This is a genomic window from Pseudomonas sp. LBUM1653, assembly GCF_059716115.1.
Window position 1 is genome coordinate 175,172 of sequence record NZ_CP166803.1, and the last position, 57,030, is coordinate 232,201.

Below are 57,030 nucleotides of genomic sequence, written 5' to 3' on the forward strand. Positions count from 1 at the left end.
TCGCCGAGGCCGACCCATGGTCCCGCGATCTGCTCAAGGAAGTGTTGTTGAACGTTCGCTGCGATGCGCGGCTGGATTTGTGTGCCGATGGTCAGCAGGCGCTGGAGTTGCTGGCGTCAAACCCTTACGACCTGGTCATCGCCGACTGGGAGCTGCCAGGCGTCGATGGCCTGAATGTGTTGCGCAGTGTGCGCCAGCGCAAGCGTAATCCACCGTTACCCTTCATTCTGATGAGTAGCCGCAACGACAGCGCGAGCGTGCGTGAGGCCTTGCCGCTGGCCCCTGCCGCGTACCTGACCAAACCCCTGAACATGGCAAGCCTGACCCAGCGCCTGCAGGCTTTGCTGCTGAACGCCGGGGAAGAGGTATCGTGCGAGGTGCCGGCGCTGGCGCCGGGCATGACCTTGCCCGTATTTCTTGAGCGCCGTCGCGAACTGGCGGAAGGCGCGCCGCTGATGACCGACGTGCAAGTGGCGGTCAAGCGAAGCCTCAATCCAAATGGTCTGGATTTGACGGTGCTGGAAGATGAGATCCGCACCGATCCACAGGTCACCGCGGTGCTGATCGCCGCTGCCAACAGCGCCGCCCAGCACCATGGCACCGCCGTGCAGACCCTGTCCCAGGCACTGCATCGACTGGGCACCGGGCAAAGCATGAACCTGATTCTGGGCCTGACACTCAAGCGCAGTGCGCGGCTCAGCGATCCGCAGCTGGCGGACTATGCCGAGCGTTACTGGGATTTGTCGCTACACACGGCTGAGTACGCGCGAACGTTGGCGCGCTTGCTGGATCTGGATCAGGCACGTTGCTACTGCGCCGGCATGCTGCATCGATTGGGCGATCTGGCGTTGCTGCGCTGTTTGCAGGAATGGAAACAGGCCGGTGGCGAACTGGACGAGCAGGAGCAAGTGGGCGAGGCGTTGGCCGAGTTCGGTGCCGCCTACGGTTCGGCGTTGCGCACCCGCTGGCGTCTGCCGCTGGAGCTGCGGCAGCTGATTGCGGCGGCTTACCAGCTCGGTGGCGGCGTTTACTCTCGTGAGGCCCTGGTGATGAACATGGCGGCGCAACTGGCGTGCCTGACCGAACATGAGGGCCTTGAGGCGTTGGCCAATAGCCGAACGGCGCGGCTGCTGAAGATCGGCTTGCCGGAGCTGGTGCGGATGCGCAAGAAATAGGACTGAAGCAAAACCTGTGGGAGCGAGCTTGCTCGCGATGGCGGACTTACATTCAACATTTGTTTTGGCTGATAGGCCGCTATCGCGAGCAAGCTCGCTCCCACAGGGGATATGTGTTTGGCCTGTCAGCCTGTGACAATCCGGTTCTTCCCATCACGCTTGGCCTGATACATCGCCGCATCCGCGCGGGCAAACAGGCTTTCCACACTTTCATCCTCGGCCGTGAGGCTGGTCAGCCCCTGACTGACGGTGATACCAAATGTCTGGCCGTCGTGGCTGAAGCTCAACCCCTGAATCTCCCGTTGCACGCGCTCAGCCACTTGCAGGGCCATCTGCGGGGTGCAGCCGGGGAACACAGCGGCGAACTCCTCGCCGCCAATGCGCCCGAACAGATCGCCGCGACGCAGCGCTGCGCGGCCGCAGTCGGCAATGTGCTGTAGCACGTTATCGCCTTCCTGGTGGCCGTAGGTGTCGTTGATGACCTTGAAGTCATCGATGTCCAGCATGAGAAACGATAGCGGCGTGCCCTGTTGCCGAGCCTGTTCGAATTCGTGGTCAGCGCCTTCGAAAAAATGCCGGCGGTTGCTGCTCTGGGTCAGGGCGTCGGTGGTCGCCAGCCGTTGCAGTTCAGACTCCAGCTGTTTCTTGTCGGTGATGTCTTCGGCAATGCCGACAATGATCACCGGCTGCCCAGGCTCGGCCTGACGGTTGATGAAGCATTTGTCGCTGAGCCAGCGTAGCTGGCCGTCGCCGGTAATGATTCGGTACTCGCGGTCTTCAACGGCACCTTTGTCCAGCACGTCCGCCAGGCTGCGCTCGGCGTACTCGAGATCGTCGGGGTAAATGCTGTCGCGCCATTGGTTGTAGTCGGCCAACAGCAGGTCGGCACTGCGGCCGAAGATCCGTTCATAGGCGGGGCTGACATACAGCACCTGGCGGGTTTCCCAATTGAATGCCCACAGCACCGCGTTCACGCTCACCAGCAAGGTGCTGAACAGCTGTTCGCGTTCGCTCAGGCGCGCCACCTCGCCTTGGGCGTGCATCAGCGCCATCAGGGTTTGCGCGGCCTCGGGCCACTGCACAAGGGATGAGTCTTGTTGGTTATTGACCATCGGCACAAATCTCAAAGGGCGTGCACCGCTCAAGGTTCTAAGCGGCCACAACGAAGCCCGCCTGGGTGGCGAAGTGTCTTTGAGATAAGGGATTTGCAACGAAGTTCCGAAGGGTGCGCCCGGGCATTGGGCGCACCGATCAACGGTGTCAGGCAGCGTTTGGGCGCAGGGAATAGGTTTTCAACTGATCGGCGAATTCACGCAGGGATTGAATCCCGCTGGCTTCAGCTTCGTGTACCCAATCCTTGATGGCGGCCAGCATGTCGTGGCCATTTGAGCTGGTCTTGACCCAGATCTGCTGCAAGGCCAGGCGTTTCTCGTAGATTACCTTCAGCGCCTGGCTGTGCTCGAGCATGGTCTGGATGCGTACATGGTGCTTGTCGTCCAGCAGGCTGGTTTCCCGCGAGAGCAGGCGCTTGGCGCGGTGGAACTGGTGGCGGACCGAGTGATCAACCTTTTCCAGCTCTTGTTTGACCAGCGGCCCGATCACCAGCTTGCGGTACTGGGCCATGATCTGGAAGCGGTTGTTGAGGATCGCCATGGCGGTGTCCATATCCAGGTTGCCCTTGCCTTCGACACGGTGGGCAATTGGCGCGACCCGCTGGACCTTGGCCAGACGCAGGAAGCTGAACACTTGAATCCAGGCCCAGCCCAGATCGAATTCCCACTTCTTCACCGACAGTTTTGCCGAGTTAGGGTAGGTGTGATGGTTGTTATGCAGCTCTTCACCACCGATCAGGATGCCCCAGGGCACCAGGTTGGTCGCCGCATCGCGGCACTCGAAGTTGCGGTAGCCGACGGCATGGCCCAGGCCATTGACCACACCGGCGGCCCACACCGGGATCCACATCATCTGGATGGCCCAGATGGTGATGCCGATGGTGCCGAACAGCAGCAGGTCGATAACGCCCATGATCGCCACGCCCAGCAGTGGAAAACGGGTGTAGACGTTGCGTTCGATCCAGTCATCGGGGCAGTTCTTGCCGTAGATGCGCAAGGTCTCGGGGTTCTCCGCTTCGGCGCGGTACAGCTCGGCGCCTTTGCGCAGAACGGTGGACAAACCCTTGATCACCGGGCTGTGCGGGTCATCGACGGTTTCGCATTTGGCGTGGTGCTTGCGGTGGATGGCGGTCCACTCGCGGGTGTTCTGCGCCGTGGTCAACCACAGCCAGAAGCGGAAGAAATGTTTCAGGCCAGCATTCAGCTCAAGCGAGCGATGGGCTGAGTAACGGTGCAGATAGACCGTGACGCCGATGATCGTGACATGGGTCATCAGCAGGGTGACTGCCACCAGTGACCAGGGCGACAAGCCAAGAAAACCTTCGTACCACATAGGCTATAGGGCCCTCGATAAAGAAAAAAACAGCCGTTGCATTATCACTAAGCCCACAGATAAAACCAGTCGCTCTTTCAGATAAGAGTGGCTGGATGTGTCATTCAATTATAATCCCGACTTTTTCGTAGGGACATGGAAAGCCTTATGTCTGCCACCTATCGCGATGCCGTGCGTGCAGCGCTGCTCTACCTGCTGATTTCCGTGGCCTGGATGCAGCTCAGTGGCTATTTATTGAGCAGTTTATTCGATGACTCGGCCGAGCGCTTACGCTGGCAACTGATCAACGGTTATGCCTGGATGGTGTTCAGCGCCGGCTTGATCTTCATTGCCCGGACGCGACTGTTACGTTGCCTGGGCGTCGGCGCGAAATTGCGTGAACGAAGCGAAGACCGCGAGCGTCTGCGCCAGGCGGCCGCCGTGTTCGATTGCACCCGTGAAGGCGTGTTGGTCACCGATCATCAAGGGCTGATCGTGCATGTGAACCGCGCCTTCATGTCGATCACCGGCTATCAGCGTGAAGAAGTGCTGGGGCACCAACCCAGTCTGTTCAAGTCAGGGCATCATCCGCCCGCTTTCTATCAGGCGATGTTCGCCACGCTCGACAGCGTCGGTGAATGGAGCGGGGAAATCTGGAACCGCCGTAAAAGCGGCGAAATCTACCCGCAATGGCAGACCATCCGCATCATTTACGACGACCAGGGTCGTCGTAGTCATTTCGTGGCGGTGTTTTCCGATATCAGCGCAATCAAGGACTCGGAACATGAGTTGAGGCACCTGGCTCATCACGATCCGCTCACCGGCCTGCCCAATCGCCTGCTGTTCACCGACCGCGCCACGCAAGCCCTGGCATCGGCGCAGATCCACAAGCGTGGGTGTGCATTGCTGATGATCGATCTGGATCACTTCGTGATGATCAACGACAGCCTCGGGCATACGATGGGTGACCAATTGCTCAAGGCGGTGGCCGAACGCTTGCGAGCCATGTTCGACCCTGGAGTCACCTTGGCGCGCCTGGGTGGCGATGAGTTCGCCGTGCTGGCCGAAAGCTGTCCGCAACTGATGCAGGCCGCGGCGCTGGCCCAGCGGATCATCGAGGGCCTCGAGGAACCTTTCGATATTCAGGGGCATCGGCTGTTCATCAACGCCAGTATCGGTATCAGCCTGTTCCCCAGTGATGCATTGAGTGCCGAGCAGTTGTTGCGTAACGCCGACTCGGCGCTGTTCAAGGCCAAGAGCGGCGGGCGCAATGGCTATGCCCTGTACACCGAAGCGTTGACGGCCCATGCCCGGCAGCGGGTCGAGACCGCCTCTGAACTGCGCAGGGCCCTGGAGCAAAACGAGCTGCGCGTGTTTTACCAGCCTGTTCACGATCTCAAGACCTGTCGTTTGATTGGCGTCGAGGCGCTGGTGCGCTGGGAGCATCCGCAGCGCGGTCTGGTGTCGCCTGCGCAATTCATTCCTGTTGCCGAGCGGACCGGGCTGATCACCCAGATCGACGCCTGGGTGATGCGCCAGGCCTGCGAGCAGATGTGCCAGTGGCAGCACGCGGGCGTGGAGTTGTCGTTTGTCGCGGTGAATGTTTCATCGCGTCTGTTCGCCGGTCGCGAGTTGTACCAACAGGTTGCGCAGGTACTGCGCGAAACCGGCTTGGACCCGGCCTGCCTGGAGCTGGAAGTCACCGAGAGCGCGGTGATGGACGATCCAGAGGTCGCGCTTGAGCAAATGCACCGGCTACGTGAATTGGGTGTGCAACTGGCCATCGATGATTTCGGCACCGGTTATTCGTCGCTGTTGCGGCTCAAGCGCTTACCGGTGCAGAAGCTCAAGATTGATCAGGGCTTTGTCGCCGGATTGCCGTGGGACGAGGACGACGCGGCCATTGTGCGGGTCATCATTGCCTTGGCGCAGAGTATGGGCATGCAAGTGCAGGCCGAAGGCATCGAGCAGGTCGAGCAGGCGGCGTTCCTGCTCGAACACGGCAGTCATCTGGGGCAGGGTTACTGGTTTGGGCGGCCGGTGCCGGCGGCTGCATTGGATTGGGATCGGGCGCCCGTGATTTTTCCGCGCTGATCAGGGACGCAGAGCGTCCCGGGCGGCATTCCCACGCGGAGCATGGGAACGATCATTCTTCTGGTTATATAAACATTCTTAAATAGTCTTTTTAAGAATATCTGCGCCTCTCTACTATTGGTTTCACGCCGCAAGCAGTGCCGCCACTGCCAGGCAACCTCTCAGTCGAAGGAGCAGCACCATGAGCGCATCTCTACGTAGCGTTGACGGCCAGGACGAAGCAACCATCCTGCGTGAAATCCAGAGCGCCCTGCGCGATCTGCGGTTTGGCGCGGTGGAAATCACCGTGCACAACGCCCAGGTGGTCCAGATCGAGCGCAAGGAAAAATTCCGCTTGCAGCAACCGGGCAATAAACCGGGCTGAAGCGAAAGATCCTTGAACCGACACCGCGATTCCAGAAATCCATAAGAACTAGCCAACACAAATAGAATTCCAGGAGCTTTCACCATGTCGTCGATTCGCCATTTCGCCTTGGCCGCCCTGGCCAGTACCCTGTTCGCCGGTTCTGCGGTTGCCAAGGATTACGAACTGCTCAACGTGTCGTACGACCCGACCCGCGAGCTGTACCAGGATTACAACGCTGAATTCGTCAATTTCTGGAAGAAAAGCAATCCCGGCGACAGCGTGAAAATCCAGCAGTCTCACGGTGGCTCGGGCAAACAGGGCCGGGCGGTGATCGACGGCCTGCGCGCCGATGTGGTGACCCTTGCCCTAGCCGGCGACATCGATGAAATCGCCAAGCTCGGCAAGACCCTGCCGGCCGACTGGCAGAAGCGTCTGCCGGAAGCCAGCACGCCATACACCTCGACCATCGTGTTCCTGGTGCGCAAGGGCAACCCTAAAGGCATCAAGGACTGGGGCGACCTGGTCAAGAACGACGTATCGGTGATTACCCCGAACCCGAAAACCTCCGGCGGTGCGCGCTGGAACTTCCTCGCCGCCTGGGCCTACGGCCTGAAAGCCAACGGCGGTGACGAAACCAAGGCCAAGGAATACGTGCAAACCCTGTTCAAGCACGTGCCTGTGCTGGACACCGGTGCTCGCGGTTCGACCATTACCTTCGTCAACAACGGTCAGGGTGACGTGTTGCTGGCCTGGGAAAACGAAGCGTTCCTGGCGCTGAAAGAAGACGGCGGCGCCGACAAGTTCGAGATCGTTGTGCCTTCGCTGTCGATCCTGGCCGAGCCTCCAGTGGCCGTGGTCGACAAGAACGCCGAGAAAAAGGGCAACGAGCAGATCGCCGAAGCCTACCTCAAGCACCTGTACAGTCCTGCCGGCCAGGAAATCGCGGCGAAAAACTTCTATCGTCCACGTGACAAGGATATCGCCTCCAAATACGCCCAGCAGTTCCCGAAACTGGACCTGGTAACCATCGACAAAGACTTCGGCGGCTGGAAAACCGCGCAGCCGAAATTCTTCAAGGACGGCGGCGTATTCGACCAGATCTACCAGGCGCAGTAATCTTAAATAGCCATCAAGGAGCCTCGGATCGCGATTCGAGGCTTTATGCATTCTCAACCAAGGACTTTTATGTCGCGCCGTATCTCCCCCGTCATACCCGGCTTCGGGCTGACGCTGGGCTACACCTTGGTGTACCTCAGCCTGATTGTGCTCATACCACTGGCGGCGATGTTCGTGCATGCCGCTCAACTCACCTGGGATCAGTTCTGGGCAATCATCTCGGCACCGCGAGTGCTGGCGGCGTTGAAGCTGAGCTTCGGCACCGCCCTGTACGCCGCGATCATCAACGGCATCATCGGCACGCTGCTGGCCTGGGTGCTGGTGCGCTATACCTTCCCTGGACGCAAAGTCATCGATGCAATGATCGACTTGCCCTTCGCATTGCCCACCGCCGTGGCCGGCATTGCGCTGACCACGCTGTACACCCCCACCGGTCTGGTGGGTCAGTTTGCTGCGGATCTGGGTTTCAAGATCGCCTACACCCCCCTGGGCATCACCCTTGCCCTCACTTTTGTGACACTTCCATTCGTAGTACGTACGGTACAGCCGGTACTGGCTGATATTCCCCGTGAAGTGGAAGAAGCGGCGGCGTGCCTGGGGGCAAAACCTTTGCAGGTTTTCCGTCATATCCTGGTGCCGGCGCTGCTGCCCGCCTGGTTAACCGGTTTTGCATTGGCCTTTGCCCGCGGGGTCGGCGAGTACGGTTCAGTGATTTTCATCGCCGGCAACATGCCGATGAAAACCGAGATCCTGCCGCTGCTGATCATGGTCAAGCTCGACCAATACGATTACACCGGCGCTACCTCCATTGGTGTACTGATGCTGGTGGTTTCCTTCATTCTGTTGCTGCTGATCAACTTGCTGCAGCGGCGCATCGAAACCCCATAAGGAGGCGCGAACAATGTCCCAATCGTCTATTGCTGCCGCCTCTTCGGCCAACGCAGCCCGCCGTGGCAGTGCAACCTCGCGGCGAATCCTGATCGGCCTTGGCTGGCTGATTTTTGCGCTGTTCCTGTTGCTGCCACTGTTTATCGTGGTGTCCCAGGGTTTGAAAAATGGCCTCGGCGCATTCTTCACTGCGATCTTTGAACCGGACGCGCTGTCGGCGCTGAAGCTCACGGTGATCGCCGTGGCGATTTCGGTGCCGCTGAACCTGGTGTTCGGTGTCAGCGCCGCTTGGTGCGTGAGCAAATACTCGTTCCGCGGCAAGAGCATGCTGGTGACCCTGATCGACCTGCCGTTCTCGGTGTCGCCGGTGATCGCCGGCCTGGTCTACGTGCTGATGTTCGGTGCCCAAGGGATCTTCGGCCCATGGCTACAGGATCACGACATCCAGATCGTCTTCGCCTTGCCAGGCATCGTGCTGGCGACGATTTTCGTCACCGTGCCCTTCGTGGCCCGAGAACTGATCCCGCTGATGCAGGAGCAGGGCACTCAGGAAGAAGAAGCCGCGCGTCTGCTCGGGGCCAATGGCTGGCAGATGTTCTGGCATGTCACCGTCCCCAACATCAAATGGGGCCTGATCTACGGCGTGGTGCTCTGTACCGCGCGAGCCATGGGTGAATTCGGTGCGGTGTCGGTGGTTTCCGGGCACATTCGCGGGGTGACCAACACCTTGCCGCTGCACGTCGAGATCCTCTACAACGAATACAACCACGTGGCCGCGTTCGCCGTGGCGAGCCTGTTGCTGATCCTGGCGCTCTTCATCCTGCTGGCCAAGCAGTGGAGCGAAAACCGTATTAACCGCCTGCGCGCCAGCGCCGCGGAGGAATAATTCATGTCGATCGAAGTGCGTAACGTCAGCAAGAATTTCAATGCGTTCAAGGCGCTGGACAACATCAGCCTGGACATCCACAGCGGCGAACTGGTCGCGCTGCTCGGCCCGTCGGGCTGCGGCAAGACCACCTTGCTGCGGATCATCGCCGGCCTGGAAACCCCGGACCAGGGCAATATCGTGTTCCACGGCGAAGACGTCTCCGGTCACGACGTACGTGATCGCAACGTGGGTTTCGTGTTCCAGCACTACGCCTTGTTCCGCCACATGACGGTGTTCGACAACGTCGCGTTCGGCCTTCGGATGAAGCCGAAAAACCAGCGCCCGAGCGAAAGCCAGATTGCGACCAAGGTGCACGAGCTGCTGAACATGGTGCAGCTGGACTGGTTGTCGGATCGCTATCCGGAACAACTCTCCGGTGGCCAGCGTCAGCGTATTGCCTTGGCCCGTGCACTGGCGGTGGAACCGAAAGTGCTGCTGCTCGACGAACCCTTCGGAGCACTCGACGCCAAGGTCCGCAAAGAGCTGCGTCGCTGGCTGGCGCGCCTGCATGAAGACATCAACCTGACGTCGGTGTTCGTGACCCACGACCAGGAAGAGGCAATGGAAGTCGCCGACCGCATCGTGGTGATGAACAAGGGCGTGATCGAGCAGATCGGCTCACCGGGTGACGTCTACGAAAACCCGGCGAGCGATTTCGTTTATCACTTCCTCGGTGACTCGAACCGTCTGCATCTGGGCGAAGACAATCACGTGCTGTTCCGACCGCACGAGGTGTCGCTGTCGCGGCATGAGCTTGAGGATCACCACGCGGCTGAGGTGCGGGATATCCGTCCGTTGGGCGCGACGACGCGGGTGACGCTGAAGGTTGAAGGACAGACTGATTTGATCGAGGCCGAAGTGGTGAAGGATCACGACAGCCTGATCGGCCTGGCGAAGGGCGAGACGCTGTTCTTCAAGCCGAAGGTCTGGCAGAAAGTCGCCAACCTCTAAAGCAAAAGCTTCGCGAGCAGGCTCGCTCCCACAATCAATCTCGGTCGTTCACATATTTTGTGTCCTCTGAAGATCAAATGTGGGAGCGAGCCTGCTCGCGATGGCGTCCTACGCCGCAGCATTTTTCTGACGTATACGCACCCCACCCGCCCGCGCCTCGATGTGCTCTTTGAGCTCATGCCGCAACCCCAGCAAAAACGCCAACTCAGCCACCACAAACAACGGCCCGACAATCAACCCCGTCACATCATCGACGAACGCCGGTTTGCGCCCTTCATAGTGATGGCCTACAAACTGAATCGCCCAGCCAATCACAAACATCGCCACGCCGCTGCTCAACCAGACCAGCGTGCTTTGCTGCGCCAGCACTTGGCCTGCCCAAATGCACAGCCCCAGCAACACCGTCATCAACACCCCAAGCCGCAACTCCAGGCGCAGGTAGAACCACGCCGACGCCAGCGCTACCAGCACAGCCGGTGAAAGCCAGCCCCCAGCCCATTGTGGACGAGACAGCAACACCGCCACCGCAACCACAATCAACGGGATACCAACGAAATGGGTAGCGATGTTGCGCGGATCACGGTGGTAGGCGGCGTATTGACTGAGATGGTCAACGAGGCTTTTTTTCATTGTTGTTCCTCCTGTAGGGTGAACGATCATGCCTCGGGGCCGTTTCTCGCAATGTCAGCCAGGCGACAATCTCAAGGAGTTTTCATGGATATCCAGGACTGGCGCCCACGCCTGTTGCGCGGTCAGTGGTTCAGCCATTTGCCTGTTTCCCTACAGGATAGTCTGCTGGCAGCGGCCAGGTTGCGGCGCTTATCAGCCGGTCAGCGCTTGTTCCAGCGCGGCGACCAGCCCTGTGGCCTGTACGCGGTACTCGAAGGCGCGGTGCGTATCGGCGCTGTGAACGAGCAGGGCAAAGAGGCGCTGCTGAGCCTGGTGGAGGCGCCGCACTGGTTCGGCGAAATCTGCCTGTTCGATGGCCAGCCGCGTACCCACGATGCGTTCGGGCAGGGTCCGTGTACGTTGTTGCATATCCCGCAAACCGCGTTGCTGGCGTTGCTGGATGAACAGCCGGCGTACTGGCGGCAACTGGCGTTGCTGATGAGTCAGAAACTGCGCCTGACCTTTATCAATCTGGAACAGCTGAGCCTGATGCCGGCCCCGATACGGCTGGCGCATCGCTTGCTGATGATCGCCGAAGGTTATGGCGAAATCGACGAGCCGCGCCGCGTCCTGCAACTGCCGCAAGAGCAGCTTGCTTCAATGTTGTCGCTGTCACGGCAGACCACCAACCAGATCCTCAAGGATTTGCAGGGGCAGGGGATATTGAGTCTCGGTTATGGCGAGATCGAAATCCTCGATGCGCAACGGTTACGGGCGTTGCTTGTGATTTGAAGCAAAAGGGTGGGCTTTACCCGCGAACACGCCTAGCCTGTCAGAACGACAATCGAGGTGTGCCATGCGTGTACTGCTAGTGGAAGACGAACCCGAGACCGCCAAACTCCTGGCCAATGGCTTGAGTGAGGCGAGCTTTGCGGTGGATGTGGCGGTCAACGGGATGGACGGCCGGCGCTTTATCGAGGATGGCGAATATGAGCTGATCATCCTCGACGTCATGCTGCCGGGGCTCAATGGTTGGCAGTTGCTGCAACAAATCCGCAAGCTCGGCGAAACCCCTGTGCTGTTCCTCACCACCACGGACGGCATCGAGGATCGCCTGCGCGGGTTGGAGTTGCACGAGGATGATTACCTGCTCAAGCCGTTTGCCGTGAGTGAGCTGGTGGTGCGGGTGCGCAAGTTGTTGCGGCGGGATCGGGGGCGCTGAGGTTTCCAGAATGTTGTTGAAACCCAGCTGGATTTCGTCTTGAAACTGCACTAAATACAATGCATATTCACGGATCGTTGAATTATGCACGGGATAGAATGCAGGTTGATAAATGGAAAACCTTGGTGAACTGATCCGCTCACTGCGTAAAGAGCAAAAGCTTTCCCAGCAGGCACTGGGAAAACAGTACGGAATGAGCCGCTCCACGATTTCGGGAATCGAGAACAACACTATCTCCGAAATCGGTCTGCGCAAGGTTGAGGCGATCCTCAACGGTTTCGGCTATGAGCTCATCGCCGTGCCTCGTCAGACGAAGCGTCCAACGCTGGACTCTCTGAAAAAGGCAAACTTCCATGAATGAGCCGCAGGAACAGGACCGGCTGTATATCAGTGTCTCTGAAGCCGTGGCCGGCACTCTCGGTCGTGGTCAGTCCCGCAGTGATTCAGTTTTTACCTATGCCGAAAGCACGCAGGAAGAAAACTCGGTTTCGTTGACCATGCCGGCTCGTCTCGAAAGTTATACGTGGGAACAAGGTGTTCCGCCGATTTTCGAAATGAATTTGCCAGAGGGAGCTCTACGCGATGAGTTGGTGCGCCGATTCAGCAAAGCGGTCAGGGGCTTCGATGATTTTTCGATGCTTGGGATCGTTGGCCCGTACCAGCTAGGTCGAGTGGGAATTGCAAACACGCAAGATGCGAGCGACCGTCCACCTGAAACCAGTCTCGCGGACTTGCTGGTTCACGACGGTGCGCAAGGTTTGTTTGATGATTTATTGCACACGTATGGCCAATACTCGGGCGTCTCCGGCGTGCAGCCGAAGGTGCTTGTCCGTGACAGTGCGACGACTGTCGACCGGCTGACCCATCGAGGTGCTACGCACCTGGTCAAATCCTTCCGTGCAGAGGAATACCCTGAGCTGGCGGCCAATGAGTATTTTTGCATGCGGGCCGCATTGCATTCGGGCCTTGAAGTGCCGAAGTTTGAACTCAGCGAGCACGGCAAATTTCTAGTCGTCGAACGTTTCGATCTGAATGACCGTGGTTACCTGGGGTTCGAGGATTTCTGTGTCCTGAATGCCTGGCCTTCGAAGGCTAAATACGATGGCTCATACGAAGGTGCCGCGAGGCAGATCAAAGCATTTGTCTCCCCGCCATTGCTCAACCATGCACTGGAGTCTTTTTTCAAGATTGTTGCGCTTTCGTGCGGCTTGAAAAATGGCGACGCTCACCTCAAAAACTTCGGTGTGCTGTACGAGGATTGCGCTACTGATGCGCAAATCCGCCTCGCTCCGGCCTACGACATCGTCACCACTTCGGTCTACATCAAGAACGACAGCATGGCGTTGTTGCTAGGCGGATCAAAAGCATGGCCCAAGTACAAAATGCTGATGCGCTTCGGCCGGTCGGCCTGCAATCTGACCGAGGGGCGTTGTAAAGAGCTGTTGCAGCAAGTCGCCCATGGTATGGACGTGGCGATGATCGAAATGGCTGATCACATCAAGGGCAACAGCGATTTTGCAAACGTTGGCGAAGCGCTGATGGAACAGTGGAAATCAGGCATGGCGCGCAGTCTTGTGAATAGCTGATCACCGCAGCCCATCCCGAAACTGCCCCGGCGTCATCCCGGTCCAGCGCTTGAACGCGCGGCTGAAGCTGCTGGTATCGGCAAACCCCAGCAAATAGCTGATCTCACTCAATGAGCATTGCGGATCACGCAGGTGCAGCAATGCCAGGTTTTCGCGGCTTTCGTTGAGCAGCGTGTCGAACCGACAACCCTCATCCGCCAGGTGCCGTTGCAGGCTGCGCAGGCTCAGGTGCAGAGCCTTGGCGATGTGTTCGGCGCTGGGTTCGCCTTCCGGCAATTGCTCTTCAATGGCATCGCGGACCTTGCGCTCCCACGTCAGCGGTTTGAGTTGCGCCAGGGTGCGGTTGAGCACGGTTTCGTTGTGTTCGGCCAGTTCCGGGTTGGCGTCGTCCAAATGACTGTCGAAATCAGACAGCGCGAATTCCAGCCGATCCTCCCCGGTGGCGAAATACACCGGTGAGCGAAATACCTTGTGCCACTGGTGCGGGTCCGCCGGCTCAGGGCGACGCAAGTACACCGCCAGCGGTGCATAGTCGCGGCCCAGGCGATTGCGACAAGTGCGCACATAAATCGCCACGAAGGCGTCGATGGCTTCGAAGGCCGGGGCCGGATTGCCTGGCGGAATTTTCAGGTGGAAACAGTAGCGGTCTTCGGTGCGAGTCAGTTCCAGTTCCAGGGCGTCACTGACCACCTGGTGATAACGCACGATGCGCTCGAAGACTTCCCGCAAGCTGCCGCTGGCCACCAGTGCATAACCGAGCGCGTGGAAGGTAGTAGGGCTGACGAAACGCGAGACGCGCAGGCCAATCGCCGGGTCGCCGCTGACCTGCACCGCGATTTCCCACAGGCGCGTGGTGCCGGACAACGGATAACGGGCGTTCGGGTCGTCCATCAGTTGCGGGTCGAGCCCGGCTTGCTGGCACAGGGCGGTGCTGTCGAGGCCCAAGGCGTCGAGTTGCTTGCGCAGGGCGCGGGTCCAGCTGGCGAGGGAGGTCGGTTCAGTCATGCTGATTGGCGCTTCCGGTCAACAGGTTGGCGTTCTCGGCTACCGCTCCAGGCGAGTGAAGCGGGCAGGATGCGAACATCAATAACCAGAGGATGGAAGCATGCAAGGTACTTCTGCAAGTCCCCAGCGACTGAATGCAGCTGCGCGATCAGCGCATATTCGCGAAGTGGTGCTGGCCAGGGGCGTCGAACTGCGCCAGCGTTACCCGATTCTAAAGCACCAGGACGCCCTGGGCGCGGGCATCCTGGCCTTCGCGCTGATCGGGATGATCGGTTCGGCGGCGCTCTATATCGAGGGATACACGACCTGGTGGGTGTGCTTGCTGCTCAATGCTTTTTTCGCTTCCTTGACCCACGAACTTGAGCACGACCTGATTCACAGCATGTATTTCCGCAAGCAGCGGTTGCCGCACAATCTGATGATGGGCCTGGTCTGGCTGGCGCGTCCGAGCACGATCAATCCGTGGATTCGTCGGCATCTGCACCTCAATCACCACAAGGTTTCAGGCTCCGAGACCGACATGGAGGAACGTGCCATCACCAACGGCGAGCCTTGGGGTTTCGCGCGGTTGTTGATGATTGGCGACAACATCATGTCGGCGTTCATCCGCATGCTGCGGGCCAAGACCTGGGCGCACAAGTTCAGCATCGTCCAGCGCACGCTGAAGGTCTATGCGCCGCTGGCGCTGGTGCATTGGGGGGCGTGGTATGTGTTTCTCGGATTTCATGCCGCCAACGGCATCGCTCATTTGCTGGGTGCGCCGATTGAGTGGTCGGCGACCACGTTGTCGGTGATGAGCGTGATCGATATCGCCGCGGTGGTGATCATCGGCCCGAACGTGCTGCGCACCTTTTGCCTGCACTTCATCAGCTCGAACATGCACTACTACGGTGATATCGAACCGGGCAACGTGATGCAGCAGTGTCAGGTGTTGAACGCCTGGTGGCTGTGGCCGTTGCAGGCGTTCTGCTTCAACTTCGGCAGCAGCCACGGGATTCATCACTTTGTGGTGAAGGAACCGTTCTACATCCGCCAGATGACCGTGCCGGTGGCGCATAAGGTGATGCGTGAGATGGGGGTGCGGTTCAATGATTTCGGGACGTTTGCGCGGGCGAACCGGTTTGTGCGCGAAGATGTTGCAGCGCGAGAAGAGGTGCGTACAGCTCAGGCTTGATCGGCGAATCTGATGGCCTCATCGCGAGCAAGCTCGCTCCCACAGTGGATTGGTGTTGAACACAAATTGTGTGACTACCCCAAAAACCTGTGGGAGCGAGCTTGCTCGCGATGGCGGTGGATCAGGCAACATCAATCCGGCTGAAATGGCGATTCACTCAAAATCACCCCTGTCTCATCCACATATTTCTGCCAATGCTCAATCAGTAGGTTCAGCTTCTCGGGCTGGCTCAGCGCCAGATCATGAATCTCCCCCGGATCGCTGCCCAAATCATAAAGCTGCCAGGTCGCCGGCCCCACCGGCCCTGGGATGTAAACCGCTTTCCACTGCCCCTGGCGAATCGCCCGCCGTCCAAACAATTCCCAACCCGTCACGGTGTGCTCGTCATGCACCTGCGCCGTTTCGCCCGATAGAAACCCCAGCCACGACTTGCCACGCAACTGCGCCACTGGCTTACCGCGCCACTGCTTGCCCGGATGACGCACCCCAGCGAGGTCGAGAATGGTCGGTGTGACGTCCATCACCGTGCCAAACCCATGACTGATTTGCCCCTTGAGCGGCAGTTGCGGGTAATGCAGCAGCGCTGGCACCCGAATCCCGCCTTCGGTAGTGAACGCCTTGAACAGCCGCGAAGGCGCGGTCGCCACTTGCGCCCAGTTCGGCCCGTACCAGACGTACGAGTTGGCGCGGCCGATGTTGTCCAGGCTGTTGTCGTAATGCTGGTTGAGGTAGGTCAGCAGCTCCGGGCCGAACTTCGGGAACGCCTCTAGCAGCGCACCTTCGGCACCGTTATCGGACATGAACAGGATGAACGTGTTGTCCCGTTGCCCCTGGTTGCGCAGGTAGTCGACAACGCGACCGATGTTCCAGTCCATGCGCTCGACCATCGCCGCATACACCTCCATGGCCCGTGCGGAAATCTGCCTTTGTTGGTCGCTCAAGGCGTCCCATTGGGCGCTGAGCTGGATCAGCGGATGCGGTTCTACATCGGCGTCGATCAGCCCCAGGGCCTTGAGTTTTTCCAGGCGTTCCAGGCGCAGCACTTCTGGACCTGCGTCATACCGGCCGCGATATTTCTCGACCACATCGCCAGGCGCTTGCAACGGCCAGTGCGGCGCGGAAAACGGCAGATAAGCGAAGAACGGCCGGGTCTGATCGCGCTCCTTGAGGTATTGCAGCAGCTTGTCGCCAAAGGCATCGGAGGAATAGAAATCCTTCGGCAACTGATCAACGAAAGTATCGTCTTCGATGTACAACGCCGGGGTGGATTTCAGCAGGCCCGGTGTTTGTTCGTCGTAGGTCGGCTCGAACCCGTAATGGTTGGCGGCGCCCGGCAGTAGCGAGAACGAACGCTCGAAACCCCGGGCATGGGGCGCCAGTTCAGCGGTCAGGCCCAGATGCCATTTGCCGCTCATCAACGTCTGGTAACCTGCCTCGCGCAGCAGCTCGGGCAAGGCGACGACGCGGTCGTTCAGATACCCCTCGTAACCGGGTTTGCCGATCAGGTCCGGCGTCAGCGCTTCGGCCATGGTGCCGATGCCGGCGATGTGATGGTCGGTGCCGGTCAACAGCATCGAACGGGTCGGCGAGCAGGTGGGCGCGGTGTGAAAATCGGTCAGGCGCAGGCCGTTGTTAGCCAGGGCATCGAGGTTCGGCGTGGCGATCTCGCCGCCGAATGCGCCGATATCGGAAAAGCCCAGGTCATCGGCCAGGATCACCAGAAAGTTGGGACGTTGCGGCATCAAGAATCTCCTGTTCAGCAGGCAATGAAGGACAGCGGCAGATCGCGCACCTGCACCGGTACCGGTGGTTGGTAGTGGTCGTCGCTGGTGAGTTCGTGCAGCAGTTCTTCGCGCAGCTGGTGGAAGTCGAAACTGCTGCGCAGACGCGGATGGGGCAGGGCAATGTCGACCACTTGCTTGATGCGTCCGGGACGCGGCTCCATCACCACCACGCGGTCGGCGAGGAAGATCGCTTCCTCGACATCGTGGGTGACCAGGATCGTGGTGATTTTTGCCCGCGCGCGGATTGCCAGCAGTTCGTCCTGCATCTGTTGACGGGTCAGGGCATCGAGGGCGCCGAAGGGTTCGTCCAGCAGCAAAATCCGTGGGCTGGCCACCAGGCCGCGAGCGATCGCCACCCGTTGCGCCATGCCACCGGAGAGCTGATGTGGATAGGCGCGGCTGAAGTCGCGCAGGCCCACCAGATCAATGAAATCACTGATGCGTTTTTGCTTTTCATCAGCGCTCAATGGCTCGTTGACCAGACCCAGGCCGATGTTGTCGGCCACCGTCAGCCAGGGAAACAAACGGTGTTCCTGAAAGACGATGCCGCGCTCGCCGCCGATGCCGGTGACGGCTTGGCCATCGACGCTGATCTGCCCGCGAAACTGCGTATCCAGGCCCACCAGCAGCCGCAGCAAAGTGGATTTTCCACAGCCGCTGGAGCCGACAATCGCGACGAATTCACCCTCGGCAATGTCCAGGTTGAATTCGCGAATGGCCTCCAGTTCAAAACCGTTGACGTCGAAGGTTTTGCCCACGTGGTTGAAGCTGACTATGGGTGCGTTCATGCGTGTCTCCAGCGGGTGGCGCGAGTTTCGAGGCGTTGGCCAATGAGGTTGAGCAGGGCGCCGGTCAGGCCGACCAGCAACATGCCGGCCATGATCAGGTCCATGCGCAGCAGTTGTTGGGCGCCGATCATCTGGCTGCCGATGCCGCCGTTGGACGGCATGAAATATTCGGCGCCGATGGTGCCCAACCAGGCGTAGATCAGGCTCAACCTGAGCCCGGCGAAAATCCCTGGTGCGGCCCCCGGCAGCACCAGTCGGCCGAGGCGTTGCCGCAGATTCAGGCGCAGTACTCGGGCGGCCTCGTTCAGTTGCGGCGAGAGGTTGGCGACGCTGCGCTGGGTGGCGATGAACAATGGGAAAAACGCGGCAAGGGCGACGAATACCCATTTGGCCAGTTCCCCCAGGCCGAACCATGCGGTGAGCAGCGGCACCCAGGCGAAAATCGCGATCTGACGCAGTGCGGCGAGGGTCGGGCCGAGAACTCGTTCGCCAGTGCGCGACAGTCCCAGCAACAAGCCCAGGGCAAAGCCGAGGCCGCCGCCGAGCAGCAGACCGCCAAGGGTGCGGCCCAGACTCAGGGTCATGCCGCTGATCAGCGTGCCGTCGAGCAAACCGCTCCAGGTGGTTTCCAGCACCGCCAGCGGGCTGACCAGAATGTTGGCGTCGACCCATTGCTGATTCGTCGCCAGTTGCCACAACAACAGCAACGCCAATGGCAGCAACCAGGGTTGCAGGCGCTGCCAGCCCTGATATTTCGGGCCACGGCGGATTTCGGCCGTGGCCGGATGCGGCCAGTGCACCAGTTTTTTGTCCAGCAGGCCGATGCTGCGATCCATGACCACACCGATCAAGCCAATCACGACGATGCAGACGAACACGATGTCGAGCATAAACAGCTGTCGCGCCCAGACCATCAAGAAACCGATGCCTTCGCTGGAGGCGAGCAGTTCGACGGCGAGCAGCGACGTCCAACCTGCGGCCAGCGCCAGGCGTACACCGGCCATGAAGGCTGGCAATGCGGCGGGCAGCACCAGTCGACGTATCAGCAATCGTGGCGGCAGACGCAGCACCGCAGCGGCTTCACGCAGCTTGGGTTGTGCATCACGTACGCCCACCAACGTGTGCAGGGTCACCGGCACCACGATGGCCTTGACCAGCACCACCAGTTTCAACACTTCGCCGATGCCGAAAAACACCATGAACAGTGGAATCCACGCCAGCGTCGGGACTTGCGCCAAACCGGCGAATGTCGGGAACACCAGGCGTTCGAGCGTGCGGCTGAAACCCAGCGCCGCGCCCAATATCGCACCCGCAGTGATCCCGGCAAGCAGCCCCCAGAACAGGCGTTGCAGGCTGATCCACAAATGGCTCCACAACTCGCCGTGTGCCAGCTCCACCGCACTATTCCAGACCAGAGATGGTGCCGGCAGGATTTGTTCACTCATCCAGTGATTGCGGCTGGCCAGCCACCACAGCGCAAACAGGCTGAGTGGCAGCAGCCACGGCAAAAGCCGTTGGCTCAGTGTTGGCCAAAGCCGCCGAGCGTTGAGCATTGGCGCGGCCAGCGGCAGGCTGAGCAGGGAAACATGGGCCATGGCGACCTCCGTTGTCGAGTTTTTCGCGATTCGGGAATCAAGATCAAAAGATCGCAGCCTTCGGCAGCTCCTACAGATGTACGTGGTTCCATGTAGGAGCTGCCGAAGGCTGCGATCTTGGCGATTTCCAGAACACCAAAATGGTTATATAAAAATTAATATCGATTCTATTAAGAGATAAGCGAGACCATTTAAGGCCTCCAGCCAATACGCATCCAATGCATTCGAAGAATATTTTCGATGCTGGTTATGCATATCGCTCCACGGGCCTCGTACTTGCTCGCTTAGTTCTAAAAGATATAAAAATGTGAATTTATAGTATTTAAGTGCTGGTCAAGATTCAGCCTACTTTCTGCTCCTCAACGCCGTTGCCGCCAGGAGCCGCACCCATGAACATTCCCTTCAAACGTGTCATCAGCCTGTTCGCCGTACCGGCTCTGGCGGGCTTGCTGGCGTTCACCGCCCAGGCCGCCGAACTCAATGAAATCCGCATCGCCGTACCCGACCTCAGCGCCGGCACTCAACACAGCGCAGGCGGCGTGGTGGACGTGTTGCGCGATCAACAGATCTACGAAAAGGCCTTTGCCGATGAGGGCATCAAGATTCAGTGGAATTTCTTCAAAGGCGCAGGCCCGGTGATCAACGAAGCCTTTGCCAACGATCAGGTCGATCTGGCGTACCTCGGCGACCTGGCGGCGATCATCGGCAAGTCCAATGGCCTGGATACGCGGGTGCTGAGTGCCTCGGCGCGCGGGGTGAAGCATTATCTCGGCGTAGTGCCGGGCTCGGGGATCAAGATCCTGCAAGACCTCAAGGGCAAACGCGTGGCGATCTTTCGCGGCACCGCCAGCCAGTTGTCGTTCGATGCAGCGCTGGCCAGCCAGGGTTTGAGCGAGAAGGACCTGAAGGTCATCAACCTGGATTTCAACGGTGCAGTGGCGGCGCTCGCCGCCAAGCAGATCGATGCGTCGTGGGGCGGTTCCAATTTGACGGCGTTGCAAGCCAAAGGCCTGGCCGAGTTGCCGTTGACCACCAAGGACCTGGGGGGCGCAGGCAGTATCCAGGCCGTTTTGGTGGGTAATGGAAAGTTCGTCGACGAGCACCCGGAGGTGGTGGCGAAACTGCTCAAGGCCCAGCAGCAAGCGGTGCAATGGCTGACCCAGGACAGCAACAAGGAAGCCTACATTCAGCTGGTGTCGGGGCTGGCGAGTTATCCGCCGGTGATTCTGACCCAGGATCTGAAGGATCAGAAATTGAGCGAGGTATTCCCGTCGACCCTGGACCCGGTGTTCCTGGGTAAATTGCAGGATGCGGTGGACCTGGCTTCGCAGCAGAAGCTGATTCGCAAGTCGTTCAAGGTGAGCGATTGGGTGGCGCCTGAGTTGGCGGCGGCGAAGCTCTAAAGTTTTAAGCGGCCTTGCTGGCCTCATCGCGAGCAAGCTCGCTCCCACAGGATTCGATGTCTGACCACAAATCTGTGATTTGTACTCGGTCACTGTGGGAGCGAGCTTGCTCGCGATGGGGCCCTAAACCGCAACAGCGATCTCCTGCTTGTCCACCGCCACCAACATCTCAATCATCGCTCGCGCCGCCGGCGACAACCTGAACCCTGTTCGACTGACAATCCCGCAGCGGGCATTCATGCTTTCGATGTTCTGCGGCAGGTTGCGCCAGTGCAGCAGCACCAGCGAACCCTGGGCAATGTCCTCGACGAACGCTTCCTCTGTGCCCACGCCAATAGCATTTGATTGCAGCACGATTTTCACCAGCGCCGGGAAATGCTCGGTCTCGATGGTCGGGGAAAAGTCCATGCGCCCACTGAGGTTCGCCAACAGTTTGCGGATGCCCGGTGGAATAAGCGTGGTGGCCAGCGGGTAGTCGAACATGTCATTGGTCGACAGGCTTTCCTTGGCCAGCAGCGGATGCCCGGGACGGCAGAAAAACACGCCGCGCTTGGGCGTCAGGGCCTGGGTCTGGAAGTTCGGGTCGGCTTCGAAGTGGCGGATGTCGGCGATGAAGAATTCGATCTCTTCACGGCTCAGGGCACGGCTGAGCTTTTCCCAGTTATCCACTTCGAAACAGGTGCGCACTTTAGGGTGCGCATTGATGAATTGCGCTACCGCATCTGGCACCAGTTTCACCGCCGGGGCGGGTCCGCAACCGAAGCGCAGCTCACCGGCGTCGAGTTTGGTCATCTGCGTCACTTCGGCGTTGAGCAGGGCCGCGCCTTGCACCAGGCTGCGCGCATGTTGCAACACCACCAGGCCTTCGGGCGTAGGGCGCAAATCCTTGTTGCCACGGTCCACCAGTACGCAGCCGAACTCTTGCTCAAGCCCTTGGATACTGCGGCTGAACGCCGGTTGAGTGATGCCCATGGCGTCCGCCGCACGGACGAAACTGCGGTGTTCGTTGAGGGCGATGAAGTAACGCAACTGGCGAAGATCCATATGCTTTCCCGGCATCCTAAAAATAGCTCGAAGGCATTTGCGACGAGGATTGGTTGAGGTTTTAAATGCAAGCTCTTATTCCGTCAACGAAGCATGTTAATATCTATTAGATCTAAATTGAATATAGATAGAGCGTTGTTTCGCTGCCGTTCAACCGTCAGCAGTCCGATCGAGGGTCTACCCATGAGCAATGCCGCTTTAGCTGTAAAACCCGCTGTTCACGCGCTTGAAATCCATCCGGTGGCCGGTCGGATCGGTGCCGAGATCCGTGGCGTAAAGCTCTCTGGTGAGCTGGACGCCAATACCGTCGAAGCGATCCAGCAGGCGCTGGTGCAGTACAAAGTGATCTTCTTCCGCGAGCAGGCCCACCTCGACGATCAGAGCCAGGAAGCCTTCGCCCATCTCCTCGGTGAACCCGTGGCGCACCCGACCGTGCCGGTACGTGACGGCACGCGTTTTCTGCTCGAACTGGACGGTGCCCAAGGCCAGCGCGCCAACTCTTGGCACACCGACGTGACCTTCGTCGATGCCTACCCGAAAGCCTCGATCCTGCGCTCGGTGGTTGCGCCGGCCTTCGGCGGCGACACCCTATGGGCCAACACCGCCACGGCCTACAACGAACTGGCACCGGAGCTGCGCGAACTGGCGGACAAACTGGTGGCGGTGCACAGCAACGAATACGACTACGCAGGCGCCAAGCCTGACGTGTCGGAGGAGAAGCTGGAGCGCTACCGCAAAATCTTCACCTCGACCGTTTACGAGACCGAGCATCCGGTGGTGCGCGTGCACCCGATCAGCGGCGAGAAAAGCTTGCTGCTGGGGCATTTCGTCAAGCGCATCAAGGGGTACTCCCAGAGTGATTCGGCGCACCTGTTCGGCCTGTTGCAAAGCCACGTCATCCGCCAGGAAAACACCGTGCGCTGGCGCTGGCAGGCCGGTGATGTGGCGATTTGGGACAACCGCTCCACCCAGCATTACGCGGTGGATGACTATGGCACCCAGGATCGTGTGGTGCGGCGTGTGACGCTCAAGGGTGAAGTGGCGATCGGGGTTTCTGGGCAGCGCAGTCAGACGGTGAAGGGGCCGGATATCAGCGGCGTTTGATCTGACGCTATCGCGAGCAAGCTCGCTCCCACATTGGATTTTGCATCGATCACAATTTCTGTGACCCGACACAAACCCTGTGGGAGCGAGCCTGCTCGCGATGCTTTGTTACCACACGCCGATTTGCACCATCTTCTCGGTCTCGGGCTCGCCATAGCGAAACCGCTGCCCGCGCAGATCGATCTCCTGATGACTGATCGTCGTCCTGCGCTTCAATCCCCTGACCCATTCGAACAGATACCCCGCATGCTCCTCGCGAACCGAGGCATACGCCGGGTCCGCACCCAGGTCCCTTAACTCCTGCGGATCATTCAGCAGATCGAACAGCTGAGGCCGAAAGCCGTCGTACGCCAGGTATTTCCAGCGCTCGCTGCGCACCATCGTCATGCGGCAGCGGTCAATCGGCTGATGCAACCGCTCCCGCGCCGGCGCCTGAAAGGCATAGTCGTATTCGCTGATCGCGAAGCGGCGCCAGTCGGTATCCACGCCGTGCAGCAGGGGAATCAGCGAGCGTCCTTCAAGTCGATGCTCGGCACCTGGCAACCCCAGCGCCTCAAGGAACGTCGGCAGCGCGTCGATGGTTTCCACCAGTCGCTCATCCACCGAACCGCGCGTTGCATCTGCCGCGGGGCGCGGGTCGCGAACGATCAGCGGCACCCCTACCGCCGGCTCCAGCAGGAACTCTTTTTCCCCCAGGAAGTGGTCGCCAAGGAAGTCGCCATGATCGCTGGTGAACACAATCAGGGTGTCATCCCAACGACCGCTGCTCTGCAGAAAATCGAACAACCGCCCGAGCTGGTCATCGACCTGTTTGATCAGGCCCATGTACGTCGGGATAACGTTCAGGCGCACTTCATCCCGGGAAAAATTCAGGCTCTCCTCGTGCTGGCGAAACGCGTTGTACACCGGGTGATCACTGGCCTCGCCCTCGGCTGCACGCACCGGCTCGATCACCTGTTCTGCGCCATACAGCGCGTGATACGGAGCCGGGGCGATGTAGGGCCAGTGGGGTTTGATGTACGACAGGTGCAGGCACCACGGCTGCTCGCCCTGCTCGGTAATGAAGTCGAGGGCGCGGTCGGTGGTGTAAACGGTTTCCGAATGCTGCTCGGGAACGCGCGCCGGCAGATGGGCGTTGCGCATTTTCCAGCCGCTGAGGATTTCACCCTGTTCGCCTTCGGCAGCGTTGGCCCAGTCGTGCCACGGGTTGCGTCCGGCATAACCGAGGTCGCGCAGGTAGTGGGTGTAGGGCGCGGATTCGCGTTTGTCATCGAACAACGGGTCGTCGGGGAAGATCCCGTCATGGCGAAAGTACGACTCGAATCCGACTTCGTTCAGGCTCTCGGCCTGCTCGCTGCCAGGGTCGATGGCCAGCCGCTGCAAAGCGTCGAGATTGGGTGTGGCGTGGGTCTTGCCCACCAGTGCGGTGCGAATACCGTGGGGTCGCAGGTAGTCACCGATAGTCAGTTCTTCCAGCGGCAAGGGCACGGCGTTCCAGGCGACTTGATGACTGCTGACATAGCGCCCGGTGTAGGCCGACATCCGCGACGGGCCGCAGATCGTGCCCTGGGTGTAGGCACGGCTGAAACGCACGCCGGCGGCGGCCAGGCGATCGATGTTGGGGGTGTGCAAGTGCGGATGGCCGTAGCACGACAGGTAATCGCGGCGCAGTTGATCGCACATGATGTACAGCACGTTGCGCACGGGGTTTGGAGTGTTGGGCATGGTGTTCACCGATCAATATGACAGGCGAGGTTTTTCGCTGTTGGGGCGGGGTTGAGGCAAGTGCGTTTGGGGAATGGTTTTTATGCAATGGGTGCATCATTGGCTGGGCCGACGCCTTCGCGAGCAGGCTCGCTCCCACAGGGAGCTGGTGTATGCCGAACCATTGTGGGAGCGAGCCTGCTCGCGAAAGCGGTTGATCAGACGGCGAGATTCTCCAGCGAACACACCTCCTCATCCTGCGCATCAACCTCCTTGATCTGCGCAATCATCGCCTCGGCCAACGGCGACAACCGATACCCCGCGCGACTGACAATCCCGTAGCGGGTGTACAACTCCTCCAGGTCATCGGCCAGGCCATCGATCTTCAAACGCACCAGCTCACCCTTGGCGTTATGCAGCGCATCCGAATAGTCGCCGATGATGCCAATCGCATCCGACCGCAGCACCACACCGAGCAGGCTGTAGCTGTTTTCGCATTCCACATTGGGCGTGAAATCCGGCCGGCCGCTCAAGTCGACGATAACTTTGCGCAGGTTCGGCGGGCGGATGGTGATGGCCATCGGATAGCTCATCAACTCGGCGGCGCCGACGCTTTCGCGAGCGGCCAGTGGATGCCCGGCGCGGCAGCAGAAATGCCATTTGCGCGGACGCAGACGCTGAGTCAGGTAGTCCGGGTCGGCCTCGAACTGCCGGGTGTCGGCGACGAAAAATTCGAATTCTTCGCTCAGTAGGCGCTTGCTCAGGCTTTGCCAGTCATCCACTTGAAATTGCACCCGCGCCTTGGGGTAGCGACCAATGAAGCTGCCGATCGCCCGAGGGATCAAACCCGCCGCTGGCGCCGTGCCGCAACCGAAGCGCAACTCGCCGGCCTCCAGGCCATTGAACTGGCTGATCTCGTTGGCCATCTGCTGCGCGCCGCTGACCAGCCGCCGCGCGTGTTCGAGTAACACCTGGCCTTGTTTGGTCGGCGCCAGGTCCTTGCGCCCGCGATCCACCAACTGACAGCCGACACTGTGTTCCAGCGCCTGGATGCTGCGGCTGAACGCCGACTGCGACAGGTTCACGGCCATGGCGCCCGCGACGAAGCTGCGCTGATCGGCGAGGGCTATGAAGTGACGAAGCTGGCGCAAGTCGATATGCATTTTTCACATTAAAAATATCGGGGAAATGCATTGGATATGCATTAGGTCGACTCCTTATAAAGGCAATCTCTTATGCAGTAAATCTTTGTAAAAACATAAATAAATAACTTTAAAGAATATGCACTGCTGAAAAGTTGCTGTGTGTTTTTTGACCAGGAGCCGCTTAATGAGCCCGTTGAACCTTGCGTCACCCATCACACCCCGACGGCTCAAACGCCTGCCCCTGGCCCTGCTTCTGGCGGGGAGCGCCAGTTGGACCCAAGGCTACGCGGCCGAGACATCAACCCCACAAGAGGCCCCGGTAAAAACCGCGTCGGGCCAGGCCAAAGCCGATGGCTCTCAGCTGGAAACCGTGACCGTCACCACCCGCCGTCGCGAGGAAAGTTCGCAGGATGTACCGACCCCCATGAGCGTGGTCAGCGGCCAGGTACTGGAAACCCAGCGGGTCTATCGCATCCAGGATCTGCAGCAACTGGTGCCTAGCGTCAACGTCGCCTACATGCATGCGCGCCAGTCCAGCGTGTCGATCCGTGGCCTGGGCAACAACCCGGCCAGCGATGGCCTGGAAGGCAGCGTCGGGCTGTACATCGACAACGTTTACCTCGGCCGGCCGGGCATGGCGGTGTTCGACTTGATGGACATCGAGCAACTCGAAGTGCTGCGCGGTCCGCAAGGCACGTTGTTCGGCAAGAACACTACGGCTGGTGTGATCAACATCAGCACGCGGGCACCGTCATTTACCCCGGAACGCAGCATCGAAACCTCGGTGGGCGAGGACGGTTACTTCCAGACCAAGGGCACCATTTCCGGCCCGTTGAATGACGAACTCGCGGGACGATTTTCCGCTTACCGCACCCGCAGCGATGGCGACATCAAAAACGAGTACGACGGTCACGACTTGAACGGCGGCTCACGCGAGGGCTTCCGTGGCCAGTTGCTGTTCAAGCCGAATGAGGCGTTCAATCTGCGCTGGATCGGCGACTACAACGAAGAGGATTCCAGTGCCGGCACCCGTGTGTTGTACAACACCGGGCCGACCATTAATGGCGTCAATCTCTACCAGGCCCGGGCCAATGCGGCGGGCGCTACGCTGGTCGATGGCACGCATCGCAAGGTCAACCTGAACAACGAACAACACGTCACCGTGCACCAGGGCGGCACGTCGGTCGAGGCGAACTGGACGCTGCCGAGCGACTTCACCCTGACCTCCATCAGCGCCTACCGCTGGTGGAATTTCACCCCACGCAATGATGACGGCCTGAACGTATCCGCCTTCTACAACGCTGGCGTTTCGGTGGAGGATAAGCAGTATTCCCAGGAGTTTCGCCTGGCGTCGCCCACCGGCGGATGCTTCGATTACGTGCTCGGCGCCTATTACTTCGGTTCAGACCTGGACAACAAATCGTTCTCCTTTTACGGCCCGCAAGCGGACATCTGGAACGGTACGCCCGCCGGCGCACTGGCCAACGTCACCAGCATCGGCAAAGGCCACATCGAAACCGACAGCTTCGCCCTGTTTGCCCAAGGCACCTGGCACCTCACCGATCGACTGGACTTCACCGCCGGTGTGCGTGGCACTTATGAAGAGAAAAGCGCCTGGGTCAACCGCAATGCGCCAGTAGGTGGTGCGGCGGTGGCCGGGGTGGCAGCGGCGGTAAGACAAGGTCGTGCCGGGGCTTACGACTCCGGTGATTTGAATCAGTACAGCTCCAGCCCTTCGGGTCTGCTGAACCTCAGCTACCACTTCAGCGATAACCTGCTCGGCTACGCCACGCTCTCCCACGGCGAGAAGTCCGGTGGGGTCAACCTGGCCGTCGGCACAGCCCCGGTTGCCGGCGCCGACTCGCTGCTGATCGGCACCGAGCGCGCCAACAACGCCGAACTCGGTTTCAAAAGCACACTCTGGGACCGTCGTCTGCAGCTCAACGCCAACGTGTTCTGGACCCAGGTCAACGGCTATCAAACCAACGCCTACGACGACGTCAACCGCGTGCAATACCTGACCAACGCCGGTTCCGTGCGCTCCCGTGGCGTGGAATTCGACAGCACGCTGATCCCGTTGCGCGGCCTGACGCTGAATATCAACGGCTCCTACAACGACGTCAGCTACCTCTCCTACAAAGATGCGCCGTGCCCACCGGAAGTCAGCCTGGCGCCGGGCGCTCCGGCCTCTTGCGATCTCAGCGGCCACCAGGTGGTCGGCGCTTCGAAATGGATCGGCAACGCCAACGGCGAATACAAATGGAACCTGAGTAACGGCTTCGAAGAGTACGTCACCGCCAGCTACGCGTTCCGCTCCAAGGCGGTGGGCACGGTGGAGGATTCCGACTTCGGCCAGATCCCGAGCTACGCCGTGGTCAACCTGTCCACCGGCCTGCGTGGTGACTTCAATCAGGGTCAGTGGGACGTCTCGCTGTGGCTGAAAAACGCTTTCGACAAAACCTATTACACCACCCTCTGGACCGGCGCCAACGGCGGTTACGAAGGCTTGCTCGGGACACCACGGACCTTGGGTGTGACCGGTCGATACGACTTCTGATCAACGCGACTGCGCCGAAAACCATGCCCTGGGGGAATATTTTCGATGCCTCAAAAGCATGTGTTTTCGGCCGCCTGGCTTGAGCCCTTATGGGACAAGGCCTGCAGCGGATCGAGCGTTTTTCATATTCATTTTAGATCTAGGTTTAACGTTAAATATTACTTTAAGAGATAAGCGTCTAACTCAATGATTAACCCATCGATACGTCGTTCGGGGGATGTCGGGTTCGGCGTATCGGGTAATTCGCAAAGAGACCGCAGGGAGTAAATCAATGGGCAATGTCCAGACCGCCGCCGGCGCACACGAGGTGCTTTGGCGCCAGGCGCCAGGTGGCGAGTTGGTCGACCTCGGGCGGGTGCACCGCGTGCCCTTGGGCCAGCTGCGTTTGCAGCGTGCGCCCAAGGGCATCCTGAGCCAACGCGAAGCGATACTACTCGGTGTGCTGGCGTTGCTGGTGCACGGTGCGGTGATCTACTGGGTCAATCAGCAGCCGACCAAAGAATTGCCAATCGTGCCGCCGGAAATTCCGCCAATGACCATCGAGTTTTCGCGTCCGGCGCCGCCAGTAGTCGAACCGCCGCCACCTCCACCGCCACCAGTACCGCCACCGCCACCGGTCGTCGAGCCTCCGCCACCCGTGGTGGATGAATTGGCAGCCAAACCGGCGCCGCCAAAACCGATTCCCAAGCCAAAGCCGATCGTTAAACCGGTACCAAAACCAGCGCCCAAAGCAGTCGAGCAACCGCCCGCGCCGCCACAACCGGCTGCTCCGGTCGCGGCTGCGGCGCCACCTGCGCCGCCCGCGCCTGCACCGTTGACACCCGCCTCGGCCAATGCCGCATACCTGAAAAATCCGGCGCCGGAATACCCGTCGCTGGCCCAGCGTCGCGGTTGGGAAGGCTCGGTGTTGTTGCGCGTACATGTGCTGGCCAATGGCAAACCCGGCGAGATCCAGATTCAGAAAAGTAGCGGCCGCGAGGCCCTGGACGAGGCGGCATTAAGCGCCGTGAAACGCTGGAGTTTCGTGCCGGCCAAGCAGGGTGATGTGGCCCAGGATGGCTGGGTCAGCGTACCCATCGATTTCAAGATTCATTAAACCGACACCTATTTAGCGCGAAACGTTTACACGAGGAATTCACCATGACGTTATTGGCATCTCCACTCGAATCCATCGAAAGCGCGGTGATCTGGCTGCTGGTGGTCTTTTCCGTCGCCACTTGGGGCCTGGCGTTACTCAAGGGCGTGCAGTTCGGTCGCCTGAAAGCCCAGGACCGGAAATTTCATAAGCAGTTTTGGGCAGCTTCGAGCCTGGATTCGGCAGCAGAATTAGCCGAAACCCAACCCGGCGCTGCGGCGCGGGTGGCACAGGCCGGTTACGCGGCAATCCAGGTGGGCGAGGCGCCACAGGCGGCGGATTTGAGCCAGGCGATCAATCATCAGGATCGTCTTGAACGGGCCTTGCGTCAGCAGATCGTGCGCGAACGCCGTTCGCTGGAAAGCGGGCTGGCGGTGGTTGCGAGTATTGGTAGCACCTCGCCGTTCATTGGTTTGTTCGGCACGGTGTGGGGAATCATGGAAGCGTTGAAGGGCATCAGCGCAGCGGGCTCGGCGAGCCTGGAAACAGTTGCCGGACCCATCGGTGCAGCGTTGGTTGCCACCGGTGTGGGGATCGCTGTCGCGGTGCCGGCTGTGCTGGTCTACAACTACTTTTTGCGTCGCTTGAAGCTGACGGCGGCGGACCTGGACGACTTCGCCCACGACTTCTACAGCCTGGCGCAGAAGAGTTCGTTCCGCGTGTTGATCCATCCGACGGCGCACAAGGTTGCGGTATCGGGTAACGCGCAAAAAGTGAAGGAGGCATCCTGATATGGCCTTCTCCACGCAAGACAGCGATGAGGTACTGAGCGAGATCAACGTGACACCGCTGGTGGACGTGATGCTGGTGCTACTGGTGGTGTTCATCGTCACCGCGCCGCTGCTGACCAATGCGATCCCGATCAACCTGCCCAAGACCGAAGCCGTGGCGCCGGTGGAGCAGAAGGACCCGCTGGTGGTGAGTATCGACGGGGCCGGCAAGCTGTTTATCAACAAGGATGAAATCCAGCCAGATTTGCTGGAGTTCAAGCTCCAGGCGGCCAAGGCCAAAGACCCCGAAGTGCGGGTGCAATTGCAGGCCGACGACGGGGTGAATTACGGCGAAGTGGCACGGGCAATGGCGTCGATCGAGCGGGCAGGGATTACCAAATTATCGGTGATCACCGCGCGCTGACAGATTTTCGATTTTCCGGGGCCGTCTCCTTGGCAGGGTGCGGCCCTTTTTTTATTTCGCGTCTTCACACCAAGATCGTTCCCACGCGCAGCAAAGGAATGCCTCTATGGACGCTCCGCGTCCGCTTCGGCAGGGACGCGGAGCGTCCCGGGCTGCATTCCCACGCAGAGCGTGGGAACGATCAAGCATATCTGTGTTGTATATTCGATATAGGTCTTAATAAATAGCTTCTTATTCCTTAACGAATATAAAACCCCTCCCTATACTCGATCAGGAACAGACACGCAGCCGGAGAGCTCCCCCATGCGCAACGAATCAATTCGCTACCTGATTGTGCCGGGCTGGCAAGGATCGCCAGACGATCATTGGCAAAGCCACTGGCAGAACAGCCTGCCGAACAGCGCACGGGTTGAGCAGGCCGACTGGCTGACGCCGCGTCGTGAAGACTGGGTGGCGGCACTGGCCGAGGCCATTGCCGCCGACAGCACCCCCGTCATCCTGATCGCCCATAGCCTTGGCTGCATCACCGTCGCGCATTGGGCAGCTACCGCGCCTGTGCAGTTTCTGCGTCAGGTACGCGGCGCCTTGCTGGTCGCGCCGGCGGACGTCGAGCGCCCGGCCTGCGCGCCGGCCCTGCGCAATTTCGCACCGATTCCAACCGATCTGTTGCCGTTTCCCAGCCAAGTCGTCAGCTCCGACAACGACAGCGCCGTCAGCGCGCCGCGGGCAATGGAGCTGTCGCGTAACTGGGGCGCGGAAGCGGGGATCCTGGCGGGTGCCGGGCACATCAATGTGAAGTCGGGTCATCAGCGTTGGGAGCAGGGTTTTGCCTATCTCTATCGTCTGCAAAACCGCATGGAACACCACGCCCTGCGTCGCGCCTGAACCTTTTGTTTTTTTCAACGCCCCCGTCCTTTGGCGGTTTGGGGCAGGAGTCTGCCATGAGCTTTGAAACCTTCGGTCAGCCGCTGCTGACCTTTCCCGACGCTGAAAAAAGTCCCCTGAGTATCCGCGCCAAGGCGCTGGTATTCGTCGACCCGCGCTCGCGGCAATTGCGCCAGGAGCTGGAACAGCTGGCGCCGCGCTCGATCTCGGTGCTGATCCGTGGCGAAACCGGCAGTGGCAAGGAGCTGCTGGCCCGGCACATCCATCGCGCCAGTGATCGCGGCGGATTGTTCGTCTCGGTCAATTGCGGGGCGATCAGCCCAACCTACGCCGACGCCGAATTGTTCGGTTATACCGCCGGCAGTTACAGCGGTTCGGCCAGCAGCCGCGCCGGTTGGTTCGGTTCGGCCAACGGCGGCACGCTGTACCTGGATGAAATCGGCGACCTGCCGCTGCTGATCCAGATCAAATTGCTAGCCGCCCTGGAACACCACGAAGTGACCCGCGTCGGTGCGCATCAACCGAGCCCGGTGGACGTGCGTCTGGTGGCCGCCACCAGCATCGACCTGGCCCAGGCCGTCGCCGTCGGTAAATTCCATGAGCGGCTCTACCACTACCTCAGTGAAGGCCAGCTCGAACTGCCGGCATTGCGCGAGCGGGTGGGCGACATCCTGTCGCTGGCCGAATACTTCCTCGGCATCTACAGCCAGCGCCTGGACCTGCCAGTGCCACTGATCAGCGAGGCCGCGCAAGCGGTGCTGGAGCGACACAGCTGGCCGGGCAATACCCGGGAGCTGGAAAACGTCATTCACTTTGCGCTGTTGGTGAGTACCGGTGAGGAGATTTTGCCGGAGCATTTGAATTTGCCTGAAGTCGGCCTGAAGCAGATCGAACAGCAGCTCAAGCAGATTCTCGGCAATGCTTCCGACACCGAAAAAGACATCTTGAAACAGGTACTTAAGGACACTGGCCTCCTGTAGGAGCGAGCCTGCTCGCGAAAAATTTGAAGGCGCCGCTGGGCATCTGGCTCTGCGCGTTATCGTTCACGACCATCGCGAGCATGCTCGCTCCTACAGGGAACATGCGGGTTAGAGCTGTATGAACGAAATGGAATATGAAAGTGAATAAAAGATATTGTTCGGGAATAAAAAATCCCGGTATTGTCCGCGTCACGCCAGAGATAGCACTTCGCTGGCACTTAAATATCTAGCCGTCGCCACAAGCGACCGTGATTTTCGATAAGGACACTGCATGAAAAAGGTTCTGTTGTTCACCGCACTGGCGGCTGCCCTGACTACGGGCCTGGCCCAGGCTGGCGAAAAACTGGTGGTTGCGGCAACCCCGATTCCACACGCCGAAATTCTTGAACTGATCAAGCCAACCCTCGCCAAAGAAGGCGTGGACCTGGAAATCAAAGTCTTCACCGACTACGTTCAGCCGAACGTGCAGGTTGACCAGAAGCGTCTGGACGCCAACTACTTCCAGACCCTGCCGTACCTGAAAAGCTTCAACGAAGGTAAAGGCACTCACCTGGAAACCGTGATCGGCGTTCACGTTGAACCGTTTGGCGGCTACTCGAAGAAAGTCAAAACCCTGGCCGAGCTGAAAGACGGCGCGACCATTGCCATCCCGAACGAAGGTAGCAACAGCGGCCGGGCCCTGATCCTGCTGCAGAAGGCTGGCCTGATCGAGTTGAAAGACCCGAAAAACGCCCTGGCCACCCCGAAAGACATCGCCAAGAATCCGCACAACTTCAAGTTCAAGGAGCTTGAGTCCGCCATGTTGCCGCGTGTGCTGGATCAGGTCGACCTGGACATGATCAACACCAACTACGCGCTGGAAGCGGGTCTGAACCCGGCTAAAGACGCACTGGTGATCGAAGGTGCCGATTCGCCTTACGTGAACTTCCTGGTGGCTCGTCCTGATAACAAGGACAGCGTTGCGATCCAGAAACTGGCCAAGGCATTGACCAGCCCGGAAGTGAAAGCATTCATCGAGAAGAAGTACAGCGGCGCGGTTCTGCCGGCGTTCTGATTCGCGAGGTAAACCCTTCAAGGTTACCAACGCCGACGGCTGATACAGCGTCGGCGTTTTTTTGCGTGATCGTTCCCACGCGCAGCAAAGGAATGCCTCAACGGACGATCTGCGTTCGGCTTTTGATTGGAACGCGGAGCGTCCCGGGCTGCATTCCCACGCGGAGCGTGGGAACGATCTCAGACCCACGGATAGTTTTTTGCGTGATATCAATATGCTTTAACGGTATTTAAATTCTTATTTTTATACCTTTAAAGTTGGTGCTTGCCGGGCCGTTATTCATGGCCCGTGGACTGCACCACCGTCGCTTACCGAGCGGCGTCCAGGAAGTTCAATGAACTTCGATTACGCGTTTATCCTCAGCACCCTGCCGGCGTTTATCAAGGCCGTGGGTGTGACGCTGCAGGTCGGATTTATCGCCATCGGCACCTCGTTGCTGGTAGCGCTGATCAACGCGACGATTCTGGTGTTTCGCACGCCTTACTTGCAGCGCCTGGTTGGCCTGTATGTCGAACTGGCGCGCAACACTCCCTTGTTGATTCAACTGTTCTTCGTCTATTTCGCCTTGCCGGCCTTGGGCATCAAGGTTTCGGGTTTCGCCGCGGCGATCATCACCATGACCTTCCTCGGCGGTGCCTACCTCACCGAAGTGCTGCGTGCCGGAGTGGATGCGGCCCCCAGGCGCAGCTCGAGTCCGGCCGCTCCATCGGACTGTCCCACGGGCAACTTCTGCGCTACGTGATCCTGCCGCAAGCGGGCATCCTCAGCCTGCCTTCGCTGTTCGCCAACTTCATTTTCCTGCTCAAGGAAACCACGGTGGTCTCGGCGGTGGCGGTGCCGGAAATTCTCTACACCACCAAGAGCTACATCGCGCTCTATTACAAAACCTACGAAATGCTCGCCGTGTTGACGCTGATTTGCGTGCTGTTGTTCTTGCCGCTGTCGCTGTTGCTCAGCCGTCTGGAAAGGAGGCTCCAGCATGGCCAGTTCGGGTCTTGAGTTGTTGTGGGTGTCGTTGCCGCAACTGGGCAAGGGCGCAGTGCAAACCCTGTCGATTTCCTTCCTGAGCATCGCCATCAGCACCGTAGGCGGCGTGCTTTATGGCGTGCTGCGCTCGTTGAATGTGACATGGCTGAACGCGATCCTGCGGGTCTATCTGGAGCTGTTCCGGGCGATCCCGGTGCTGGTCTGGCTCTACTTGTTGTTCTTCGGCCTGCCGATTTTTTTCGGCCTGAGCATTGCGAGCTTCTGGTGCGCGGTGCTGGTGTTGTCGTTGTGGGGCGCCAGTGAGGTCGGCGAAGTGGTGCGCGGTGCGTTGCATTCGTTGCCGCCCGGGCAGCGTGAAGCCGGATTATCCATTGGCCTGGACGGCCCGCAACTCTACGGCTACGTGCTGTTGCCACAAGCGTTGAAGCGCATGACGCCGCCGACCATCAACGTCTACACGCGCATCATCAAGACCAGCTCCCTGGCAGTGCTCATCGGTGTGGTGGACGTGATCAAGGTCGGCCAGCAGATCATCGAACGCACCTACGAATCGGTGCTGATCTACGGCGCGCTGTTCCTGTTTTTCTTTTTCATTTGCTACCCGCTCTCGGCCGCCTCGCGCGTGCTGGAACGGCGCTGGACGCAAGCATGAGCGCATTGATCGAGTTCAAGGGTTTCAACAAGTTCTTTGGCGAGCAGCAGGTGCTCAATGGCATTGACCTGCGTGTGAAGTCGGGCGAGGTGATCGTCATCCTCGGCCCCAGCGGCTGCGGTAAAAGCACCTTGCTGCGCTGCCTCAACGGGCTCGAAATTGCCCACAGCGGCAGCCTGGGTTTTGCTGGTCGCGAGTTGCTGGAAAAGGGCACCGACTGGCGCGAAGTGCGGCAGCAGATCGGCATGGTGTTCCAGAGTTATCACCTGTTCCCGCACATGAGCGTGCTCGACAACCTGTTGCTCGGCCCGGTGCTCCCATTGCTGGGCCTTGCGCTGCTGACCGGCTGCAACAAAACCGAAGAGCCACCGAAACCCAAAGTCGCCAGCGAAAGCACGGCGCCGGCCAGTTATCTGGAAAAGATCAAGGCGCGGGACAAACTGATCGTGGGTGTCTTCACCGACAAGCCGCCGTTCGGTTTCGTCAATGAAGCCGGGCGCTACGTCGGTTTCGATACCGACATCGGCCGCCAATTCGCCAAGGATCTGCTGGGCGACGAGAACAAGGTCGAGTTCGTTGCCGTGGAACCGGCGAGCCGCATTCCGTTTCTGCAAAGTGACAAGGTCGATCTGATTCTGGCCAACATGACCGTCACCCCGGAGCGCAAGGAAGCGGTGGAATTCACCAATCCCAATCTCAAGGTGGCGGTGCAGGCATTGGTGCCGCAGGACAGCGGCGTGAAAAACCTCGATGACCTGGCGACCCGCACCACCATCGTCACCACCGGTACCACCGCCGATATCTGGCTGACCAAGAACCATCCGGACTGGAAACTGCTGAAGTTCGAGAAAAACTCCGAGTCCCTGCAAGCCCTGGCCAACGGTCGTGGTGATGCCTATGCACAAGACAATCTGGTGCTGTTCAGCTGGGCCAAGCAGAACCCTGGCTACCGAGTGCTCAGCCAGACTCTGGGCGCCGAAGCGCCGATTGCGCCGGCGGTGAAGAAGGGCAACATCGAACTGCGCGACTGGGTGAATGCCGAGTTGGCGAAGCTGGGTGAAGAGAAATATTTGCTCAAGCTGTACGACCAATATGTGCGTAAAGAACTGAGCGATGACACCAAGCCTGAGAGCGTGATTGTCGAGGGCGGGAAGTGGCAGGGGTGATTCTCTGACTTCTGCGGCGATCTTTCGGCCGTCATCGCGAGCAAGCTCGCTCCCACAGGGGACAAGGGTGGACGCAAATTCTGTGTCCACTGGAGATCACTGTGGGAGCGAGCTTGCTCGCGATTGGATCTTCAGGCTCCGCCTAATCCGGCCAATACCACTGCAGCATGGTTTTTCATCCAAAACTAGCAGTTCTGCTAGGTGCCTTGATCCTTCTGGTCGTGCAGGCTCAATGCCTCGATAGGAGGTGTTCATAATGCTGACAACACAGTTGTGTCGCTATCGCTATGACGCTCTGGACCAACTGATCGGGCGTGAGCCTGTCGGGCAAGAAAAGCTGCAGCGATTTTACCGCCATGAGCATCTGGTGACCGAGCTGCAGGGCCAGGCCAGCCTGAATGTGTTCCAGCACGACAAGCAATTGTTGGCGCTGCAATCACGCCAGGGTGATGCGCTCATCCGCCAGTTGCTGGCCACTGATCAGCAGCGTTCCGTGTTGCAGCTTGTCGATTCCTGTGGAGCGGTGCATCAGGTTTATGCTCCCTACGGTCACCGACATGCCGATACTGGCCTTGGCATTTTGCTGGGTTACAACGGCGAGGCGGTCGATTCGGTCACCGGGCATTATTTGTTGGGCAATGGCCATCGGGCGTTCAGTCCAGTGCTGATGCGGTTCAACAGCCCGGATTCTTTTAGTCCGTTTGGTCGAGGCGGATTGAACACCTATGCCTACTGTCAGGGGGATCCGGTGAACTTCAGGGATCCGACGGGCCAAGCGGCCGAGCAAGACTGGCAACCCTGGCTGAAGGTTGCATTGTCTGTCCTGAGTCTTGTTTCGGGCGGGGTTGGGCTTTTCTCGGCAAGGCGCTCTATCGTACATTCAAAAATCAGGAGTGCATCGGCCTCTACACCGCTCTCAAAAAAAGCCAGGTATGCAGGTATGGCGGGGGCTGTGACGGGAGTTATCGGTGGCGTGGCGGGGGTGACAAGATCCGTTGTGGAGGCCACGGATCCGGATAATTCCTCTCTGGGGCCTCTGCTCATCACAATGGGCGCTTTTAGCGTGTTGTCTTTTGCGGCTTCAGCTACCTCAGTGTCTTTCAACTTTCGTGCTTACAAGATGAACAGGGCCGAAGCAGCTAAGGTTGCCCAACGTGGGTTGGAGCCAGGAAATTATAAAATTCCCAGGGCGAGGTTTATAAAACCGTCAGCCCCAACGTCAATCTCACGGCCCCCCGATTCATTTGACGTGGACCGGCGTAGTGGCGACATTCGAAAATCGTGAGAGGTTCAGAGCCTCAATTCGGCCAATACCACGCTGGCTCATCCAGTATACGCTGCCCGACAATCCCGGTCTGGCCCAGGTTTTTCTCCAGCACGATGCAGTTGCATTCAGGGTCTTCCTGCAACGCCGAAATCAGCCGCCGCGCATGGGATACCACCCACACCTGACACTGCTCCGACGCCCGGATAATCAGCCTCGCCAGCGCCGGCAACAGATCCGGATGCAGACTGGTTTCCGGTTCGTTCAGCACCATCAATGTCGGCGGCCTAGGCGTCAACAATGCCGCCACCAATAGCAAATAACGCAACGTCCCATCCGACAACTCAGCCGCCGACAACGGCCGCAGCAAACCTTCCTGATAGAACTCGATAGCAAAGCGCCCGCCGGCCAGCGGTTCGATATGCAATCGGGCACCGGGAAATGCGTCGCTGATCGCGTTGCGCAATGCCTCGGGGTCGCCGATTTCGATAATGGTCTGCAACGCCGCCGCCAAGTCTCTCCCGTCGTGGTGCAGCACCGGGGTGCGGGTGCCCAGTTGTGGCTGACGCACCGGTGCGTCGGCGTCGCTGCGAAAGTGATCGTAGAAGCGCCAGCGGCGGATGAACTCCCGCGTTTCCAAAACCTCCGGCGAGGTACGCAGGCTGCCGACCTGATCGAACAGACTGTCGAAATTCGGTGTGTGCTGCGCCAACACGTCCCAGCTGCGGTTGGCGCGGGCGCGGATCAACGGGCCATCGCGATCCACCAGCAGGCTCGCTGGACGATAGAATGGTCCGGCCCACAGACACTCGCGCTTGATTTGCGGGTCGAGGCTGAAACGCGATGGAATGGGTAAAGGGTGCCCTGGGAGCATGAAATGACCGTTGGAATCGGGTAGCCCCAGGCTGATCGAATAGCCGAAATCTTCCCCGGAAAACCCCAGTCGCAGACGCTTCACGCCCTGCCGCACCGTCGCCTCGACCGGTACTTCGCCATTGCGCATGCGTCGGCTGATGGTTTCCGGGCCGGCCCAGAAGGTCGAATGGAGTCCACCCTCGCGAGCCAATGCATTGACCACGCCGCCCTGAGCAGTTTCCGCAAGCAGGCGCAGCGCGCGGTAGAGATTGGATTTGCCACTGCCGTTGGGGCCTGTGATCAGGTTTAGCCGACCCAGTGGAATCACCAGTTTATTGATCGAGCGGTAATTGGCCACCGCGAGGGTTTTGAGCATGAAGGACGTTCTCTGTGACCCGCATAGGTAGACGTTGTAAGCCTGCGATTTAACGCTTTTTTATAGATCAAGATCAAAAGATCGCAGCATTCGGAGGCTCCTGCAGAGTAAATGCCGAATTTGCGTGGGCGAAGGTTAAACCCTGTTCTAAGCTGACAGACGAATCGCGCCCGTTAAACGCAAAGGAGTCTGCATGGCTGGTCCCGGATTGAAAATAGCACTTGGCCTGAGCCTGTTGGCTTTGCTGAGCGCTTGCGACGAAGAGAAGCCGGTCGAGAAGGACCGGCCCCGGGTTTTCGTGCAAGAGGTCAAACTGGCCGACTACGCCGTCAACATCACGCTGACCGGTGATGTCCAGGCCCGGGTGCAGACCGAGCTGTCGTTCCGCGTCGGCGGCAAGATCATCCAGCGTACGGTGGATGTCGGTGACCGGGTTTCGGCCAAGCAGGTGCTTGCCAGGCTCGATCCCAAGGACCTGCAGACCAACGTCGATTCGGCCCAGGCCCAGGTCGTCGCCGAGCAGGCCAAGGTCACTCAGAACGCCGCGGCCTTCGTGCGCCAGCAAAAGCTGTTGCCCAAGGGCTATACCAGCCAAAGCGAATACGATTCCGCCCAAGCTGCTTTGCGCAGCACCCAAAGTTCGCTGGCGGCGGCCCAGGCGCAACTGGCCAACGCCCGTGAGCAATTGAGCTACACCGCGTTGATTGCCGACGCGCCGGGCGTGATCACCGCGCGGCAGGCCGAGGTCGGCCAGGTGGTGCAGGCCACGGTACCGATTTTCAGCCTGGCCCGGGACGGTGATCGGGATGCGGTGTTTAACGTCTACGAGTCGCTGCTGGCCGAGCCACCGTCGGATAGGGCGGTGGTGGTCAGCTTGCTGGATAATCCGGCGATCAAAACCACCGGGACCGTGCGCGAAGTCACCCCGGCCGTCTCCGAGCAAACGGGTACGGTGCAGGTCAAGGTTACCCTCGACGCCTTGCCACCAGGGATGCAGTTGGGCTCGGTGGTGAGTGCCACCGCCAATACCCGGGGCAAATCCGCCGTCGAGCTGCCGTGGTCGGCGCTGACCAAAAATGTCAGCGAGCCCGCGGTATGGCTGGTGGATGGCGAGGGCAAGGCGCAATTGCACAACGTCAAGGTTGGCCGCTACCTGACCGGTAAAGTCATTATTAGCGCCGGGCTGACCGGCGGTGAAAAAGTCGTCATCGCCGGCGGCCAGTTGCTGCACCCCGGTGTGAAGGTGGAAATCGCCGAAGACACCTACAAGGACTTGTCCGCGGGGGCTCAGCCATGAAGCGTCTGTTACTGGTGTTCGCCGGTGTGATGCTGGTGGCCTGCTCGAAAGAAGAACCCGCCCCGGAGCCGGTGCGTCCGGTGCTGTCCATCAAGGTGAAGGCACTGAACGAGGAAAATCTCGGGCGTTTCGCCGGCAGCATCCAGGCCCGTTATGAAAGCAATATCGGCTTCCGTGTGCCTGGGCGCATCGCCAGTCGCAGCGTCGATGTCGGTGCCGAAGTCGACAAAGGCGCCTTGCTTGCCACCCTCGATCCCACCGATCAGCAGAATCAGTTGCGTTCGGCCGAGGGCGACCTGGCGAGTATCCAGGCGCAACTCATCAACGCCCAGGCCAGCGCGAGGCGACAGCAGCAATTGTTCGATCGCGGGGTGGGCTCACAGGCGCAACTCGACAGCGCAATCACCGACCTGAAAACCACCCAGGCCTCGCTCGATCAGGCCAGGGCCGCGGTCAGCCAGGCCAGGGATCAGCTCAACTATGTTGAGTTGCGCGCCGATCATAAGGCGGTGGTCACGGCGTGGAGTGCCGAAGCCGGGCAAGTCGTCACCGCCGGCCAGCAGGTAGTGACCCTGGCGCAGCCGGATATCAAGGAAGCGGTGATCGACCTGCCCGACACGCTGGTCGACCAGTTGCCCGCCGACGTGGTGTTTCAAGTCGCCTCGCAACTGAACCCGAGTATTGCCACCACGGCCATTGTGCGTGAAATCGAACCCCAGGCCGAAAGTGCGACCCGCACCCGGCGCGCGCGTCTGACGCTGACCGAGACACCGCCCGCGTTTCGCCTCGGGACGGCGATCAGCGTGACCTTGAGAAGCGCGGTCAAGCCGCGCATCGAACTGCCCCTGAGCGCATTGCAGGAGGTCGACGGCAAAAGCCGCGTCTGGGTCATCGATGCACAGACGCAAACTGTTGCCCCGCGGGATGTCAGCATCGTCAGCCGTACGCAAACTACGGTGGTGCTGGCTAATGATATCAAGGCCGGCGAGCGAGTCGTCAGTGCCGGTGTGAACAGCCTCAAACCGGGGCAAAAAGTGAGAGTCGACGAGGGCAGCCCACAATGAAAGGGAGTTTCAATTTATCCGAATGGGCCCTCAAACATCAGTCGTTCGTCTGGTATTTGATGTTCGTCGCGTTATTGATGGGCGTGTTCTCGTACCTGAACCTGGGTCGCGAGGAAGACCCGTCGTTCACCATCAAGACCATGGTGATCCAGACCCGTTGGCCCGGTGCGACCCAGGAAGAAACCCTCAAGCAGGTCACCGACCGTATCGAGAAAAAACTCGAAGAGCTTGATTCCCTCGACTACGTGAAAAGCTATACCCGCCCCGGCGAATCCACGGTCTACGTGTATTTGCGCGACACCACCAAGGCCAAGGACATTCCGGAAATCTGGTACCAGGTGCGCAAGAAGATCGGCGACATTCGCTACTCATTTCCCCAGGGCATTCAGGGCCCGTCGTTCAACGACGAGTTCGGTGACGTGTTCGGCTCGATCTACGCCTTTACCGCCGACGGCCTGTCGTTGCGCCAGTTGCGAGACTACGTTGAGCAGGCGCGCGCCGATATCCGTGGTGTGCCGGGGTTGGGCAAAATCGAGATGGTCGGCCAACAGGACGAAGTCCTCTACCTGAATTTCTCGACACGCAAACTGGCGGCGCTGGGTATCGACGAACAGCAAGTCGTACAAAGCCTGCAGACCCAGAATGCCGTGACCCCGGCCGGGGTTATCGAAGCCGGTCCGGAGCGGATCTCCGTGCGCACGTCCGGGCAGTTTATTTCCGAGAAGGATCTGGCCAACGTCAACCTGCGGCTCAATGACCGCTTCTATCGGCTGGCCGACATCGCCGAGATCCGCCGTGGTTACGTCGACCCGTCGACCCCGGAGTTTCGCTTCAATGGCCAGCAAGCCATCGGCCTGGCGATCGCCATGCAAACGGGTGGCAACATCCAAGACTTCGGCAAGGCCCTGCACCAGCGGATCAGCGAGCTGACGGCCAATCTGCCGGTGGGCGTCGGCGTACACAACGTGTCCGATCAGTCTGTCGTGGTGGAAGCAGCCGTAGGCGGGTTCACCAGTGCGTTGTTCGAAGCCGTGGTGATCGTTTTGGTGGTCAGCTTCATCAGCCTCGGCGTGCGCGCGGGTCTGGTGGTGGCGTGCTCGATCCCGCTGGTGCTGGCGATGGTGTTTGTGTTCATGGAATACAGCGGCATCACCATGCAGCGGATTTCCCTCGGTGCGCTGATCATCGCGCTGGGCCTGCTGGTGGATGACGCGATGATCACTGTCGAGATGATGGTCTCGCGCCTGGAATTGGGCGATACCAAGGAGCAGGCCGCGACCTTTGCCTACACCTCGACCGCCTTCCCGATGCTCACCGGCACCCTGGTGACGGTGGCGGGTTTCGTACCCATTGGCCTCAATGGCAGCTCGGCCGGTGAATACACCTTCACCCTGTTTGCGGTGATTGCCGTGGCCATGATGGTCTCGTGGGTGGTGGCGGTGCTGTTCGCCCCGGTGATCGGCGTGCACATCCTCAGCGCCAAGCTGAAGCCGCACGCGGCCGAGCCAGGGCGCCTCGGGCGGGCCTTCAATGGCGGCCTGCTGTGGAGCATGCGCAACCGCTGGTGGGCGATCGGCATTACGGTGCTGTTGTTCGGGTTGTCGGTGGTCGGCATGCGCTTTGTGCAGAACCAGTTCTTCCCGGCCTCGGATCGCCCGGAAATCCTCGTGGATCTGAACCTGCCTCAAAATGCTTCCATCGATGAAACCCGCAAAGCCGTGGACAAGCTTGAAGCGACCCTCAAGGGCGATCCCGACATCGTGCGCTGGAGTACTTACATCGGCCAGGGCGCGATTCGTTTCTACCTGCCACTCGACCAGCAACTGCAGAACCCTTACTACGCACAGCTGGTGATTGTGAGTAAAGACTTCGAGACGCGCGCAGCCCTCAGCGACCGCCTGCGCGAACGCCTGCGCAAAGACTTCGTCGGCATCGGCAGTTTCGTGCAAGCGCTGGAGATGGGCCCACCCGTGGGGCGGCCGATCCAGTACCGCGTCAGCGGCCCGGAAATCGACCAGGTGCGCAAGCACGCTATCGATCTGGCCAGCCAACTGGACAAGAATCCGCACATCGGCGAAATCATCTTCGACTGGAACGAGCCAGGCAAGGTGCTGCGCATCGACATCGCCCAGGACAAGGCGCGCCAGCTTGGCTTGTCGTCCGAAGACGTGGCGAACCTGATGAACAGCATCGTCAGCGGCTCGACGGTGACCCAGGTCGACGACGACATCTACCTGATCAACGTGGTCGGCCGCGCCGTGGACGCCGAGCGGGGTTCACCGGATACCCTGCAAAACCTGCAGATCCTCACGCCGGGCGGCACCTCGATTCCACTGCTGGCGTTTGCCTCTGTGCGCTACGAACTCGAGCAACCGCTGGTGTGGCGTCGCGACCGCAAACCGACGATCACCATCAAGACGGCGGTCATCGGTGATATTCAACCAACCGATCTGGTGACACAGCTCAAGCCGGACATCGACAAATTCGCCGCCTCATTGCCGGCAGGGTACAAGGTCGCTACGGGCGGTACGGTGGAGGAAAGCGCCAAGGCCCAAGGGCCGATCAACAAGGTCGTGCCGTTGATGGTGTTCCTGATGGCCACCTTCCTGATGATTCAGCTCCACAGCGTGCAGAAGATGTTCCTGGTGGCCAGCGTCGCGCCGCTGGGCCTGATTGGCGTGGTGCTGGCGCTGGTGCCGACCGGAACGCCGATGGGCTTCGTGGCGATCCTCGGCATATTGGCGCTGATCGGCATCATCATCCGCAACTCGGTGATCCTGGTGACCCAGATCGACGCGTTCGTGGCTGAAGGTTCTTCACCCTGGGATGCCGTGGTGGAAGCCACCGAACATCGTCGGCGACCGATCCTGCTGACCGCGGCGGCGGCGAGCCTGGGCATGATCCCGATTGCCCGGGAGGTGTTCTGGGGGCCTATGGCCTACGCGATGATCGGCGGTATTATAGTCGCCACCTTGCTGACGCTGCTGTTTTTGCCGGCGCTGTATGTGGCCTGGTACAGGATTCGCGAGCCGAAGAAAGAAGTGCAGTAAGGCGAGCGCTGCGCGCTCATCGCGAGCAAGCTCGCTCCCACAGGTGGAATGCGATCAACTGTGGGAGCGAGCTTGCTCGCGATGGCGTCCGCACTGGCTACGCAGGCTTACGCCAGACACTCGCCAACCAAGGCTGCTGCTCCTGCGGCAGCCCCGCCGGCCGGTAGTAATGCTCCAGCTCCACAAACCCCGCCTCGGTCAGCAACTGCTGCCACGCCTGAAGATCGTGATACGCCCCATATCGCGGCCCGTTCCAGCCTTCCTGGTTCTCGCCACGGGGATTGGAACTGAACAACACACCACCCGGCTTCAACGCCGCACGCAGCTCCTTCAACACCCGCGGTAACTCCTGACGCGGGATGTGAAACAGCACCGCATTGGCAAAAATCCCGTCAAAGCGCTCGTCCGGCAAATTCAGTTTCAGAAAATCCTGCTGCCAGACCTCGCAACCACTGTCCTGACGGGCCATCTGCGCGAACTTCTCCGAGCCATCGAGACCGACCGGTGTGTGGCCCATGTGCGTAAAGGTCTGCAGGTCACGACCGGGACCACAGCCAAAATCGAGAATGTCGAACGGTGGCTCGCCTTGAATGTGGCGCAATAGGGCGTCGATGTTCTGGCTGACATCGTGATCGCGGGTGCCTTCACGGAAACCTTCGGCCACCGAGTTGTAATGGCCCAGGGTGGTGGCGGTGATCTGATCGAGGTCGTCGGGGGTCTGTTTCATGGTCGGCTGCGCAGGCAATTGGGATCTGCCGAATATACGCCATCAGATCCGACTTGCCCGCGAAGGCGATGTCAATGACTCGCAAATGCCAGACCGAGAACACCATTGCACGGTCGGCGCCCTTGAGATGGTCGCCACATTGATACACCGTGACCGAGGCACAGCTCAGCAGATCGGCGACGTAGAGTTCTGTGAGAAAAACTCCCCAAAAGCAACGGAGATTACCTGTGGAGAAGACGCTCCTGTGGCGAGGGGATTTATCCCCGTTGGGCCGCGCAGCGACCCCCAAAACATTCAATGAGGTGTGTCAGGTAAATCGGGTCTGCAGGCTCTGCGACTGCTGCGCAGCCGAACGGGGATAAATCCCCTCGCCACAAAAAGCATCGCAACGTCTACTGTGCTCAGCGTTTGTTGAGGCCACGAGCCAACCGATCCCCACCTAGCTGAATCACCGCCACCAATGCCACCAACAACACAATCACCGTCAGCATGATCTGGCTATCGAACCGCTGATAACCATACCGATACGCAATGTCCCCCAGCCCACCGGCACCAATCGCCCCGGCCATGGCCGATGAGTTGATCATCGTTACCAATGTGATCGTGAATCCCCCGACAATCCCCGGCAACGCCTCAGGCAACAACACATGCCAGACAATGTGCCCACGTCGGCAGCCCATGGCCTGCGCCGCTTCGATCAAGCCGTGATCGACCTCGCGCAAGCTGACTTCAGCAATGCGCGCAAAGAACGGCGTGGCAGCGATGGTCAACGGCACCACGGCCGCCCACACGCCGTACGTGGTACCGACGATCAACCGGGTAAACGGAATCAACGCCACCATCAGAATCAAGAACGGAATCGAGCGGAACAGGTTCACGAAGGCACCCAGCGCACGGTTCAGCGCTGGCGCTTCGTAGATGCCGCCCTTGGAGCTGGTGACCAGGATCACCGCCAGCGGAATCCCCGCCAGCAGTGCGATCAACGACGACACACCGACCATCAGAAACGTGTCGATGCTGCCCTGCAGCAAGCGATCAAACCACATAACCCAACACCTCTACCTGTTGCGCCCAGTGGCCAGCGCGTTGACGCAGTTCTTCGGCACCGAGGGTCGATCCGGTCACCGCCAGCAGCAGCTGCCCGAGTGCATGGCCTTGAATCCGTTCAACGCCCCCTTGCAGCAATCGCACGTGACCACCGAGGGCACCGAACAGTGCGGCAAGGTCTGGTTCGGCGTGGGCCGTTCCAGTGAACTGCAGGCGCAGTACCACTGCGTCTTCCGCGGACTGCAGTTGTTGATGCAAGCGGCTTTGCAGTTCTGGCGGCAGGGCGTGTTGCAGTGGCGCGAGCAAGGTCTTGCTGACCTCATGCTGCGGGTTGCCGAAGACTTCCCAGACGGGCCCCTGTTCAACGATCCGTCCATGTTCAAGGACCACGACGCGATCACAGATCTCGCGGATCACCGCCATTTCATGGGTGATCAAAATGATCGTCAGGCCCAGGCGCTGATTGATCTCGCGCAGCAGGCCGAGGATCGATTGCGTGGTCTCCGGATCCAGTGCCGAAGTGGCTTCGTCGCACAGCAAAATCGCCGGGTCGTGAACCAGCGCCCGAGCGATGCCCACGCGCTGTTTCTGCCCGCCGGACAGTTGCGCCGGGTAAGCCTTGTGTTTGGCTTGCAGACCCACCAGTTCCAGCAGTTCACGAACCTTCTGCTCGCGCTTTTCCTTGGGTACACCGGCGACTTTCAGCGGCAACTCGACGTTCTGCCAAACCGTCTTGGCGGACATCAGATTGAAGTGCTGAAAGATCATGCCGATGCGCCGGCGCAGCGCCACCAAACGGTCTTCATCGAACTCGCCGATGTCCACTTGATCGATCAACACTCGACCCGACGTCGGTTGTTCGAGGCGGTTGATGGTGCGGATCAGCGACGACTTGCCGGCGCCGCTGCGGCCGATGATGCCGAACACTTCACCGCGCTGGATCGCCAGGTCGATGCCTTGCAGCGCCGCCACCGGACCTTGCTTGCCGTCGTAGGTTTTGCCCAGGCCGATGAAGCGCACGTGAGCACGGTTCAGGTCCGGGTGCAGTTCGGTCTGTTGGGCTTTCTGAGGCTCTGGAATATCCAGTTGCCGTTGGATCGCAGCCGTCATGCTCAGCTCTCCCAACCGGCTTGGTAGAGCTTGCCGTGGGCTTTATCCAGGGCTGTGCGAACGGCCGGCGAGTGCTGGTAGATGTCGACGAACTTGATCAGGCGCGGGTCGGTTTTGCTTTTCGGCTGGATCACGAACTGGATCACGTATTCCTTGTGGTCGAGGCCGTCGAACAGCAGGGCAGAACCGGCGTCGAAGGTTTTCGCCAGGCGGATATAGGCCGGGTAGCCCTGGACGAGATCGGCGTCGTCATAGGCCCGTACCAGTTGCACGGCTTCGACCTGGAGGATTTTGATTTTCTTCGGGTTGGCGATGATGTCTTCTTCGGTGGCCTTGTAGCCGACACCCGGTTTAAGCGTGATCAACCCGGCCTTGGCCAACAGCTGCAAGCCACGACCGCTGTTGATCGGGTCGTTGGCGATGGCCACGCTGGCGCCTTGCGGCAGCTCGTCGAAGCTTTTGTATTTCTTCGAGTAGAGACCGACGTTGTTGATGATCCCCGGTGCGAATGGCACCAGGTCAAACCCGGAGGCGTTCTTGGCGTTTTCCAGGAACGGGATGTGCTGGAAGTAGTTCACATCGATGTCGCCGGCGGCGAGGCTGACGTTGGGCGCGATCCAGTCGGTGAACTCCACCAATTCAACTTTCAGGCCTTGTTTGCCGGCCTCTTCTACCGCCGCTTCCAGAGGAATGGCGAAGGCGGCGGTGGTGCCGATTTTCAATGGCGCGTCGGCGGCGAAAACCGCAGAGGTGAACAGGCCTAGGGCCAGGGCCAGTGCTTTGACTGGGTTAGAGAAGTGGATCTTGGTCATGATAGTTTTCCAGTCAGTGCATTGAATGTGTGGTGGTTGGGCGGGCCTCATCGCGAGCAAGCTCGCTCCCACATTGGATCTGCGGTGTTCACACGACCCCTGTGGGAGCGAGCTTGCTCGCGATGCTTTTTAGCGGCGAAACGCCGATCCCGTATGTTGCTCAGGCAAATGCGCCTCGCCGTGAAACAGCTTTTCGCGCAAAGAGCCGTTGTCGTAAGCCGTCTTGTACGACCCACGCTGCTGCAGCTCCGGGATCACCAGCTCAATGAAATCCACATAGCTTTCCGGCGTGACGATCCGCGTCAGGTTGAAGCCGTCCAGGCCGGTTTCGGCGATCCATGATTCCAGCTCGTCGGCCACTTGCTCAGGCGAGCCGACCACGGTGATGTAGCGGCCACCGAGGGCGTGTTGCTCGAGCAATTTGCGTCGGGTCCAGTCGTTGTTCTGCAGGTTTTTGGTGGCCGACTGAATGGCGTTGCTCTTGACGTACTGGATCGGTTCGTCGATGGCGTACTCGGAAAAGTCGATGCCGGTGGAGGCCGAAAAATGCGCCACGCCGGCCTCGGCGCTGGCGTAGCTCAGGTATTCGGCGTGCTTAGCCCAGGCCAGCTCTTCGGTGGCGCCGACAATCACGTTCAGACCCATGAACACCTTGATGTCCTCAGGATTACGCCCGGCCTCGACGGCGCTGGCGCGGACCTTGTCCACCTGAACCTTGGTCGACGGCTTGTTCTGACCGCTGATGAACACGCACTCGGCATGTCGCCCGGCGAACAGCAAACCGCGATCTGAACTGCCAGCCTGGAACAGCACCGGTGTGCGCTGCGGTGACGGTTCGCACAGGTGGTAACCCTCGACCTGATAGAACTCGCCTTTGTGCTCGACCTTGTGCACTTTTTCAGGTGCAGCGTAGATCCGTTGCTGCGGATCGTTGAGTACCGCGCCGTTTTCCCAGCTGCCTTCCCAGAGTTTGTAGAGCACTTCCAGGTATTCATCGGCCTGGTCGTAGCGGCGGTCATGCTCGACTTGTTCGCGCAGGCCCATGGCCTTGGCGGCGCTGTCGAGGTAACCGGTGACGATATTCCAGCCCACCCGACCGCGGCTCAAATGATCCAGCGTCGACATGCGCCGGGCGAACAGGTACGGCGGCTCGTAGGTGAGGTTGGCGGTGAGGCCGAAGCCAAGGTTTTTTGTCACCGCAGCCATCGCCGAAACCAGCAGCAACGGGTCGTTGACCGGCAGCTGGATCGACTCTTTGAGCGGCACGTCCACCGAGTTCTGGTAGACGTCGTAGACGCCGACGATGTCGGCGATGAACAAACCGTCGAACAGCCCGCGCTCGAGCAACTGCGCCAGTTCGGTCCAGTATTCGATCGTCTTGTACTGGGTCGAAGTATCCCGTGGATGCGTCCACAAGCCGTGGTTGATGTGCCCGATGCAGTTCATGTTGAACGCGTTGAGCAAGATCTTCTTTTTCGCGTCGGCCATCAGATGGTCCCCCGCAGCGGCGGGTTTTCATCGTTGAGGTAGTAGTTGCCGACCGCGTGATACTTCCAGCGCACCGGGTCGTGCAGGGTATGCACCCGGGCGTTGCGCCAATGGCGATCCAGACCGTGCTCGATGAGGGTTGCCTGGCTGCCGGCCAGTTCGAACAACGTAGTGCCGGCGGCGAGGGAGATTTCGGTGCTGATGGCGCGGGCCTCGGCGACGGCGATTGACGCGGCGGCGACGCTCTCGGCGTTGGTGTCGGCCTGGGCCTTGTCGAGGAATTCACCGGCGCGTTCGAGCAAGGCTTCGGTAGCGTGCAGACGAATGCTCAAGTGGCCGAAACTCTTGATGGTCAGTGGGTCGTCGGTGGCTTTTTCATGGGTGGCATCGATCCAGGGCCGGGTTTTGGTGCGCACGAAATGCAGCGCATCTTCATACGCTGCGCGGGCGATGCCGGTGTCGATGGCGGCATGGAGAATCTGCGCCAGCGGGCCGACCGGTGTCGGGCGCTCGAAAGCGCTTTGAAACGGGATCACGTCTTCGGCGGCAACGTAGACATCTTCGAACACCACCGAACCGCTGCCGGTGGTGCGCTGGCCGAAGCCGCTCCAGTCGTCGATTACGGTCAGGCCTTTGCTGTCGCGCGGGACGAATGCCAGTTGCTGCACACCGTTTTCATCGATCACCGAAGTTGGAATGCGCTGGGCGTAGATCGCGCCGGTGGCGTAGAATTTGCGGCCGTTGATGCGATAGCCATTCCCGTCGCGTGTCAGGCTGGTGACGCGGTCGTGGGCAGTTTTAGTCCCTAGTTCGGCGAGTGCATTGCCGAAGCGCTGGCCAGCCAATACTTCGGCGTACAGGCGCTTTTTCTGCTCTTCGCTACCGTTCACACGCAGCACTTCCAGCGCGTAAAAATGGTTCTGCGGGATTTGCCCGAGGGAGCCATCCGCCTGGGCGATCAGGGCGATGACCTTGGCCAGGGTGACGTTGGAAACGCCCGCGCCGCCGTATTCCTTCGGCACGCTGATGCCCCACAGACCCGAGCGGGAAAACACTTCCAGTTCCGGGTGTGGTAAACGGCGTTCACGGTCGCGCAGGGCGCTATCGCGTTTGAAATCTTCGGCCAGGTCGCTGGCGACGATCAGAGCTTGCTCATCGCTGGTGATGACCGCGACGTGTTGAGAAATGGTCATGTGTTTCTCCAGATGTCTGGTCGTTAAATCCAGGAGTGGCGAGCGGGCAATGTGCCGTTCAGGTAATAGGCGCCAACCGCGTGATACTTCCAGCGCACCGGGTCGTGCAGGGTGTGCACCCGGGCGTTGCGCCAGTGGCGGTCGAGGTTGAATTCGGCAAGGGTGGCGCGACTGCCGGCCAGCTCGAACAGCTTTTCGCTGGCCAGCAACGAGATCTCGGTGGTCAACACTTTGGCTTCGGCGACGGCAATCGAAGCGCGGGCGGCGGACTCGGCAGTGAGCGGCGCGGCACTCACCTGGTCGAGCACCTGCCCGGCCTTGCGCAGCAGTGCTTCGGCGGCGTGCAATTCGATTTTCAGCTTGCCGATATCGGCAATGACGTACAGGTCATCGCTGGCCCGTTCAACGTTGGCGTCGACCCATGGCCGAGCGCGGGTTTTCACGAACTCGATGGCGTCATCAAGGGCGCCCCTGGCGATGCCGGCATCGATGGCGGCCTGGATCAGTTGCGAAACCGCGCCCTGGGTATTGGGCGTTTCGTTGATCTTCCAGTTATCCACCACCAGCTCGGCGTCGACCCGCACGTTGTTGAGCAAAATGGTGCCGCTGGCGGTGGTGCGCTGGCCGAAACCGGACCAGTCATCGACGATGCGCAGCCCCGGCGTACCGCGACGAACGAAGGCCAGCACTTGCTTGCCGTCGTCATTGAGCGCCTTGACCGCGACCCAGTGCGCGAACAGCGCGCCGGTGGAATAAAACTTCTGCCCATTGAGGACAAAGCCATCGCCATCGGCGGTGATGCGCGCCTTGAGTTCAAGGGTGTTTTTAGCCCCACGTTCCGGCCCGGCATTACCGATTCGCCAACCTTCGAGGACGCTTTTGAACAGCTGTTTTTTCTGCACCTCGGTGGCGCTGCCGAGCACCAGGTTCAGGATGCCGAACTGGTTCTGTGGAATCTGCCCCAGGGCCGGGTCCGCCGCGGAAATGATCGCGAAAACCTCGGCCAGGGTGACGAATGAAACCTGTGGGCCACCGTACTCACGGGGAATGGCAATGCTGCCCAGACCGCTTCGGGTGAATTGTTCGATTTCCGACCACGGCAGTTTGCGTTGCTGGTCGCGCCTGGCTGCTTGCAGACGAGCGACTTGCGCCAGCTCAAAGGCGGCCTTGATGGCTTGAGCGTCATTGCGCAGCACTTGCGCGGGCAACAACAATGGGGCGATGTCCAGGTCACTCTGGACGATTGCATCAGCCAGACTGGACATCAGTGCCACTCCTTGGCTACACGCAATGCCCTGGCGATCTGCACTGGGGTGATTGTGTTCCGGACCATACCTACCTCACATCTCATGGAAACGCCGCGGGGTGCGGCGAACGAAAACAAGAATGTCCGGTGGTCCGGTTTATATACCATAAACGTGTATAAATTATTTTTGAACTAACTTTTAGGAATATGCATAGAAGGTCAATAAGATGGTCGAAGCACGACCTCATCGTCGACGAGGTTCTGCGGCCATGAGAGGCATTTTTTTCAGAACTTTGAGGTAAGGATTGGCGCAGCCGATTTTCAGATTGCGTGTTGGTGCCCAGCGCGAGTTATTGCCTACGCGATCGAGGATGCAGTAAGTCACCTCCAGTCGCAGGTCTTCGCCGGCTTCAAGAATGATCGCCGGTGGCACCCAGACCTGAACCGGCTGGCCCACATCACTTTCCTTGAGCGGGGGCAAATCCATGCGAGCATCGCCCCAGCGCAGGGTGATTTCGTCATCGGCGGCCATGTTCAGGTACGGCTCGATGGTCACCGGCACGCCGCGCTTGATCTGGTTGGGGTTCACCCCCTGGCGGAGAATCGTTCCGGGAATGTTTACCGGGGCCAGGCTCTGGTTCTCGTCGCCACTGCGTGCAGACACCTGGCCACCGGGACACTCGAGTTTGGACTGCACGCGCCGGGCGGGCGATACGATCGGTGCTTGTCCTATTTGCATGACTCGATAGTGAACGCGAGAAAAGCCACTGGCGATAAAGCTCTCGGGTACCCGTAGCTGAACGGGTTGGCCGATCTCATTGGCCATCAGGACTCTGGAGGCGACGTAGCAGTTGTCCCAGAACAGTTCGATCAGGTCGCCTTCATCCATCGCGGGGTAGGGCGGCACCTCGATCAGCAAGTGTGTTGCCGAGGCGAGGTTGATTCCGGCCTTGTGCGATTGCACCAGAGTCGGGGCGGCAAGTCCGGTTTTATTTGAGGTGCTTGTCATGGAAGTCTCCTTGATGTTTTGCAATGAAGTCCGTTTCGGAAATGAAACGCGAGCTCGAACAGCAAAACCGTCCATTATTTGATTTGAAATAATGATTGAGCGTGATCAGTGCTGTTGGCAGGAGACAGATAAGAGTGCGCTGGAGTAAGTGTCAATAGAGTGGATTAGTTAAACAGAACATTGGATGCTATTCAGAAAACTCCTACGCACTGCAGTTAATAAGCCGTCCTGATGCGTCGAATTTACCTGCTCAGAGTGCCGTTTTTTGAGGGGGTGGCGTAATTTGCCGGCACTTGGTCCGGTCGATTGTTCACTCGGCAAATCTGTTGCGCAATACATATATGTATCGAGCACACTGACAAAGTGTGCTTGTCGTGCACATGCATTTAATTATGTAAGAGTAAGATTTTGTACGCGGAGGTGTAACTTCCATCCGTGGAAGTTGACCGGTGTTGCGAGGGTTTTTAGTTGTGTGCGTTGTTCAGGAACTTGCTGAGAAACTGTTTCGTGCGTTCTTCCTTGGGGTTGGCAAACAACGCCTTGGATTCGCCTTGTTCGACGATCACACCCTTGTCGAAAAACACCACACGATTGGCCACATCGCGAGCGAAGCCCATTTCGTGGGTGACGATGACCATGGTGCGATTCTCTTCGGCCAGGCTGCGAATCGTCGACAGCACTTCGCCCACCAGCTCGGGGTCGAGCGCGGAGGTCGGTTCATCGAACAGGATCACTTCCGGCTCCATCGCCAGCGCGCGGGCAATCGCCACACGCTGTTGCTGACCACCGGAAAGGCGGCGCGGGTAAGCGTCCTCCTTGCCTGCCAGGCCGACCCTGGCCAACAGCTTTTTACCCAGGGCTACGGCCTCGGCGTGCGCGATCTTCTTGACGATGATCGGGCCTTCGATAACGTTTTCCAGGGCGGTGCGGTGGGGAAACAGGTTGAAGTTCTGGAACACGAAGCCCACGTGCTGGCGCAAACGTCGCACCAGGCTTTGCTGCTGGTTCAACGGGCGGCTGGTATCGATCTCGATGTCGCCGACCTTAATCCGGCCGCTGGTGGGTTCTTCGAGGAAGTTCAGGCAGCGCAGGAAGGTGGTCTTGCCCGAGCCGCTTGGCCCGATGATCGCCACCACCTCACCTTCCTTCACTTGCAGATCGATGCCGTTGAGCACGACTTGACCCTTGAACTGCTTTGTCAGTTTTTCCACGACAATCATGGGGTCAGGACTCCTGGTCGTGCCGATTGACCCGTGCTTCCAGCTGGTTCTGCAGGTGCGACAGCACCGTGGCCAGGACCCAGTAGATCAGCGCGGCGGCAAGGTACATGGTGAATACTTCGAAGGTTCGGGCGGTGATCAGCTGCGCCTGACGGAACAGCTCCGGCACCTGAATCGTGGCCGCCAGCGCGGTGTCCTTGACCAGCGAAATGAAGCTGTTGCCCAGCGGCGGCAATGCGGTACGCATCGCTTGCGGCAGGATGGCCCGGCGTAAGGTTTGCGCACGGGTCATACCGATACTGGCAGCGGCTTCCCACTGGCCGCGCTCGATGGAGCTGATCGCGGAACGCAGGATTTCGCAGGCGTAGGCAGCCATATTCAGCGAGAAGCCGATCAGGGCCGCCGGCAGTGGATCCAGTTCCATGCCCAATTGCGGCAAGCCGTAATAGATCACGAACAGTTGCACCAGCAACGGCGTGCCGCGAAAGAACGACACGTAGATGCGGGCGATCCAGCTCACCAGCTTGAAGCGCGACAGGCGCATCAACGCCAGGCCGAAACCCATTAGCAGGCCGAAGAACATCCCGCCCAGGCTCAAGACGACCGTGTAGTACGCCCCCTTGAGCAGGAAGGGCAGGGAGTCCAGTGCGAGTTGAAAAGCTTCTTCCATTATTGGGTGACGTCAGCGCTGAAGTATTTTTCCGAAAGCTTTTTCAGCGTACCGTCGGCGCGCAGCTTGTCGATGGCCTTGTTCACGGCCGCCAGCAGTTCAGGCTCGCCTTTGCGCAGGGCAATACCGGCTTCCTGACGGGAGAACGCTTCTCCGGCTGCGGTGGTGTCCTTGGCTTTCTTGGCGTATTCCAGCGCGGCCAGACGGTCGATCAGGATGGCGTCGATACGGCCGACACGCAGGTCCTGGAACTTGGTCGGATCATCTTCGTAAGTGCGCACGTCAGCGGTCGGGACATTGGCTTTGACCCACTGCTCGTAGTTGGTGCCCAGGCCCACGCCGACTTTCTTGCCACCCAGGTCGGCAGCGGACTTGATGTTCAGCTCGGCGGCTTTCTTGGTCAGTACCAGCGCCTGAATCCCGGACACGGTGTAGGGCTCGGAGAAGTCGTACTTCTTCTTGCGCTCTTCGGAGATGGTCACCTGGTTGATCACGGCGTCCAGACGCTTGGATTCCAGCGCCGCGAGGATGCCGTCCCATTTGGTCGGTTGCAGTTTGACCTTCACACCCAGCTCTTTGGCCAGTGCTTCGGAGAATTCGACTTCGAAGCCGGTCAGCTTGCCGTCGGCGTCGACGAAACTGAACGGTGGGTAGGTGCCTTCCAGGCCGACGTTGATCACGCCTTTGTCCTTGATTTGTTGCAGTTGCTCACCGGCCACTGTCTGGCCGATCAGGCCGGCACTGAGTGCCAGGCCCAGCGAACCCACCAGCAGATTTCGACGTAGTGCGGAAAAATTCATGACAAGCCCCTGTGTTTTCTTATGGAAGACGCTTAAGGAAAGTTGGCAAATTCGGGATTTGGACGACTGCGATATCCTGCCTTAAAGCAGCTCACGCGTCTCGTTACAAATTCGCCTGGGGCATGACTATATGATGGCGCTTTTAGATTAGAAAATAATAAATTCTATTTTTATTATTTCTTTAGAGAATATGCATTGCCTGAGCCTGCGGCAGTTCCTACATGGATTGGTGTACCCCTGTAGGAGCTGCCGCAGGCTGCGATCTTTTGATCTTTGGCTCTTACAAAAAGCTTGTATAGGCGAACAACGCCGGCGCCCCACCGGTGTGCAGGAAGATGATCGGACCCTCATCGAAACGCTGACGTCCAATCCCGTCCAACAACCCCGCCATGGCCTTGCCAGTGTAGACAGGGTCCAGTAACAGGCCTTCCTGACCGGCCACCAGCTTCACCGCTGCCAGTGTCCCGGCGTTGGGCTCGCCATAGCGCGGCGAGAAATACTCGTCCCACAACTCGACCTTCAAGCTCGCCGGCAACGTCACCCCCAGCAACTCGGCGGTACGCTCGGCCAGGCCCTGTACTTTTGGTCGCTGATCTTCATCGCTGCGCGAAACCGTGACGCCGATTACTGGCAAATCCGGCAATGCTTCGCTCAAGGCCAACGCCAGGCCGCTGTGAGTCCCGGCGCTGCCCGAGGCCAGGACGACGGCGGCGAAATTCAGCCCGGTGTCCTTGATCTGCTCGGCCAGTTCCAGCCCGGCTCGCACATAACCCAGGGCGCCCAGCGCATTCGAGCCGCCGATCGGCACCAGATACGGCTTCTTGCCGTTGCTGCGTAGACGGGCAGCCAGGGATCGCAATTGCTCGTCGGCGTTATCCAGGTTTTCTACCAGCTCGACCTTGGCATCGAACAGGTCCAGCAACAGCCGATTGCCGTTGCCGACATAGTTGGCGTCGTCGGTGCCCAGCGGGTTTTCCAGCAGCGCGACGCAGCCAAGACCCAACTTGGCTGCGATGGCCGCGGTCTGGCGCACATGGTTGGACTGCAGCGCCCCTGCCGTGATCAATGTATCGGCGCCCTGGGCCAGGGCATCGGCTGCCAGGTATTCAAGTTTGCGCAGCTTGTTGCCGCCCATCGCCAGCGGGGTCAGGTCATCGCGTTTGACGT

Annotated in this window: 50 protein-coding genes and 2 pseudogenes (2 of these 52 only partly in view); 28 read left to right on the forward strand and 24 right to left on the reverse strand. The window is 59.7% G+C overall.

Translation table 11 applies throughout. The features are described from left to right. Nucleotides 1-1,175, forward strand: partial view of an HDOD domain-containing protein gene (locus ACA054_RS00830; protein WP_497687779.1) — the 3' portion only. 40 nt of this gene lie to the left of the window's left edge; the window shows 1,175 of its 1,215 coding nt (coding positions 41-1,215); its start codon lies off the left edge, out of view; its stop codon occupies nt 1,173-1,175. A gap of 125 nt (nt 1,176-1,300) precedes the next feature. Here ACA054_RS00830 and ACA054_RS00835 read toward each other — a convergent pair whose 3' ends face one another. Both ACA054_RS00835 and desA read right to left on the reverse strand, forming a co-directional pair. Continuing rightward, nucleotides 1,301-2,287, reverse strand: coding sequence for a GGDEF domain-containing protein (locus ACA054_RS00835; protein WP_497687780.1), 987 nt, complete (start codon nt 2,285-2,287; stop codon nt 1,301-1,303). 148 nt (nt 2,288-2,435) lie between these two features. Beyond that, entirely contained in the window at nt 2,436-3,620 is a 1,185-nt protein-coding gene (gene desA, locus ACA054_RS00840) for a delta-9 fatty acid desaturase DesA (RefSeq protein ID WP_497687781.1), read from the reverse strand. Between the two features lie 147 nt (nt 3,621-3,767). Here desA and dibA point away from each other — a divergent pair, with 147 nt between their 5' ends. From dibA to ACA054_RS00870, 6 genes are all read left to right on the forward strand, one after another. Then, nucleotides 3,768-5,693: a phosphodiesterase DibA gene (gene dibA, locus ACA054_RS00845; protein ID WP_497687782.1), complete on the forward strand. Its 1,926-nt coding sequence runs from the start codon at nt 3,768-3,770 to the stop codon at nt 5,691-5,693. Between the two features lie 181 nt (nt 5,694-5,874). After that, nucleotides 5,875-6,057: a sulfur starvation response protein OscA gene (gene oscA, locus ACA054_RS00850; protein ID WP_007975618.1), complete on the forward strand. Its 183-nt coding sequence runs from the start codon at nt 5,875-5,877 to the stop codon at nt 6,055-6,057. An 84-nt stretch (nt 6,058-6,141) separates the two neighbouring features. Continuing rightward, nucleotides 6,142-7,155, forward strand: coding sequence for a sulfate ABC transporter substrate-binding protein (locus tag ACA054_RS00855; RefSeq protein ID WP_497687783.1), 1,014 nt, complete (start codon nt 6,142-6,144; stop codon nt 7,153-7,155). Between the two features lie 69 nt (nt 7,156-7,224). After that, nucleotides 7,225-8,043 carry a sulfate ABC transporter permease subunit CysT gene (cysT, locus tag ACA054_RS00860; RefSeq protein WP_497687784.1) on the forward strand — a complete coding sequence of 273 codons (819 nt, stop codon included), beginning with the start codon at nt 7,225-7,227 and terminating at the stop codon, nt 8,041-8,043. Between the two features lie 13 nt (nt 8,044-8,056). Continuing rightward, on the forward strand, nt 8,057-8,929 hold the full coding sequence (gene cysW / locus ACA054_RS00865; protein ID WP_497687785.1) for a sulfate ABC transporter permease subunit CysW: 873 nt from the start codon (nt 8,057-8,059) through the stop codon (nt 8,927-8,929). A 3-nt stretch (nt 8,930-8,932) separates the two neighbouring features. Next, nucleotides 8,933-9,922: a sulfate/molybdate ABC transporter ATP-binding protein gene (locus ACA054_RS00870; protein ID WP_497687786.1), complete on the forward strand. Its 990-nt coding sequence runs from the start codon at nt 8,933-8,935 to the stop codon at nt 9,920-9,922. Nucleotides 9,923-10,030: 108 nt separating this feature from the next. Here the strand turns inward: ACA054_RS00870 and ACA054_RS00875 are convergent, their stop codons facing one another. Next, the gene (locus tag ACA054_RS00875) at nt 10,031-10,552 is read right to left on the reverse strand and encodes an Mpo1 family 2-hydroxy fatty acid dioxygenase (RefSeq protein ID WP_497687787.1); all 522 of its coding nucleotides are present in this window, start codon (nt 10,550-10,552) and stop codon (nt 10,031-10,033) included. 84 nt (nt 10,553-10,636) lie between these two features. Here ACA054_RS00875 and ACA054_RS00880 point away from each other — a divergent pair, with 84 nt between their 5' ends. The 4 genes from ACA054_RS00880 (at nt 10,637) to ACA054_RS00895 (ending at nt 13,339) form a co-directional block, all read left to right on the forward strand. Further along, nucleotides 10,637-11,323, forward strand: a complete 687-nt coding sequence (locus tag ACA054_RS00880; protein WP_497687788.1) for a Crp/Fnr family transcriptional regulator — start codon at nt 10,637-10,639, stop codon at nt 11,321-11,323. 64 nt (nt 11,324-11,387) lie between these two features. Beyond that, nucleotides 11,388-11,753 (forward strand): response regulator, encoded by a 366-nt coding sequence (locus ACA054_RS00885; RefSeq protein WP_497687789.1) that lies wholly within the window; start codon nt 11,388-11,390, stop codon nt 11,751-11,753. Nucleotides 11,754-11,865: 112 nt separating this feature from the next. Then, nucleotides 11,866-12,114, forward strand: coding sequence for a helix-turn-helix domain-containing protein (locus ACA054_RS00890; RefSeq protein WP_497687790.1), 249 nt, complete (start codon nt 11,866-11,868; stop codon nt 12,112-12,114). Then, nucleotides 12,107-13,339, forward strand: a complete 1,233-nt coding sequence (locus tag ACA054_RS00895) for a type II toxin-antitoxin system HipA family toxin (protein WP_497687791.1) — start codon at nt 12,107-12,109, stop codon at nt 13,337-13,339. The genes ACA054_RS00890 and ACA054_RS00895 overlap by 8 nt, the downstream gene beginning before the upstream one ends. Here the strand turns inward: ACA054_RS00895 and ACA054_RS00900 are convergent, their stop codons facing one another. Continuing rightward, nucleotides 13,340-14,344, reverse strand: coding sequence for an AraC family transcriptional regulator (locus ACA054_RS00900; protein WP_497687792.1), 1,005 nt, complete (start codon nt 14,342-14,344; stop codon nt 13,340-13,342). A 100-nt stretch (nt 14,345-14,444) separates the two neighbouring features. Between ACA054_RS00900 and ACA054_RS00905 the strand changes: the two genes are divergently transcribed. Beyond that, on the forward strand, nt 14,445-15,518 hold the full coding sequence (locus ACA054_RS00905) for a fatty acid desaturase (protein ID WP_497687793.1): 1,074 nt from the start codon (nt 14,445-14,447) through the stop codon (nt 15,516-15,518). A 131-nt stretch (nt 15,519-15,649) separates the two neighbouring features. Here the strand turns inward: ACA054_RS00905 and ACA054_RS00910 are convergent, their stop codons facing one another. Genes ACA054_RS00910 through ACA054_RS00920 form a run of 3 tightly spaced genes read right to left on the reverse strand, consistent with a single transcriptional unit; the run spans nt 15,650 to nt 19,643 of the window. Further along, nucleotides 15,650-17,260 carry an arylsulfatase gene (locus ACA054_RS00910; RefSeq protein ID WP_497687794.1) on the reverse strand — a complete coding sequence of 537 codons (1,611 nt, stop codon included), beginning with the start codon at nt 17,258-17,260 and terminating at the stop codon, nt 15,650-15,652. 14 nt (nt 17,261-17,274) lie between these two features. Continuing rightward, entirely contained in the window at nt 17,275-18,090 is an 816-nt protein-coding gene (locus ACA054_RS00915) for an ABC transporter ATP-binding protein (RefSeq protein WP_497687795.1), read from the reverse strand. Continuing rightward, nucleotides 18,087-19,643 (reverse strand): ABC transporter permease, encoded by a 1,557-nt coding sequence (locus ACA054_RS00920; protein WP_497690222.1) that lies wholly within the window; start codon nt 19,641-19,643, stop codon nt 18,087-18,089. Before ACA054_RS00920 ends, ACA054_RS00915 begins: the two co-directional genes overlap by 4 nt. Before the next feature lie 431 nt (nt 19,644-20,074). On the opposite strand from ACA054_RS00920, the gene ACA054_RS00925 reads away from it, so the two are divergent. After that, the gene (locus ACA054_RS00925; RefSeq protein ID WP_497687796.1) at nt 20,075-21,088 is read left to right on the forward strand and encodes an ABC transporter substrate-binding protein; all 1,014 of its coding nucleotides are present in this window, start codon (nt 20,075-20,077) and stop codon (nt 21,086-21,088) included. Between the two features lie 123 nt (nt 21,089-21,211). Here the strand turns inward: ACA054_RS00925 and ACA054_RS00930 are convergent, their stop codons facing one another. After that, complete coding sequence (locus tag ACA054_RS00930) at nt 21,212-22,132, reverse strand: LysR family transcriptional regulator (RefSeq protein WP_497687797.1); 921 nt, start codon at nt 22,130-22,132, stop codon at nt 21,212-21,214. A gap of 183 nt (nt 22,133-22,315) precedes the next feature. On the opposite strand from ACA054_RS00930, the gene ACA054_RS00935 reads away from it, so the two are divergent. Beyond that, nucleotides 22,316-23,236, forward strand: a complete 921-nt coding sequence (locus ACA054_RS00935) for a TauD/TfdA dioxygenase family protein (RefSeq protein ID WP_497687798.1) — start codon at nt 22,316-22,318, stop codon at nt 23,234-23,236. A gap of 108 nt (nt 23,237-23,344) precedes the next feature. Here the strand turns inward: ACA054_RS00935 and ACA054_RS00940 are convergent, their stop codons facing one another. Both ACA054_RS00940 and ACA054_RS00945 read right to left on the reverse strand, forming a co-directional pair. Further along, nucleotides 23,345-24,961, reverse strand: coding sequence for an alkaline phosphatase family protein (locus ACA054_RS00940; RefSeq protein WP_497687799.1), 1,617 nt, complete (start codon nt 24,959-24,961; stop codon nt 23,345-23,347). Nucleotides 24,962-25,158: 197 nt separating this feature from the next. Beyond that, nucleotides 25,159-26,103, reverse strand: a complete 945-nt coding sequence (locus ACA054_RS00945) for a LysR family transcriptional regulator (protein ID WP_497687800.1) — start codon at nt 26,101-26,103, stop codon at nt 25,159-25,161. A 166-nt stretch (nt 26,104-26,269) separates the two neighbouring features. Between ACA054_RS00945 and ACA054_RS00950 the strand changes: the two genes are divergently transcribed. From ACA054_RS00950 to ACA054_RS01000, 11 genes and pseudogenes are all read left to right on the forward strand, one after another. Then, nucleotides 26,270-28,642, forward strand: coding sequence for a TonB-dependent receptor (locus ACA054_RS00950; RefSeq protein ID WP_497687801.1), 2,373 nt, complete (start codon nt 26,270-26,272; stop codon nt 28,640-28,642). A 271-nt stretch (nt 28,643-28,913) separates the two neighbouring features. Beyond that, entirely contained in the window at nt 28,914-29,738 is an 825-nt protein-coding gene (locus ACA054_RS00955; protein ID WP_497687802.1) for an energy transducer TonB, read from the forward strand. Nucleotides 29,739-29,782: 44 nt separating this feature from the next. Further along, nucleotides 29,783-30,508, forward strand: a complete 726-nt coding sequence (locus tag ACA054_RS00960; protein WP_497687803.1) for a MotA/TolQ/ExbB proton channel family protein — start codon at nt 29,783-29,785, stop codon at nt 30,506-30,508. Nucleotide 30,509: 1 nt separating this feature from the next. Further along, entirely contained in the window at nt 30,510-30,911 is a 402-nt protein-coding gene (locus ACA054_RS00965) for an ExbD/TolR family protein (protein WP_008055381.1), read from the forward strand. A 303-nt stretch (nt 30,912-31,214) separates the two neighbouring features. Beyond that, nucleotides 31,215-31,796, forward strand: a complete 582-nt coding sequence (locus tag ACA054_RS00970) for an alpha/beta hydrolase (protein WP_497687804.1) — start codon at nt 31,215-31,217, stop codon at nt 31,794-31,796. A gap of 56 nt (nt 31,797-31,852) precedes the next feature. Continuing rightward, nucleotides 31,853-32,776 (forward strand): sigma 54-interacting transcriptional regulator, encoded by a 924-nt coding sequence (locus ACA054_RS00975; protein WP_497687805.1) that lies wholly within the window; start codon nt 31,853-31,855, stop codon nt 32,774-32,776. A 271-nt stretch (nt 32,777-33,047) separates the two neighbouring features. Further along, nucleotides 33,048-33,830, forward strand: coding sequence for a MetQ/NlpA family ABC transporter substrate-binding protein (locus ACA054_RS00980; RefSeq protein ID WP_095192416.1), 783 nt, complete (start codon nt 33,048-33,050; stop codon nt 33,828-33,830). A 334-nt stretch (nt 33,831-34,164) separates the two neighbouring features. Beyond that, nucleotides 34,165-34,829: pseudogene (locus ACA054_RS00985) on the forward strand (amino acid ABC transporter permease). Further along, complete coding sequence (locus tag ACA054_RS00990; RefSeq protein WP_497687806.1) at nt 34,810-35,469, forward strand: amino acid ABC transporter permease; 660 nt, start codon at nt 34,810-34,812, stop codon at nt 35,467-35,469. Before ACA054_RS00985 ends, ACA054_RS00990 begins: the two are co-directional and overlap by 20 nt. Next, a complete protein-coding gene (locus tag ACA054_RS00995) occupies nt 35,466-36,635 on the forward strand; it encodes a transporter substrate-binding domain-containing protein (protein WP_497687807.1) in 1,170 nt (389 codons plus the stop codon). Before ACA054_RS00990 ends, ACA054_RS00995 begins: the two co-directional genes overlap by 4 nt. A 256-nt stretch (nt 36,636-36,891) precedes the next feature. Beyond that, nucleotides 36,892-37,920, forward strand: coding sequence for an RHS repeat-associated core domain-containing protein (locus tag ACA054_RS01000; RefSeq protein WP_497687808.1), 1,029 nt, complete (start codon nt 36,892-36,894; stop codon nt 37,918-37,920). 13 nt (nt 37,921-37,933) lie between these two features. On the opposite strand, the gene ACA054_RS01005 is transcribed toward ACA054_RS01000, so the two are convergent. Then, the gene (locus tag ACA054_RS01005; RefSeq protein WP_497687809.1) at nt 37,934-39,130 is read right to left on the reverse strand and encodes an AAA family ATPase; all 1,197 of its coding nucleotides are present in this window, start codon (nt 39,128-39,130) and stop codon (nt 37,934-37,936) included. Between the two features lie 193 nt (nt 39,131-39,323). Between ACA054_RS01005 and ACA054_RS01010 the strand changes: the two genes are divergently transcribed. Genes ACA054_RS01010 through ACA054_RS01020 form a run of 3 tightly spaced genes read left to right on the forward strand, consistent with a single transcriptional unit; the run spans nt 39,324 to nt 44,541 of the window. Then, nucleotides 39,324-40,427 carry an efflux RND transporter periplasmic adaptor subunit gene (locus tag ACA054_RS01010; protein ID WP_497687810.1) on the forward strand — a complete coding sequence of 368 codons (1,104 nt, stop codon included), beginning with the start codon at nt 39,324-39,326 and terminating at the stop codon, nt 40,425-40,427. Further along, nucleotides 40,424-41,491, forward strand: a complete 1,068-nt coding sequence (locus ACA054_RS01015; protein WP_497687811.1) for an efflux RND transporter periplasmic adaptor subunit — start codon at nt 40,424-40,426, stop codon at nt 41,489-41,491. Before ACA054_RS01010 ends, ACA054_RS01015 begins: the two co-directional genes overlap by 4 nt. Further along, on the forward strand, nt 41,488-44,541 hold the full coding sequence (locus tag ACA054_RS01020) for an efflux RND transporter permease subunit (protein ID WP_497687812.1): 3,054 nt from the start codon (nt 41,488-41,490) through the stop codon (nt 44,539-44,541). The genes ACA054_RS01015 and ACA054_RS01020 overlap by 4 nt, the downstream gene beginning before the upstream one ends. Before the next feature lie 97 nt (nt 44,542-44,638). Here the strand turns inward: ACA054_RS01020 and ACA054_RS01025 are convergent, their stop codons facing one another. From ACA054_RS01025 to ACA054_RS01085, 13 genes and pseudogenes are all read right to left on the reverse strand, one after another. Then, nucleotides 44,639-45,268 carry a class I SAM-dependent methyltransferase gene (locus ACA054_RS01025; protein WP_497687813.1) on the reverse strand — a complete coding sequence of 210 codons (630 nt, stop codon included), beginning with the start codon at nt 45,266-45,268 and terminating at the stop codon, nt 44,639-44,641. 49 nt (nt 45,269-45,317) lie between these two features. After that, nucleotides 45,318-45,461: pseudogene (locus ACA054_RS01030) on the reverse strand (DUF6124 family protein); the annotation flags it as partial. A gap of 208 nt (nt 45,462-45,669) precedes the next feature. Further along, nucleotides 45,670-46,314 carry a methionine ABC transporter permease gene (locus ACA054_RS01035; protein ID WP_497687814.1) on the reverse strand — a complete coding sequence of 215 codons (645 nt, stop codon included), beginning with the start codon at nt 46,312-46,314 and terminating at the stop codon, nt 45,670-45,672. Beyond that, entirely contained in the window at nt 46,304-47,425 is a 1,122-nt protein-coding gene (locus ACA054_RS01040; RefSeq protein ID WP_497687815.1) for a methionine ABC transporter ATP-binding protein, read from the reverse strand. The genes ACA054_RS01035 and ACA054_RS01040 overlap by 11 nt, the downstream gene beginning before the upstream one ends. Nucleotides 47,426-47,427: 2 nt before the next feature. After that, nucleotides 47,428-48,237, reverse strand: a complete 810-nt coding sequence (locus ACA054_RS01045; RefSeq protein WP_497687816.1) for a MetQ/NlpA family ABC transporter substrate-binding protein — start codon at nt 48,235-48,237, stop codon at nt 47,428-47,430. Between the two features lie 129 nt (nt 48,238-48,366). Continuing rightward, nucleotides 48,367-49,725, reverse strand: a complete 1,359-nt coding sequence (locus tag ACA054_RS01050; RefSeq protein ID WP_497687817.1) for an LLM class flavin-dependent oxidoreductase — start codon at nt 49,723-49,725, stop codon at nt 48,367-48,369. Beyond that, nucleotides 49,725-50,918 (reverse strand): SfnB family sulfur acquisition oxidoreductase, encoded by a 1,194-nt coding sequence (locus ACA054_RS01055; protein WP_497687818.1) that lies wholly within the window; start codon nt 50,916-50,918, stop codon nt 49,725-49,727. The genes ACA054_RS01050 and ACA054_RS01055 overlap by 1 nt, the downstream gene beginning before the upstream one ends. A gap of 23 nt (nt 50,919-50,941) precedes the next feature. Further along, nucleotides 50,942-52,183 carry an SfnB family sulfur acquisition oxidoreductase gene (locus tag ACA054_RS01060; RefSeq protein ID WP_497687819.1) on the reverse strand — a complete coding sequence of 414 codons (1,242 nt, stop codon included), beginning with the start codon at nt 52,181-52,183 and terminating at the stop codon, nt 50,942-50,944. A gap of 225 nt (nt 52,184-52,408) precedes the next feature. Continuing rightward, entirely contained in the window at nt 52,409-53,173 is a 765-nt protein-coding gene (locus ACA054_RS01065; protein WP_497687820.1) for a hypothetical protein, read from the reverse strand. A 464-nt stretch (nt 53,174-53,637) separates the two neighbouring features. Then, nucleotides 53,638-54,393, reverse strand: coding sequence for an L-cystine ABC transporter ATP-binding protein TcyN (tcyN, locus tag ACA054_RS01070; RefSeq protein WP_497687821.1), 756 nt, complete (start codon nt 54,391-54,393; stop codon nt 53,638-53,640). Between the two features lie 4 nt (nt 54,394-54,397). Beyond that, on the reverse strand, nt 54,398-55,063 hold the full coding sequence (gene tcyL / locus ACA054_RS01075) for a cystine ABC transporter permease (RefSeq protein WP_497687822.1): 666 nt from the start codon (nt 55,061-55,063) through the stop codon (nt 54,398-54,400). Further along, nucleotides 55,063-55,863, reverse strand: coding sequence for a cystine ABC transporter substrate-binding protein (gene tcyJ, locus ACA054_RS01080; RefSeq protein WP_274075078.1), 801 nt, complete (start codon nt 55,861-55,863; stop codon nt 55,063-55,065). Before tcyJ ends, tcyL begins: the two co-directional genes overlap by 1 nt. Nucleotides 55,864-56,143: 280 nt before the next feature. Further along, nucleotides 56,144-57,030 carry the 3' portion of a D-cysteine desulfhydrase gene (locus ACA054_RS01085; protein WP_497687823.1) on the reverse strand. It continues 106 nt past the right edge of the window, so only the last 887 of its 993 coding nucleotides appear in the window; the start codon falls outside the window, past its right edge; it ends in the stop codon at nt 56,144-56,146.

Excerpts from the sequence above, each read along its gene's own strand:
- ACA054_RS01035 (WP_497687814.1), bottom strand. The coding sequence starts at position 46,314 with ATGTGGTTTGATCGCTTGCTGCAGGGCAGCATCGACACGTTTCTGATG.
- ACA054_RS01020 (WP_497687812.1), top strand. The coding sequence starts at position 41,488 with ATGAAAGGGAGTTTCAATTTATCCGAATGGGCCCTCAAACATCAGTCG.
- ACA054_RS00835 (WP_497687780.1), bottom strand. The coding sequence starts at position 2,287 with ATGGTCAATAACCAACAAGACTCATCCCTTGTGCAGTGGCCCGAGGCC.
- ACA054_RS00920 (WP_497690222.1), bottom strand. The coding sequence starts at position 19,643 with ATGCTCAACGCTCGGCGGCTTTGGCCAACACTGAGCCAACGGCTTTTG.
- ACA054_RS00890 (WP_497687790.1), top strand. The coding sequence starts at position 11,866 with ATGGAAAACCTTGGTGAACTGATCCGCTCACTGCGTAAAGAGCAAAAG.
- ACA054_RS00910 (WP_497687794.1), bottom strand. The coding sequence starts at position 17,260 with ATGCCGCAACGTCCCAACTTTCTGGTGATCCTGGCCGATGACCTGGGC.
- ACA054_RS01065 (WP_497687820.1), bottom strand. The coding sequence starts at position 53,173 with ATGACAAGCACCTCAAATAAAACCGGACTTGCCGCCCCGACTCTGGTG.
- cysT (WP_497687784.1), top strand. The coding sequence starts at position 7,225 with ATGTCGCGCCGTATCTCCCCCGTCATACCCGGCTTCGGGCTGACGCTG.
- dibA (WP_497687782.1), top strand. The coding sequence starts at position 3,768 with ATGTCTGCCACCTATCGCGATGCCGTGCGTGCAGCGCTGCTCTACCTG.
- ACA054_RS01025 (WP_497687813.1), bottom strand. The coding sequence starts at position 45,268 with ATGAAACAGACCCCCGACGACCTCGATCAGATCACCGCCACCACCCTG.
- ACA054_RS00880 (WP_497687788.1), top strand. The coding sequence starts at position 10,637 with ATGGATATCCAGGACTGGCGCCCACGCCTGTTGCGCGGTCAGTGGTTC.
- desA (WP_497687781.1), bottom strand. The coding sequence starts at position 3,620 with ATGTGGTACGAAGGTTTTCTTGGCTTGTCGCCCTGGTCACTGGTGGCA.
- ACA054_RS00960 (WP_497687803.1), top strand. The coding sequence starts at position 29,783 with ATGACGTTATTGGCATCTCCACTCGAATCCATCGAAAGCGCGGTGATC.
- ACA054_RS01045 (WP_497687816.1), bottom strand. The coding sequence starts at position 48,237 with ATGACCAAGATCCACTTCTCTAACCCAGTCAAAGCACTGGCCCTGGCC.
- ACA054_RS00965 (WP_008055381.1), top strand. The coding sequence starts at position 30,510 with ATGGCCTTCTCCACGCAAGACAGCGATGAGGTACTGAGCGAGATCAAC.
- ACA054_RS01060 (WP_497687819.1), bottom strand. The coding sequence starts at position 52,183 with ATGTCCAGTCTGGCTGATGCAATCGTCCAGAGTGACCTGGACATCGCC.
- oscA (WP_007975618.1), top strand. The coding sequence starts at position 5,875 with ATGAGCGCATCTCTACGTAGCGTTGACGGCCAGGACGAAGCAACCATC.
- ACA054_RS01010 (WP_497687810.1), top strand. The coding sequence starts at position 39,324 with ATGGCTGGTCCCGGATTGAAAATAGCACTTGGCCTGAGCCTGTTGGCT.
- tcyJ (WP_274075078.1), bottom strand. The coding sequence starts at position 55,863 with ATGAATTTTTCCGCACTACGTCGAAATCTGCTGGTGGGTTCGCTGGGC.
- ACA054_RS00975 (WP_497687805.1), top strand. The coding sequence starts at position 31,853 with ATGAGCTTTGAAACCTTCGGTCAGCCGCTGCTGACCTTTCCCGACGCT.
- tcyL (WP_497687822.1), bottom strand. The coding sequence starts at position 55,063 with ATGGAAGAAGCTTTTCAACTCGCACTGGACTCCCTGCCCTTCCTGCTC.
- ACA054_RS01040 (WP_497687815.1), bottom strand. The coding sequence starts at position 47,425 with ATGACGGCTGCGATCCAACGGCAACTGGATATTCCAGAGCCTCAGAAA.
- cysW (WP_497687785.1), top strand. The coding sequence starts at position 8,057 with ATGTCCCAATCGTCTATTGCTGCCGCCTCTTCGGCCAACGCAGCCCGC.
- ACA054_RS00970 (WP_497687804.1), top strand. The coding sequence starts at position 31,215 with ATGCGCAACGAATCAATTCGCTACCTGATTGTGCCGGGCTGGCAAGGA.
- ACA054_RS01055 (WP_497687818.1), bottom strand. The coding sequence starts at position 50,918 with ATGACCATTTCTCAACACGTCGCGGTCATCACCAGCGATGAGCAAGCT.
- ACA054_RS00905 (WP_497687793.1), top strand. The coding sequence starts at position 14,445 with ATGCAAGGTACTTCTGCAAGTCCCCAGCGACTGAATGCAGCTGCGCGA.
- ACA054_RS00940 (WP_497687799.1), bottom strand. The coding sequence starts at position 24,961 with ATGCCCAACACTCCAAACCCCGTGCGCAACGTGCTGTACATCATGTGC.
- ACA054_RS00950 (WP_497687801.1), top strand. The coding sequence starts at position 26,270 with ATGAGCCCGTTGAACCTTGCGTCACCCATCACACCCCGACGGCTCAAA.
- ACA054_RS00955 (WP_497687802.1), top strand. The coding sequence starts at position 28,914 with ATGGGCAATGTCCAGACCGCCGCCGGCGCACACGAGGTGCTTTGGCGC.
- ACA054_RS01050 (WP_497687817.1), bottom strand. The coding sequence starts at position 49,725 with ATGGCCGACGCGAAAAAGAAGATCTTGCTCAACGCGTTCAACATGAAC.
- ACA054_RS00885 (WP_497687789.1), top strand. The coding sequence starts at position 11,388 with ATGCGTGTACTGCTAGTGGAAGACGAACCCGAGACCGCCAAACTCCTG.
- ACA054_RS00915 (WP_497687795.1), bottom strand. The coding sequence starts at position 18,090 with ATGAACGCACCCATAGTCAGCTTCAACCACGTGGGCAAAACCTTCGAC.
- ACA054_RS00930 (WP_497687797.1), bottom strand. The coding sequence starts at position 22,132 with ATGGATCTTCGCCAGTTGCGTTACTTCATCGCCCTCAACGAACACCGC.
- ACA054_RS00945 (WP_497687800.1), bottom strand. The coding sequence starts at position 26,103 with ATGCATATCGACTTGCGCCAGCTTCGTCACTTCATAGCCCTCGCCGAT.
- ACA054_RS00875 (WP_497687787.1), bottom strand. The coding sequence starts at position 10,552 with ATGAAAAAAAGCCTCGTTGACCATCTCAGTCAATACGCCGCCTACCAC.
- ACA054_RS00895 (WP_497687791.1), top strand. The coding sequence starts at position 12,107 with ATGAATGAGCCGCAGGAACAGGACCGGCTGTATATCAGTGTCTCTGAA.
- ACA054_RS00935 (WP_497687798.1), top strand. The coding sequence starts at position 22,316 with ATGAGCAATGCCGCTTTAGCTGTAAAACCCGCTGTTCACGCGCTTGAA.
- ACA054_RS01015 (WP_497687811.1), top strand. The coding sequence starts at position 40,424 with ATGAAGCGTCTGTTACTGGTGTTCGCCGGTGTGATGCTGGTGGCCTGC.
- ACA054_RS00870 (WP_497687786.1), top strand. The coding sequence starts at position 8,933 with ATGTCGATCGAAGTGCGTAACGTCAGCAAGAATTTCAATGCGTTCAAG.
- ACA054_RS00855 (WP_497687783.1), top strand. The coding sequence starts at position 6,142 with ATGTCGTCGATTCGCCATTTCGCCTTGGCCGCCCTGGCCAGTACCCTG.
- ACA054_RS00990 (WP_497687806.1), top strand. The coding sequence starts at position 34,810 with ATGGCCAGTTCGGGTCTTGAGTTGTTGTGGGTGTCGTTGCCGCAACTG.
- ACA054_RS00980 (WP_095192416.1), top strand. The coding sequence starts at position 33,048 with ATGAAAAAGGTTCTGTTGTTCACCGCACTGGCGGCTGCCCTGACTACG.
- ACA054_RS01005 (WP_497687809.1), bottom strand. The coding sequence starts at position 39,130 with ATGCTCAAAACCCTCGCGGTGGCCAATTACCGCTCGATCAATAAACTG.
- ACA054_RS00995 (WP_497687807.1), top strand. The coding sequence starts at position 35,466 with ATGAGCGCATTGATCGAGTTCAAGGGTTTCAACAAGTTCTTTGGCGAG.
- ACA054_RS00925 (WP_497687796.1), top strand. The coding sequence starts at position 20,075 with ATGAACATTCCCTTCAAACGTGTCATCAGCCTGTTCGCCGTACCGGCT.
- ACA054_RS01000 (WP_497687808.1), top strand. The coding sequence starts at position 36,892 with ATGCTGACAACACAGTTGTGTCGCTATCGCTATGACGCTCTGGACCAA.
- ACA054_RS00900 (WP_497687792.1), bottom strand. The coding sequence starts at position 14,344 with ATGACTGAACCGACCTCCCTCGCCAGCTGGACCCGCGCCCTGCGCAAG.
- tcyN (WP_497687821.1), bottom strand. The coding sequence starts at position 54,393 with ATGATTGTCGTGGAAAAACTGACAAAGCAGTTCAAGGGTCAAGTCGTG.